The sequence below is a fragment of the Nitrospiraceae bacterium genome, assembly GCA_019637075.1.
Taxonomy (GTDB): Bacteria; Nitrospirota; Nitrospiria; order Nitrospirales; family Nitrospiraceae; genus JAHBWI01.
In genome coordinates, this window is sequence record JAHBWI010000004.1 from 1 (window position 1) to 57671 (window position 57671).

52 protein-coding genes (1 of these 52 running past the window's edge) are annotated in these 57671 nt (G+C 61.2%); 15 read left to right on the top strand and 37 right to left on the bottom strand.

From position 1 onward, the window contains the following. Window positions 1-303: 303 nt before the first annotated feature. The 3 genes from KF814_11155 to KF814_11165 all read right to left on the bottom strand — a co-directional run bounded on the left by KF814_11155 (window position 304) and on the right by KF814_11165 (window position 4067). Entirely contained in the window at window positions 304-1926 is a 1623-nt protein-coding gene (locus KF814_11155) for a hypothetical protein (protein ID MBX3236699.1), read from the bottom strand. Window positions 1927-1935: 9 nt separating this feature from the next. Next, complete coding sequence (locus tag KF814_11160) at window positions 1936-2916, bottom strand: VTT domain-containing protein (GenBank protein ID MBX3236700.1); 981 nt, start codon at window positions 2914-2916, stop codon at window positions 1936-1938. Window positions 2917-3014: 98 nt separating this feature from the next. Beyond that, window positions 3015-4067, bottom strand: coding sequence for a cytochrome-c peroxidase (locus KF814_11165; GenBank protein MBX3236701.1), 1053 nt, complete (start codon window positions 4065-4067; stop codon window positions 3015-3017). A gap of 175 nt (window positions 4068-4242) precedes the next feature. Here KF814_11165 and KF814_11170 point away from each other — a divergent pair, with 175 nt between their 5' ends. After that, on the top strand, window positions 4243-5151 hold the full coding sequence (locus KF814_11170) for a hydrogen peroxide-inducible genes activator (protein MBX3236702.1): 909 nt from the start codon (window positions 4243-4245) through the stop codon (window positions 5149-5151). Here the strand turns inward: KF814_11170 and KF814_11175 are convergent. The 19 genes from KF814_11175 to smpB all read right to left on the bottom strand — a co-directional run bounded on the left by KF814_11175 (window position 5148) and on the right by smpB (window position 25050). Beyond that, window positions 5148-6029, bottom strand: coding sequence for an MBL fold metallo-hydrolase (locus KF814_11175; GenBank protein MBX3236703.1), 882 nt, complete (start codon window positions 6027-6029; stop codon window positions 5148-5150). The two genes, KF814_11170 and KF814_11175, sit on opposite strands and share 4 nt — an antisense overlap. A gap of 10 nt (window positions 6030-6039) precedes the next feature. Next, the gene (locus KF814_11180; GenBank protein ID MBX3236704.1) at window positions 6040-6690 is read right to left on the bottom strand and encodes a DNA-3-methyladenine glycosylase 2 family protein; all 651 of its coding nucleotides are present in this window, start codon (window positions 6688-6690) and stop codon (window positions 6040-6042) included. Next, window positions 6687-7076, bottom strand: a complete 390-nt coding sequence (locus tag KF814_11185; protein MBX3236705.1) for a RidA family protein — start codon at window positions 7074-7076, stop codon at window positions 6687-6689. The genes KF814_11180 and KF814_11185 overlap by 4 nt, the downstream gene beginning before the upstream one ends. 11 nt (window positions 7077-7087) lie before the next feature. Continuing rightward, window positions 7088-7819, bottom strand: coding sequence for an SDR family oxidoreductase (locus KF814_11190; protein MBX3236706.1), 732 nt, complete (start codon window positions 7817-7819; stop codon window positions 7088-7090). An 11-nt stretch (window positions 7820-7830) separates the two neighbouring features. After that, the gene (locus tag KF814_11195; GenBank protein ID MBX3236707.1) at window positions 7831-8436 is read right to left on the bottom strand and encodes a nitroreductase family protein; all 606 of its coding nucleotides are present in this window, start codon (window positions 8434-8436) and stop codon (window positions 7831-7833) included. A gap of 99 nt (window positions 8437-8535) precedes the next feature. Next, the gene (locus KF814_11200) at window positions 8536-9969 is read right to left on the bottom strand and encodes an efflux transporter outer membrane subunit (protein ID MBX3236708.1); all 1434 of its coding nucleotides are present in this window, start codon (window positions 9967-9969) and stop codon (window positions 8536-8538) included. 46 nt (window positions 9970-10015) lie between these two features. Further along, on the bottom strand, window positions 10016-13150 hold the full coding sequence (locus tag KF814_11205; GenBank protein ID MBX3236709.1) for a multidrug efflux RND transporter permease subunit: 3135 nt from the start codon (window positions 13148-13150) through the stop codon (window positions 10016-10018). Further along, the gene (locus KF814_11210) at window positions 13147-14310 is read right to left on the bottom strand and encodes an efflux RND transporter periplasmic adaptor subunit (protein ID MBX3236710.1); all 1164 of its coding nucleotides are present in this window, start codon (window positions 14308-14310) and stop codon (window positions 13147-13149) included. Before KF814_11210 ends, KF814_11205 begins: the two co-directional genes overlap by 4 nt. 490 nt (window positions 14311-14800) lie before the next feature. Further along, window positions 14801-16405, bottom strand: coding sequence for a Na+/H+ antiporter (locus tag KF814_11215; protein MBX3236711.1), 1605 nt, complete (start codon window positions 16403-16405; stop codon window positions 14801-14803). 238 nt (window positions 16406-16643) lie between these two features. Continuing rightward, on the bottom strand, window positions 16644-17069 hold the full coding sequence (locus tag KF814_11220) for a hypothetical protein (GenBank protein MBX3236712.1): 426 nt from the start codon (window positions 17067-17069) through the stop codon (window positions 16644-16646). A gap of 186 nt (window positions 17070-17255) precedes the next feature. Continuing rightward, window positions 17256-18125: an MBL fold metallo-hydrolase gene (locus KF814_11225; protein ID MBX3236713.1), complete on the bottom strand. Its 870-nt coding sequence runs from the start codon at window positions 18123-18125 to the stop codon at window positions 17256-17258. Between the two features lie 35 nt (window positions 18126-18160). Further along, a complete protein-coding gene (locus KF814_11230) occupies window positions 18161-20305 on the bottom strand; it encodes an amylo-alpha-1,6-glucosidase (protein ID MBX3236714.1) in 2145 nt (714 codons plus the stop codon). 63 nt (window positions 20306-20368) lie between these two features. After that, entirely contained in the window at window positions 20369-20530 is a 162-nt protein-coding gene (locus KF814_11235) for a hypothetical protein (GenBank protein ID MBX3236715.1), read from the bottom strand. A gap of 92 nt (window positions 20531-20622) precedes the next feature. Next, window positions 20623-21069 (bottom strand): VOC family protein, encoded by a 447-nt coding sequence (locus KF814_11240; protein ID MBX3236716.1) that lies wholly within the window; start codon window positions 21067-21069, stop codon window positions 20623-20625. Window positions 21070-21174: 105 nt separating this feature from the next. After that, window positions 21175-21615, bottom strand: a complete 441-nt coding sequence (locus KF814_11245; protein MBX3236717.1) for a VOC family protein — start codon at window positions 21613-21615, stop codon at window positions 21175-21177. Window positions 21616-21619: 4 nt separating this feature from the next. After that, entirely contained in the window at window positions 21620-22306 is a 687-nt protein-coding gene (locus KF814_11250; protein ID MBX3236718.1) for a DsbA family oxidoreductase, read from the bottom strand. Window positions 22307-22376: 70 nt separating this feature from the next. Continuing rightward, window positions 22377-23264 carry a pirin family protein gene (locus KF814_11255; protein ID MBX3236719.1) on the bottom strand — a complete coding sequence of 296 codons (888 nt, stop codon included), beginning with the start codon at window positions 23262-23264 and terminating at the stop codon, window positions 22377-22379. Between the two features lie 24 nt (window positions 23265-23288). Next, window positions 23289-24203 (bottom strand): NmrA family NAD(P)-binding protein, encoded by a 915-nt coding sequence (locus KF814_11260; protein ID MBX3236720.1) that lies wholly within the window; start codon window positions 24201-24203, stop codon window positions 23289-23291. Between the two features lie 361 nt (window positions 24204-24564). Next, complete coding sequence (smpB, locus tag KF814_11265; GenBank protein ID MBX3236721.1) at window positions 24565-25050, bottom strand: SsrA-binding protein SmpB; 486 nt, start codon at window positions 25048-25050, stop codon at window positions 24565-24567. 76 nt (window positions 25051-25126) lie between these two features. Between smpB and KF814_11270 the strand changes: the two genes are divergently transcribed. Next, window positions 25127-25627 carry a DUF721 domain-containing protein gene (locus KF814_11270; protein ID MBX3236722.1) on the top strand — a complete coding sequence of 167 codons (501 nt, stop codon included), beginning with the start codon at window positions 25127-25129 and terminating at the stop codon, window positions 25625-25627. Here KF814_11270 and KF814_11275 read toward each other — a convergent pair. From KF814_11275 to hisS, 9 genes are all read right to left on the bottom strand, one after another. After that, on the bottom strand, window positions 25569-26186 hold the full coding sequence (locus KF814_11275) for a hypothetical protein (protein ID MBX3236723.1): 618 nt from the start codon (window positions 26184-26186) through the stop codon (window positions 25569-25571). The genes KF814_11270 and KF814_11275 overlap by 59 nt on opposite strands. 37 nt (window positions 26187-26223) lie before the next feature. Further along, the gene (gene gyrA / locus KF814_11280) at window positions 26224-28686 is read right to left on the bottom strand and encodes a DNA gyrase subunit A (GenBank protein MBX3236724.1); all 2463 of its coding nucleotides are present in this window, start codon (window positions 28684-28686) and stop codon (window positions 26224-26226) included. A 191-nt stretch (window positions 28687-28877) separates the two neighbouring features. After that, window positions 28878-31352: a DNA topoisomerase (ATP-hydrolyzing) subunit B gene (gyrB, locus tag KF814_11285; GenBank protein MBX3236725.1), complete on the bottom strand. Its 2475-nt coding sequence runs from the start codon at window positions 31350-31352 to the stop codon at window positions 28878-28880. An 85-nt stretch (window positions 31353-31437) separates the two neighbouring features. Further along, complete coding sequence (dnaN, locus tag KF814_11290; protein MBX3236726.1) at window positions 31438-32565, bottom strand: DNA polymerase III subunit beta; 1128 nt, start codon at window positions 32563-32565, stop codon at window positions 31438-31440. 23 nt (window positions 32566-32588) lie between these two features. Continuing rightward, window positions 32589-33923, bottom strand: a complete 1335-nt coding sequence (gene dnaA / locus KF814_11295) for a chromosomal replication initiator protein DnaA (protein MBX3236727.1) — start codon at window positions 33921-33923, stop codon at window positions 32589-32591. 352 nt (window positions 33924-34275) lie between these two features. Beyond that, complete coding sequence (locus tag KF814_11300) at window positions 34276-34536, bottom strand: hypothetical protein (GenBank protein ID MBX3236728.1); 261 nt, start codon at window positions 34534-34536, stop codon at window positions 34276-34278. Window positions 34537-34545: 9 nt separating this feature from the next. After that, window positions 34546-34890, bottom strand: coding sequence for a hypothetical protein (locus KF814_11305; protein MBX3236729.1), 345 nt, complete (start codon window positions 34888-34890; stop codon window positions 34546-34548). Between the two features lie 27 nt (window positions 34891-34917). Then, the gene (locus KF814_11310) at window positions 34918-35238 is read right to left on the bottom strand and encodes a DsrE family protein (GenBank protein ID MBX3236730.1); all 321 of its coding nucleotides are present in this window, start codon (window positions 35236-35238) and stop codon (window positions 34918-34920) included. A 120-nt stretch (window positions 35239-35358) separates the two neighbouring features. Then, complete coding sequence (hisS, locus tag KF814_11315; GenBank protein MBX3236731.1) at window positions 35359-36615, bottom strand: histidine--tRNA ligase; 1257 nt, start codon at window positions 36613-36615, stop codon at window positions 35359-35361. A 270-nt stretch (window positions 36616-36885) separates the two neighbouring features. Here hisS and KF814_11320 point away from each other — a divergent pair, with 270 nt between their 5' ends. Together KF814_11320 and KF814_11325 are read left to right on the top strand one after the other, a co-directional pair. Further along, window positions 36886-38373, top strand: a complete 1488-nt coding sequence (locus tag KF814_11320; GenBank protein MBX3236732.1) for an FAD-dependent thymidylate synthase — start codon at window positions 36886-36888, stop codon at window positions 38371-38373. 17 nt (window positions 38374-38390) lie between these two features. Beyond that, window positions 38391-39428, top strand: coding sequence for a tetratricopeptide repeat protein (locus KF814_11325; protein ID MBX3236733.1), 1038 nt, complete (start codon window positions 38391-38393; stop codon window positions 39426-39428). Between the two features lie 348 nt (window positions 39429-39776). On the opposite strand, the gene KF814_11330 is transcribed toward KF814_11325, so the two are convergent. The 5 genes from KF814_11330 to KF814_11350 form a co-directional block, all read right to left on the bottom strand. Continuing rightward, a complete protein-coding gene (locus KF814_11330; protein MBX3236734.1) occupies window positions 39777-40046 on the bottom strand; it encodes a hypothetical protein in 270 nt (89 codons plus the stop codon). A gap of 179 nt (window positions 40047-40225) precedes the next feature. Beyond that, window positions 40226-40567, bottom strand: coding sequence for a P-II family nitrogen regulator (locus KF814_11335; protein ID MBX3236735.1), 342 nt, complete (start codon window positions 40565-40567; stop codon window positions 40226-40228). Between the two features lie 43 nt (window positions 40568-40610). Then, entirely contained in the window at window positions 40611-43904 is a 3294-nt protein-coding gene (locus tag KF814_11340) for a DUF2309 domain-containing protein (GenBank protein ID MBX3236736.1), read from the bottom strand. Next, window positions 43844-45148, bottom strand: coding sequence for a hypothetical protein (locus tag KF814_11345; GenBank protein ID MBX3236737.1), 1305 nt, complete (start codon window positions 45146-45148; stop codon window positions 43844-43846). The genes KF814_11340 and KF814_11345 overlap by 61 nt, the downstream gene beginning before the upstream one ends. Next, window positions 45145-46848, bottom strand: coding sequence for an NADH-quinone oxidoreductase subunit L (locus KF814_11350; GenBank protein ID MBX3236738.1), 1704 nt, complete (start codon window positions 46846-46848; stop codon window positions 45145-45147). The genes KF814_11345 and KF814_11350 overlap by 4 nt, the downstream gene beginning before the upstream one ends. Before the next feature lie 457 nt (window positions 46849-47305). Here KF814_11350 and KF814_11355 point away from each other — a divergent pair, with 457 nt between their 5' ends. Genes KF814_11355 through KF814_11390 form a run of 8 tightly spaced genes read left to right on the top strand, consistent with a single transcriptional unit; the run spans window position 47306 to window position 53622 of the window. Continuing rightward, on the top strand, window positions 47306-47668 hold the full coding sequence (locus KF814_11355) for a DUF2294 domain-containing protein (GenBank protein MBX3236739.1): 363 nt from the start codon (window positions 47306-47308) through the stop codon (window positions 47666-47668). Between the two features lie 22 nt (window positions 47669-47690). After that, window positions 47691-48317 (top strand): carbonic anhydrase, encoded by a 627-nt coding sequence (locus tag KF814_11360; GenBank protein MBX3236740.1) that lies wholly within the window; start codon window positions 47691-47693, stop codon window positions 48315-48317. Between the two features lie 54 nt (window positions 48318-48371). Beyond that, window positions 48372-49850 (top strand): YdiU family protein, encoded by a 1479-nt coding sequence (locus tag KF814_11365; protein MBX3236741.1) that lies wholly within the window; start codon window positions 48372-48374, stop codon window positions 49848-49850. A gap of 57 nt (window positions 49851-49907) precedes the next feature. Beyond that, on the top strand, window positions 49908-51146 hold the full coding sequence (locus KF814_11370; protein ID MBX3236742.1) for a patatin-like phospholipase family protein: 1239 nt from the start codon (window positions 49908-49910) through the stop codon (window positions 51144-51146). A gap of 4 nt (window positions 51147-51150) precedes the next feature. Then, window positions 51151-51867 carry a hypothetical protein gene (locus KF814_11375; GenBank protein MBX3236743.1) on the top strand — a complete coding sequence of 239 codons (717 nt, stop codon included), beginning with the start codon at window positions 51151-51153 and terminating at the stop codon, window positions 51865-51867. 6 nt (window positions 51868-51873) lie between these two features. After that, window positions 51874-52620 carry an alpha/beta fold hydrolase gene (locus tag KF814_11380; protein ID MBX3236744.1) on the top strand — a complete coding sequence of 249 codons (747 nt, stop codon included), beginning with the start codon at window positions 51874-51876 and terminating at the stop codon, window positions 52618-52620. Window positions 52621-52623: 3 nt separating this feature from the next. Next, a complete protein-coding gene (locus tag KF814_11385) occupies window positions 52624-52791 on the top strand; it encodes a hypothetical protein (GenBank protein MBX3236745.1) in 168 nt (55 codons plus the stop codon). A gap of 24 nt (window positions 52792-52815) precedes the next feature. Further along, on the top strand, window positions 52816-53622 hold the full coding sequence (locus tag KF814_11390; GenBank protein MBX3236746.1) for a DUF2470 domain-containing protein: 807 nt from the start codon (window positions 52816-52818) through the stop codon (window positions 53620-53622). Window positions 53623-53650: 28 nt separating this feature from the next. Here KF814_11390 and KF814_11395 read toward each other — a convergent pair whose 3' ends face one another. Continuing rightward, entirely contained in the window at window positions 53651-54364 is a 714-nt protein-coding gene (locus KF814_11395; GenBank protein ID MBX3236747.1) for a lipid-binding SYLF domain-containing protein, read from the bottom strand. Window positions 54365-54506: 142 nt separating this feature from the next. On the opposite strand from KF814_11395, the gene ettA reads away from it, so the two are divergent. The 3 genes in view from ettA to KF814_11410 are tightly spaced (at most 50 nt apart) and all read left to right on the top strand, a layout consistent with a single transcriptional unit that may run on beyond the window. Next, window positions 54507-56189: an energy-dependent translational throttle protein EttA gene (gene ettA / locus KF814_11400; protein ID MBX3236748.1), complete on the top strand. Its 1683-nt coding sequence runs from the start codon at window positions 54507-54509 to the stop codon at window positions 56187-56189. A 50-nt stretch (window positions 56190-56239) separates the two neighbouring features. Next, complete coding sequence (locus KF814_11405) at window positions 56240-57484, top strand: patatin-like phospholipase family protein (protein ID MBX3236749.1); 1245 nt, start codon at window positions 56240-56242, stop codon at window positions 57482-57484. 5 nt (window positions 57485-57489) lie between these two features. After that, window positions 57490-57671: the 5' portion of an NAD(P)H-binding protein gene (locus KF814_11410; protein ID MBX3236750.1), read on the top strand. It continues 481 nt past the right edge of the window; 182 of the gene's 663 nt are visible here — the first part of the coding sequence; it begins with the start codon at window positions 57490-57492; its stop codon lies beyond the right edge, outside the window.

Sequence of the window (57671 nt, forward strand, 5' to 3'; positions counted from 1 at the left end):
TTGCGTTTTTCCCGGAATTTTACGAGTTCCCGAGATCTCGACATGCCCCGATGGCTTCAATATCCCCGTCGATACCGGTCGCCCCCTTTCCGTGAGAATGTTGAAAAACCCGCCCTGCGTCGTTCTCGGGTCCGCGTCTCCCTGCAGCCTCGCAGGACGGCATTTTGAACATTCTCACAATCATTGACTAACTGCGGCCTTGCCAGAAGTCTTTTTGAACATCCGCACGACTCCTGGATTGGCCATTCGCCATCTGCTCTTAGATGTGCATCATACCGCATGGGTCAAGGGGATGCCAGGACGTCACGCGCTCTTGAAGCGCGTGAGCCTGGCAAACACAATCGCACCAAACGGGAGGACCAGCCCCAGAAGCAACTGGATGATCAGCAACTCGCCGAGCTGGCTATAATCGGCCGGAGTTTGCAGGGTATTCGTTAGTGGATCGCGGACTTCCCTGGTCACGATATAGATCTGATTCAGGTACTTGCTGCCAAGCTGGCTCAGCGAGAGCGCCAAATTCGTAAATGAGGCCATAACCGCAAAGTACGTCGCCTTGAGCGAATCCGGCGCCGAATTGGCGATCCAGGCCAGCAGCGGGATCATGGCGATTTGGCCCATCGGCGATTCCAGTGCCGTATTGACCAGGGCGATGAATCGGGCGTCGATGAGACCGCCGGTCAGCGCCGAGGTCCATTGGTGCAGCCCATAGTACATGCCGACGATGGGAGCGGAGAGCAGGAACCCGGCTACGGTCAGGAAACCCACCACATAGGTGATCGAACGCTCCGCCATGAACCGCCGAAACACGAACATGCCCGCCAGGGCCAAGATGCTGCCGATGAGCGAGAGCACCGAGAGAAACTGTTGGTCGAACTTGAGCTCGTCGATCAGCCACCAGGTCACGCCTTCGCCGGGGAGGGGAATGGCTCGAAACACAAAGATGACCAGCGCCGTGCCCAGTAACACATGTCTCGCCTGCGGGGCCAGATCCTGGGTGAGCCGCTTGATCAGGAACGCCACAATCCCGAACGATCCGGCAAAGACGATTTCTTCCGCATAGGCCGAATCTCCAAGCCCGACCATCAGCGTGAATAGGACGAATGCGAGGCTGCCGCCGAGAATCCACCAATTCGCTGCGGTCGGCTCGCTGTGGCCCTCAAGTGCTGCCCGGACCTGCTCTCGCGCCATTCCCTGCGCCAATAGCCGACGCCTGTCCCTGAGCCTAAGGACTGAGGCAGCCCCCACACCCAACACCGACACGAAGGGGATGACGAGTGCCATCAGGTAGACATTTTGATAGATGGCCGCGATCGCCTCTTTCGGCAGCCCCTCCACACCCGTGAACAAATAGAGATTGATGAGCGCGACCAGGATGCCGCCGCCGACCACCGCCACGCGCCCCAGCGTCTGCATCGTCGTATGCATCAGCTTCCGCTGCTCGTCGTTGAAGGGTCGGCCCTGCTCATCCAGGCGCGGCACGGCTTCGACGGTCATGGCATCGGCCACGGTGTCTTGCAAGACATAGCCGACCGGAGACAGCAGAACGCTCAACACGTACCACGCCTCTGCCGACATGACGGCCACCATCGCCTCCCGATGGCCGATCAACCCCACCATGATCAGCAGGCTCGTCGCGATGAGCCCGGCGCCGAGGTACACCAGGGCTCCCTTCCATCGCCACAGAAGATCGACGACGTGACCGATCGGCATCTTCAAGGCCCAGGGAATCCCGGCCCAGAACCCCAGTGCGGCAAGAAACGAGGCGGACAGTCCGAGGTACTCTTTGACGAAGAAGGTGCCGACGATGCCGGTCAAGCCGGAGATGCCGGCGGCGAGGTATACCATCAACGGCGGCAGATAGGACAGGCGAAGCTCTCGTCCGAGCTCGAAGACGTTACGATCAATCCATTCAGCCAGTATCCGCATGAATTCGATCTACTCAACAGACCCGGGAGGCACCGCTCCGGCATTCAAGGCAATGTTCACTCTCCGCTCGACCGGGAACTGTCGATCCCGCCAGGCATCCAAGCCACCCTCCAAGGGCCTCACTCGATGGATGCCTTTTTTCTTGAGCATGAACGCCGTACGGGCGCTGGAGACTTCGTTGGGACAGGTACAGTACAACACAATCTCGCGGTCCCGTGGAATCTCGTGGTGCCGGTGCTCGATTTCCTCCAGCAAGAAATTCATCGCACCGGGAATCATCTCCGGATCCAATTCCAGCGACAAGGGATGCCGCACGTCGACTATCGTGATCGCTTCGCCGGCGTCCAATCGTCGCTTCAGTTCGTCCACCGAGATCTTGGCCATTCGCAAGTCGCGGATGAATTTCTGGCGATGGTAGTACTTATACCCGATGAAGCCAACCAACCCGACCAAGAGCACACTCACCAACACCGCGCCGGCCTGATCGAAAAGGGCGGCAAGCTGCTCGAGCTGGCTGCTGAACAGCGCGCCCACTCCCGCGCTCACGGCCACCCAGAGTACGGCGCCGGCCATATCGTACAGGAGGAACGTCAGGGGACTCATGCCGACGATCCCGGCCAGGGGAGGAGCGACGGTGCTGAAGCCTGGAATAAACTTCGCCAGGAGCAGCGCGCGCGGCCCCTGCTGTTGAAACAGGTTCTCGGTGCTTCGTACGCAGGAGTCGGGCTCAAGCGACATCCGGCACAGAAATCCCAGGACGCGTCCGCCTTTGGTTCGCCCGAGATAGTACCAGGCCACGTCCGGAGGAACCGCCGCGGCGACGGGGATCAGCAACGCGGTGACCAGACTCATCTTCCCGGCACCGACCAAGGCGCCCGCAGCGACCAAGAGGGGAATGGCCGGAATCGGAAGACCCACCTGCTCGAGAAACACCACGGCGAACAGCACGGAAGCTCCGTGGTCCACCAGGAATTGAAACGACGACGGCATAGGTTGTTTGGTTAAACCATCCGGAGCGGATAGGGGTCAAGCTGCGAGACGGCAGGGCACCCCGCTCGGCGGAGCGCCCCGCCCGGTTTCTCTTCGGATTACTTCGGAAACGACTGCGGGGCCTTCACCTGTTGCCAACCCTCGCCGTTCAAAGACCGTAACATCGCCACCAAGTCCTTTTTCTCCTCGTCGGTCAGTTCGAGGGGAATGAGGGTGTTGTCCAGGTACGGATTCTTAATCCCGCCCTTGTCGTAGAACTCGACGACGTCTTCCAACGTCGAGAATCGGCCGTCGTGCATGTACGGAGCAGTCCGTGAGATCTCGCGCAGCGTCGGGGTTTTGAAAGCCCCAATGTCTTCTGGGCTCTTGGTGACCATGTACCGACCGAGATCCACCGTATTGGTATCCCAACCAATGCCCAGGTTGTGAAACTTTTCGTCGGAAAAGTTGAAGCCCGAGTGGCACCGCGTGCAACGGGCCTTGCCGCGAAACAATTCCAACCCGCGCCGTGCCGATTCGCTGAGCGCCGGCTCTTCACCGCCGACATCATAGCGATCGACGGCACTGTTTCCGGAGAGAATCGTGCGCTGGAAGCTTGCGATCGCCTTGCCTACGTCGCCGATCTGGATGTCGTGTCCGAACACCTCTCGGAACAATGTGCGGTAGCCCTCGATCTGGCGCAGTTTGCTGACCAACTCATCGTGGTTTGCGAATCCATGCTCCACGGGACTGACGAACGGTCCAATCGACTGGTCTTCCAGCCTGTCCGCCCGTCCGTCCCAGAACTGCGCCTTGCTGTAGACACGGTTGAATGAAACCGGCGCACTGCGCCCTCCCTTCAATCCGTTGATGCCGGTCGATACCGGTTGGCCGTCTGCAAAGCCCTTCTCCGCCATATGACAACTCGCGCAGGCGATCGTGTCGTTCTTGGACAGCCGCCGATCGAAGAAGAGCAAGCGGCCGAGCTCGACCTTCTTCGCACTTTGTTGGTTGTCGGCAGGGATAAACCCCGCCGGATCCTCCAATCCCAATGGAACGGCTTGGCTCTCCGAAGCCACCTGCATTCCGGAACTCCCTGCGGCAGGTGGCAACAAGGCCAAGCCCCCGACGATGACGCCGATCACCCCCCACGATGTCCATCGCTTCCGCATATTCCTATCCTCCTCTTTGGACTGTGAATTATTGCTCCCCGTTCTTCCTCCCTCATCGATACCGAACGGGCGTGCACGAACATCACGATATCGCCCTGCATCACATCAGTCCAATTGATAATATGCGTCGCTTCGATTAGTATTACTTATCGTTTGATCGAAGAGGAGGGCTGCCGTGACGCTGACGGAACTGCAGTACATCGTGGTGCTCGCACAGGAAGGTCACTTCGGTCGTGCCGCGGAGCGGTCGTTCGTAACCCAGCCGGCGTTGAGCCTTGCCATCAAGAAACTCGAAGACGAGTTGGATGTGACGATCTTCGAGCGGCGCAAGAACCAGGTTGTCCCGACGCCGTTGGGCCAGCAGATCATCCAGCAGGCCCAGCGGGTGTTGGAGGAGGCGGACCGCATCAAGCTCCTGGCTTCGCAGGGTAAGAACCAGTTGGTGGGGCCGCTGCGATTCGGCGTGATCGCCACGGTGGGCCCTTACCTCCTGCCCGATCTCGTGCCGCAGCTCCACAAGCGGGCACCCCAAATGCCGTTGGAGATCGAAGAAAACCTGACGGTGAACCTGACTGCGATGCTGAAGAACGGCAAGCTCGACGTGATCATGATCGCCTTTCCGTTCGAGGAACCGGGCATTCTCACCCAGCCCCTGTACGACGAACCGTTCAAGGCCGTCGTGCCGGCCGACCACGCGCTCGCTCGCAAATCGAAACTGGATTCGACGGCGCTGAACGCCGAACGCGTGCTCCTCCCTCACGCAGGGCATTGCTTCAGGCAGCAAGTACTGGACAGTTGTCCGGAATTGAGCCGGTCGGACACGGAAGGACTACAGGGCAACTCGCTGGAGACAATCCGTCAGATGGTGGCGTCCGGATTGGGCATCACGGTCATGCCGGCCAGTGCGGTCACGAACAAACATCACAACAAGCGGCTGGCCATCGTGGAATTCGCCAAGCCGGTACCTGAGCGCCGGATCGGGCTGGCCTGGCGCAAGGGGTTCGCACGGCCGGCGGTGATCGGCGTGATTCGCGAGGCCGTAAGGACGGTGAAGATCGCCGATCTGTCGGTGCTTCCAGCCTAACGGGAGACCGTCACGGCTTGACGGCGGCTGAGCAACTCGCGAAGCCGGGACCGCATTTCTTCCACCGGCAGCCTAGTACGATCCCCGTGGCCGGCCAGAATCCATTCGAACCGGTGCGGGAGCAACGTGCCGATCGACCGCAGCAGGGCGGCGCGATCCCAGACCAACTGAAGGGGTGCTTCGAGCGTTTTCGTCTTGGGTTCCCACCAGAGGTGATCACCCGTGAACAACACCTGGTCGCGATAGAGCAGGGCCATGCTGCCTGCGGTATGGCCCGGAACAGGTATGGCGAGAAACTCAGGGGCCAGCCTGACCGGCTCTGTTCCCTCCACAATGCGCTCCGCATCCGGCATCGCCTCGACGTCGGCGCGGTGGATGATGCGCGTGGACTGGAAATGCGCCGCATAGCGGGCTGCGTCCGCGATATCATCCTCGTGCGTCAGGAAGATGAATCTGACCCCGCCACGCCGTTCGAACGCCTCGACCAGGTGTTTGAGGAAGCGGGGTGAATCCACCAGCCAGTTTCCTTCGGGATGTTCTACGAAAAAGCTGTTGGCACCGAACGACTGCTGGGCGTTAAACCCACAGTACGACACCTCGCCGCAGATCGGCAGGGGAAAACTGGCCATCGCCTCGCGCAAGAGCGCCTGTTCCGATGACTCCGTTCCGATCGAACCGACCGGGCAGGCCAGCAATGCCTGGCACGCGCGATAGCGCTCCCGGATGGTCACCGGTTGAGAGACAACCGCCGAATTCTCTCCGACTTCTGAAAAGGTTTCCGGCGCCAACTGGCGGCAGGCATCGCAGTTGATGCAGGTCGCATCGACAAAGAAGTCGCCGGCAATGTTCGAGTCCAGGCGCTTGCGGGAATCAGCCATGGAAACCAGCTCACATCTGTGGCGGTTTGGAAGGGCGTCCGGTCTTGGCCCGCTCCGCCGCCCGCCAGAGGTACCAAGAAGCGGTGCTGCGGTAGGGGCGCCATCGCTCCCCGAATTGTAACACCTGCATGGGTGTCGGCATCATTCGTCGGCGATAGGCGATCCGAAACCCGTTTCGGACACCGAAATCGTCGACGGGAAGGACATCCGGGCGGCCCAGTTGGAAGATCAGCAGCATCTCGACCGTCCAACGACCGACGCCACGAACCGCGACGAGCCGCTCGACGATCGCCTCATCGTCCAATGCCTTGATGGCACGGCCGGTGGGCACAATTCCCTCCAGCGTCTTGGCGGCCAGGTCTCTGAGCGCGAGGATCTTCGAGCCGGAAAATCCCGCCCCTCGAACGGCGTCTACATCCACGGCCAGCAAATCATCAGGGCGCGGGAACCGGCGGCCCGGAAACAGCGCGACAAACCGACGAAGGATACTTTCCGCCGCGTTGGCATGGAGCTGCTGGTAGGCCACCGCGCGGGCCAAGGCCTCAAAGGGCGACCGCCCGACGCGTGGCTTGATCTCACATGGACCGACGTCCCGGATGAGTTGCCCCATCACGGGATCGACCCGCGATAGATGCCGTGCGGCAGGGGACAGAGCCTTCATCCCTGTGGCAGGATCGCATCGGCTTCGATTTCGACCAGCATGTCGGGATCGATCAAGCGTTTCACCTCGACCATGGTGGTGGCAGGTCTGATCGACCCGAAGATCTCACCGTGCGCTCGTCCCACCTCTTGCCACTGGTCGATGTCGGCCATGAAGATCCGCGTCCGCACGACATCCGAGAGCGCGGCCCCGGCCTGCTGCAGCGCAGCCTCGATGGTCTTGAGCGTCTGGAGGGTCTGGGCATAGGGATCGCCCTTCCCCACCAATCCCGACGGTGTCATCGCCGTCGTCCCCGATACCTGCACATGCGCGCCCACTCGTACCGCCCGCGAATACCCGATCTTGCCTTCCCACGGCCCACCCGTCGACACATTCCGTCGCGACATACCCGCTCCTTTCACATGACGATCCCGCCGCCCACTTGAATTGTTTGCCCCGTGATCCATCTCGCGTCTTCACTCACCAGAAAGGCGACCACATCCGCAATCTCGGCCGGCTGGCCGACCCGCTGCATCGGCGAACGTTGCGTCCCGATCTGTCTGTAGGTCTCGGTCAGGACGCCCGTGTCGGTGATACCCGGAGCCACGGCATTCACCGTGATGCCGCGCGGCGCCAGTTCCTGTGCAATTCCTTTGGTCAACTGTTCGAGGGCCCGCTTGCTTGCCAGGTAGGCGCTGGCGCCGTGAAAATTCATTTGGGTCCCCGCGGTGGAGATGTTCACGATCCGGCCATGGTCCGCGAGCAGCCGTGCCGCTTCCTGCATGGCAAAGTAGGGCCCCTTCGCATGCAGCCCGATCAACGCGTCGAAATCCGCCTCCGTGGTTTCGGCAAACGATTTCGGCGAGAACTTGCCGGCGTTGTTGATGAGTATATCGAGGCGCCCGAGACGCTTCACCGTATCGGCGATCAAACGGCGGGCGTGCACGACCAGGCTCATGTCCGCATGGATCGTGACGGCGGTCCCGCCGGTCTCACGGATGGCGGCGGCCACCACTTCTGCCTGCCGCGCCCGACCGTGGAAATGCACGACGACTGCGGCCCCGTCACGAGCCAAACGCATCGCGATGGCGCGTCCCATGCCGCCCGACGCCCCCGTCACGATCGCTACCTTGCCGGTCAAGTTCGCCATCGACCCGGCCTTTACGATCGCGAAGGCGAAAGCGGCTGACCCCAGACTGCGCGGTAGGCGAAGTCGCCGACCGACTTGCGCTCGCGAGGAGCCACTTCACGTTGCTTGAGGTAGTCTGGGAGTACATCCGGCTCTCCCGGATATCCCACCGCGATCATAGCGACCGGCTCGTGACCCGCTGGAATCCTGAGCTCCACCCGCGCCCGCTCGATGTCGAAGCCGGCCATTTGGTGCGCGATCAGCCCAAGCGCCGTCGCTTGCAAGGCCAAGCTCAGGATAGCCATACCCGTGTCGTGAAGGGCGTGCCGGTTCGGCGTCCCTTCGTCTTCGAAATTGAGACGCGCGACCGAGAGCATCAGGATCGGCGCCCGGAATGCCCATTTCCTATTGCCTTCCTTCAGGCAATTCAACAACCGGGCATACCCCTCGGCATCCTCCTTGGTCGCCAAGACGATCGACCAGGGCTGCTCGTTGTTTGAGGATGGGGCCCAACGCGCCGCTTCCAACAGGCTTCGCACTTTGTCCGGTTCTACCATTCGTTCCGCATAGGCGCGGGGACTCCAGCGTCGCCGTAAGAGGTCATGAATCGGGGACTCTGTCTCAGCCGGTTTCTCCATCACTGACTCCTCTCTTGACCGCATCAATCGATGAACACCCAGTATACGCACAAGGTGGTGCGTTTGCATGGGTGGCGCCGCGGCGGCGTTTCGATCGACTTACGGACTCTTCTGTTCAACGGCCTCGGCAATCGGCGGAGCTGCGGACGGCTCGTTCGGAGACCAGCCGCCGCCAAGCGCCTTGTAGAGTTGCACGACGGACACGAGGTGGAGCCGCCTCGTCGAGGCCAGCGATAACTCCGCCTCGAAGAGGTTTCGCTGCGCAATCAGGACGTCCAGATAGTTGGCGAGACCGCCTTTGTATCGAAGGTTCGCCAGGTGCAAGGCAGCCTGCAAGGCACGGACTTGGCGATCCTGCGCCGCCGCCTGTTCGCGCGCAGTCTCCACCCCCGCCAACGCATCTTCCACTTCCTTGAACGCAACCAAAATCGTTTGCTTGTAATGGGCGGCCGCCTGTTTCGCTTGCGCTTCAGCCGCGGCCTGTTGAAACCCCAGCGTTTGGGCGTTCAGCAGGGGACCAGTGAGTCCTGGTCCGACCACCCCGAAATCTCCCCCCGGCGTGAAGAGTTTGGAAAGGCTCGGGTTGGCGATGCCCAGCGTCCCGGTCAGAGAGATCTTGGGAAATCGATCGGCTTTGGCCGCCCCGATACGAGCGGTGGCAGCAGCCAGTTCCTGTTCCGCCTGGACGATATCGGGACGTCGTTGCAGCAATTCGGACGGCAGCCCGGCTGGAACCACCGGCGGCATCGTCTGCTCGGTTAGGGAGAGACCCCGCGCGATGCGGCCGGGATTGCGGCCGAGCAGCACGCTCACTTCATTTTCTTTCTGAATGATCTGGCGCCGGAGGTCGGCGATCCGCGCTGCGGCATTCTCCCGCTCGGCCTGGAACTGCTCGACATCCAGCCTGTGGATGATGCCCTGCCGATGGCGCGCCCGACTGATTCGGACGGACTCATCCCACGCTTCCAGCGTACGTTGCGCGATGTCCAATTGAAGATCGAGCTGGCGCAGGTCGAAGTAGGACTGCGCCACCCCGCTCACCAGCTGGAGAATGATCGCGCGCCGGTTCTCCTCCCGAGCCAAGAGATCGCCTCGTGCGGCCTCATTGGAACGGCGGATGCGTCCCCAGATGTCCAACTCCCAGGCCAGGTTTCCTTGCAGGTAGTAGTTGAAGGGATTGGCAAAGCCGGGAAAGCGGACTCCGCCCCGCCTGGCAAGGGGCGCATTGCCCACGGCATCCATCTTGGGAGCAAAATCCGTTCGAGCCACGAACAGGCGGGCTCCGTACTCCTCGACCACAGCCACGGCGCGCTCGAGGTCCTTGTTTTCCTCCAGCGAGATGCGAATGAGCTTTTGGAGTTCGGGGTCCCGATAAAGTTCCCACCAGGGCATGTCGGCAAGGGAAGGCAGATCCCGGCCCTCAGCGGCCATGCGATAGTTGTCATTCGTGGGAATGTCGAGGCGCGAATAGTCGGGCCCCATCGCACAGGAGAGCAACATACCCGAGCAGAGCACGATGGCGACCCGGAACATCACAAGGTCCTCCTTGCACGGGAACAGCAACGGCGTCGAGCGCAGCTCAGTGGCCTGTTTCCGAGACCGGCGCTTCGTTCCGCCGACTGAATTTGCGGATCAGCACGAAAAACAATGGAACGAAACAAATCGCCAAAAACGTGGCCGCCAGCATACCGCCGAAGACCCCCATCCCGATCGAATGCCGACTGGCCGCTCCGGCCCCCGAAGCGGTCACCAACGGCACGACGCCGAGGATGAACGCCAAAGAGGTCATGAGGATGGGACGGAACCGCAGACGGGCGGCTTCGAGGGCCGCCTCGTACAGTGACAGGCCCTGAGCATATTGTTGGTTGGCGAACTCGACGATCAGAATTGCGTTCTTGGCCGCGAGCCCGATCAACGTGACCAGCCCGATTTGGAAGTAGATATCGTTCGCCATCGCCGAGAGCCATACGGCGCACAAGGCCCCGAATATGCCGAAAGGCACGGCTAGGATGACGGCGAAGGGAATGCTCCAACTCTCGTATTGCGCCGCCAGCACCAAAAACACCATCAGGAGTCCAAAGCCGAACGCCAGGATGGACTGGCTGCCCGCCTTCCGTTCCTGGTATGAAATGCCGCTCCAATCAATATCGAACCCGCGCGGGACCAAGACCTCCTGCGCGGCGCGCTCCAAGGCGTCCAGCGCCTGGCCCGAACTGTAACCCGGCGCGGCCGAGCCAAGCACGAGCGCCGTGTTGAATCCATTGAAGTGAGTGACGGGATCAGGACCGCTGCTATAGCTGGTCGTGACGACCGTATCGAGCGGAATCATGGCGGGACCTTGTCCGTTGGAAGCCCGCACATAGATCTTGCCGATATCGGCGGGACTCGATCGGTATTGCGGTTCGGCTTCGGTTTGCACCCGGTAGACACGCCCGAACTTGACGAAGTCGTTGATGTACAGGTTGCCGAAAAACGCCTGGAGCGTATCGAACACCTCGGAGATCGGCACACCCAAGGCCTTGGCCCGCTCCCGGTTGATCTTGGCATGGACACGCGGAGCGCTGACGCGAAAACTCGTACCGACCGTGCCGATCGCCGGATCCTGCCTGGCCTTGGCCACGAACTCCTGCGCCACCGCGCCGAATTTCTTGAAATCTCCGCCGCTCGGATCTTGCAGCTGCACGGAGAACCCGCCGGTGGCGCCCAAGCCACGGATCGAAGGAGCGTTGAACGCCAAGACCAATGCGCCGGGGATCTTTCCGAACTCCTGGAACGCGCCCGCGATGAGGCGCTTCGCATGTTGTTGCGGACCCTTGCGTTCCTCCCAACCCTTGAGCGGTGTAAACATGGTCGCCGTGTTGGTGCCCCGCGTATTGAACACGAAGTTCTGTCCCGAAAGGGTCTGCGTCCCATAGATCGCAGGGATCGTGTGATAGTACTGCTCGACCCGATCCAACACCGCATCCGTCCGTTTTTTCGATGCCCCGTCGGGAAGCTGCACCACGGTGATGAAGTACCCTTGGTCTTCGTCCGGGAGAAACGCGACCGGGATGGTGCGGAACAATTGAACCGTCACGGCGAGCAGGACCCCAACGATCACCAAGGACAAAACGCTGTGCTGGAGCATGATCCCCACGCCGGCGGCGTATCGATGTTGCGTCCACTCGAAGAACCGGTTGAAGAGGCCGAAGAATCCCCGCCGCGCTCCGTGGCTTGGCTTGAGAAGCAGCGCGCAGAGGGCCGGACTGAGGGTCAGTGCGACGAATCCGGAGATGGCCACCGAGACGGCGATGGTGATGGCGAACTGCTTGTAGAGCTGACCGGTGATGCCTCCCAAGAATCCCACCGGGACGAACACCGCGCAGAGCACCAAGACGATGGCAATGACGGGTCCCGCCACCTCTCCCATGGCTTTCTTGGCCGCCGCCCTGGAGGACAATCCGGCTTCCATGTGGCGCTCGACGTTCTCGACCACCACGATGGCGTCGTCGACCACGATGCCGATGGCGAGAACCAGACCGAACAGGGTCAAGGTGTTGATCGAGAACCCCAGCGCAGCCATCCCCGCAAACGTTCCGATCAGGGAAACCGGAACCGCCACTGCGGGAATCAGGGTCGCCCGCCAGCTTTGCAGAAAGAGGAAGACCACCAGCACAACCAACACCATCGCTTCAACCAAAGTCTTGACGACCTCCTTGATCGACACTTCGACGAACCGGGTCGTATCGTAAGGAATGTCGTAGGTGACCCCCTGGGGGAAGACGGCCGACAGTTTTTCCATCTCGTTGCGAATATGCCGGACGGTATCCAGCGCGTTGGCGCCGGGAGAAAGAAAGGTGAGCAGCAATGCGGTGGGCTTGCGATTGTAGCGGCCCTCAAGCACGTAGGATTGAGCTCCGAGCTCGACCCGCGCCACATCCTTGAGTCGGACCATCGACCCATTCGGCAAGGCCCGGACGATCAGTTCTTCAAACTCCTTCACATCCGACATCCGTCCTTCGGTAATGAGCGGGAGGGTGAGTTCGGTGCCGATCGGCATCGGCTCGCGGCCGATGGTGCCGGCGGGGAAATCCCGATTCTGCTCGCGGACCACATTGGCGATGTCGGTGGGCGTGAGACTCAATTGAGCCATCCGCACCGGGTCGAGGATCAGCCGCATGCTGTAATTCTGCTGGCCATAGACCAATGCGTCCCCCACCCCCGGGAGCCGCTTGATGTTGTCGAGAATGCGCAGGGTGGCGAAGTTGGCGAGAAAGAAGGCATCCTGCTGCGGATCGTTGGATTGCAGCACCATGACGGCCAAGAGATCCGGCGACATCTTTTTCACCGTGACCCCCTGGCGAACGACTTCCGGCGGAAGTTGCGGCTCAGCCAGCTTTTGGCGATTCTGTGTTTGGACCTGCGCGATGTCGACGTTCGTACCGATCTCGAACGTCAGCCTGATGGTCATATGACCATCGTTCGTACTCGTGCTGTCGAAATACAGAAGGTTATCGATGCCGGGAAGTTGCAACTCGATGGGGCGGGCTACGGACTCCGCGACGACTTCGGCGCTGGCGCCGGGGTAATCGGCCTCGATCTGCACCGTCGGCGGGGTGATCTGAGGGAATTGAGCGACCGGGAGGGCCTGCATGGCGACCAGCCCAATGACAACGATGACGATGGAGAGGACAGAGGCAAAGATGGGACGGTCGATGAAGAGGCTGAGGTTCATCGGGCCCCGTCCGTACCGGTGGTCACCGGCCGAGGAGCCGCTTCCGCTTCGGCAATCGCCACCGGCTTTACCTGCGCTCCGGGCATGACCCGTTGGAACCCGTCCACCATGACCCGCTCACCAGGCTGCAGGCCCTCCTCGATGAGCCAGCGATCCCCTTGCCAATCGGTCGCTTTCACATCGCGCACCTCAACCTTGTCGCCCTGGGCCACGACATAGACCACGGCCCCCTTTGCCCCCTGTTGCACGGCGCGCTGCGGCACGAGGATGGCGTGGGGTTTCGAGACCCCGTGGAAGCGCACCGTCACAAACTGGCCCGGCAACAGGATCCGGTCGGGGTTCGGGAAGACCACGCGCGCCTGCCGGGAACCAGTCTCGGTCCGGAGACTGACGTCGGCAAAATCCAACACGCCCTTGTGGGGATACGTCGTCTTGTCGACGAAAATAATCGTGCCGGTCAAACTATAGATACCGGGATGCTGGATCCGTTGAGAGAGAATGTCGCGCCGTCGCTTGAGCAGAAAGCTCTCCGGGGCGCTGACGATGACATACATGGGGTCGACTTGATGGATGACGGTCAACAGATCCGTCTGGGCCGTGACCAGCCGTCCTTGATAGATGCGGGTCCGTTCGATCAGCCCATCGACCGGCGCCAGGATGATCGTATTGTCGAGATCGAATCGGGCTTTGACCAGGTCTCCACGCGCGGCTTCCAAGGCGGCCTTGGCGGCGAGATCCTCCGCGATCGCGTCATCCACGTCCTTTTGGCTGACGGCATCTTCAACCAACAGCGGCTTGACTCGAGCCAGGTTCTGTTTCGCTTGGACAAGCCGCGCTTCCGCCTGCGCCACCCGCGCCTTGGCGCTGATTTCGGCCGCCTTGAACGGGACCGGATCGATTTCGTAGAGGCGATCGCCTTTCTTGACGTCGCGTCCTTCGGAAAACAATCGCTGTTTGATGATGCCGGTGACTTGCGAACGGATCTCGACGACGCTCGAGGCTTCCGCTTGGCCGATGAACTCCGGCTCGTCCGGGACGGACTGGAGGGTTGCCTCGACGATCTGTACTTCGGGCAGCGGAGGGACCGGCGGGGCGCCTGCTTCGCCCTTGCATCCGAAGAGGCCGATCATAATCAGACCTGCGAAGACGATTCTCGCCATATCATCCCCACGGTAGGTTGTGATTCCACCGCCTGCAGCACGTCCTTCGGCCGAGAGGAATCGTAGCACCACGTCAGTTGACGGGTCGAGGTTCAAAGTTCCCTAGGAAGCACCCACAATTTGCAACGCCTTCTCCAGCCAACCTGACTCTCTGAAGAGCCGATTGATGATCCTCACCCCCGATGGTGATCCATCAGGCTCACACGCCTCTCACTCGCTGCACAGGGCAAGGAGCGTTCCTCACAATCGCGGATGGGCAAAGATCGGCAACCTTCCGAATTTCTTACGGAAGATCGTCACAGCGTGAAGGAGGGATGTCGACCGCACCCGGTCGTGACGAAGCTTCGGGCCGAAAGTTCGGCAGGTGACGAAAGCCTTCGTCACGGGTGAAGAAGAAGTCACCAAGCCGGTGAATTACAGAGCGAGAGCAGAGCGCTGACTGTCGGCTGCAGGTTCTACGAGACCGTCATCGGGCCTCATGGTTCCTCTTTTAGACTGGAACCCGGCGTTCTCCAAAACCTAGTCGAATCGCCTCAATATCCAACTCCTGTTCCAGCCGGTGGAGGATTTCGTCGCTGATCGTGCCATCGTCCCGGAGTCGAATCAAGGCGGCTCGTTCGGTCGCCAGGATCGTTTCTTTGAGTTGAAGCAATGCCGCGCCTGTCTCCGCTTTGCATTCGGGATCGACGTCGGTGTCCGGCGCAAATCGCCGCAGGCGCCGTCCGTAGTGCAATCGCAACTGTTCGACATGGTCGGGCTTCGGCCAGGCCTCTTTCGTCAACTCCTCCAATCTGGACAAGGCAGCCCCGGCCGCATGTCGGCGCGCATGCATTTCTTCCCGCTCCCCATCCAATCCTTCCGACACTCCCAAGCGCCGAATCAGCGGGGCCAAGGTCAGTCCCTGCAGCACCAACGTGGACAGGATCACGGCGAAGCTCAGCAGAATGATCTCGGAGCGAAAGGGAAACGGGGCGCCCGCACCGGTGGAGACCGGCAAGGCCATGGCCGCCGCCAGCGTCACGATGCCCCTCATGCCCGTCCAGCCGACCAGAAAGAGATGCGACCAGGGGGGCAAGGGATCTCGTGCGCGGAGAGTCCGACTGAGGCAGCGAGGCAGCGTCGCGGTCAACGGGACCCAGCCCAACCGAACCAGAATGGCGGTCGCGCTGATCAGCGCCCCGCCAAGCATCAACGGCTTCAGTCGATCGGCTGGAACGGCGGCCTGCAAGGCCCTGAGTTGGAGCCCGATCAAGATGAAGATGACACCGTTCAACAGAAACACCAGGAGATCCCACACGGCGCGGCCCTGGATCCTGGTCGAGGGGGCCACCTCTCGGCTGAAGTTCTGCCGCAGATACAGTCCACCCGCCACACAAGCCAACACGGCCGAGGCATGAATCGATTCTCCGAGCACCCACGCTACGTAAGGAGCCAGCAAGGTCACCCCGATCTCGGTGAAACTATCCCTGATGAACCGCAGAGCCAATCGGGTCGCCAGACCCACCAGAAGTCCGACTAAGGTGCCGGCCACAGCGGCATAGAGGAATTGCAGGAGCGTCTCCTGGAGAATAACGATCCCGCCGACGACGGCCGCCACGGCGGCCCGATAGAGCACCAGGGCCGTGGCATCGTTCACAAGACTTTCGCCCTCCAAGATGGTCACGATGCGCCGCGGCATATTCAGCCGTTTGCCGATGGCCGTGGCGGAGACGGCATCCGGCGGAGACACAATGGCACCGAGTACGATCGCTTCGGGCCATCCAAACCCGAGAAGGGCATGCGCGACGAGAGCCACCGCCGCCGTCGTCGCCAAGACCAGACCGACCGCCAGGAGCGAGATCGGACGAATGTTGTCGCGAAAATCCCGCAGGGACGTGAAGTAGGCGGCCGCCCACAAGATCGGGGGCAGGAACACCAGGAAGATCAAATCAGGATTCAGCGAGACGGTCGGCACCCCAGGAACCAGGGCCAACACAAGCCCGCCGATGACGAGCAGGATCGGATAGGGCAGCAAAATTCGCCGCGCGAGCGTCGTCAGCGCCAACACAACGGCCAGCAGCAGGATGATGACTTCAAGCTGATGCAGGCTATCCATCTAGGTCCCGAACGGCGGCGCCGACGGCCGTTCCTTCGCGAGGTTGGCCTTGAAACCCGGTGCGTGCAACAACGGACGGCGCGAGGAGAACGGGCGTGGCTTTCATTTCGAACCTCCTCCTTTTAGGATCGGCAATATCCCGCCTCTCCGGAGCCCGATGCGGGGCGGCTCGTTCGGGAACCAAGAATGAGCCGCCCCACGCGATCGCCTGATCAGTCCCGTTTGTCGAGTGCAGCAATCAGCAAGATGATTCCCCCTTGCGCGTGCCTTGTGACCGGAGAAGCCCGGTGACCACCGAGTGCGCCAACCCCACGTCCGGCCATTGTTGGAGCGCCTCATAATACTGCCTTCCGAACCCATCACCCGCTTCCGACGGCGTCAGCATGGTCTTCGTCGATCTCAAGAGAGCGGTGATTTCCTCATCGGACACGGCCTGGACTCCCTCGGCAAGTTCGTCGATCCTGGCCATCAACCTGGATAGCGGCCTCAACCAGGCAAACCAGGCATCTCCCAACACCAGCTGAAGAAATTCCCCATTGGATGCAATCCGACCGTGCACCCGCTCATAGGACACTCGTTCCGCGTCCAGCAGGGCTTTGTGCAACCGGAGCAAGGCTCGCGAGAGGTCATCCAGGTACGCGTTCATTTGATCCTGAGCCGACACGTTCCCACCTCCTCGTCCCTACCTTGCCACAGACTTCACAGTGAAGATCGCCCACAGGATGTTCAAAAGGCCGTCCGTATCACCCGCCCAACCCCGAACCTGCTGAGACAGCCTCTTTTCCCGGGGCCGTACGTTGAGCCTCTGAGCGATGCGAGAACGCTGCTGGCGGACTTTTTCAACACCCTCCTAGGGGTGGGCCTTGCTTTGCGAGAAATACCGATAGACGCCTTCGACATTTTCCGGGAACCAGTCGGCGTAGCGCTGCCACTGTTCATACTTGGGAAGCCGAACGGTTTGCTTCGTGTCTTCCAGGCTCAAGCCCTGATTCAACGCCTCCCGCACCGCCGCGGTGAGATCCTCGAGATAGCCCCGAAACATCTTCACATGTTCCTTTCTGCCGACTTTCCCATGCCCCGGAACCAGCGTATCGAAGTCCAGTCGTTCAACTCGTTTGAGCGACTCGATCCACTCGTCGGGATAGTCGCTCCGCATCGTTCGATAGGCGACCGTTTCGACGGGGATGAAATCGACGGCGAAGAGCAGTCTGTCCTGAGGCAACAAGACGACCAGGCTGTTATCCGAATGATTCCTCCCCGTATAGATCAGCTCGAGGCGTTTCCCGCCCAGGTCGATGAACATCCGGTCGAGGAACGTGAGGTCCGGCAGCGGGATTTCCGGATCCGGTTCTTTCAACAACTGCTGCCGCGCTGCCGCATGGCTCACGAAACGGGCCGTGTCGGCAAAGACCCGTCCCCCCGAAATATGATCGTGATGATGGTGGCTATAGACGACATACCGCACCGGTCGGTCGGTGAGTTTGGCGATCTCGCTTTTGAGCCAAGCCGCAGCCTCCGGAGCAATCGGGTCAGTGACGATGACCCCCTCCGGGGTGATCACGAAGATGGACTGATGGAACTGATGACGAAACAGGTACACGCCCTCGCTCAGGCCGATCACTTCGTTGTCCGGCCGTAACGGCTCGGCTGAAAGGGCCGGTCCTTGGACGGAGAGGCACAGGAGGAACAGCAAGAAGCACATCGATTTGTTGGGCAACATTGCGACCTCCGATTCTGGGAAGCAGAGCCGTCGCTTCATGAGGTACCCGTCCGTACCTCCACCAGAAGGTCTCCCTGCTGGGCAAGGACCTCATGCCGCGTTATGTCGCGTTCCCGCCAGAATCTCAAGTCGACCGTGGCTCGACCCACACGCAACTGACGGAGCGTGAGGTCGGGGAGCCAGGGCGGGAGCGCCGGATCGAGGCGGAGCCGACGATTCGGGGCGTCGGCCTCCAGGCCCAAAATGGCACGGAGCAGGTGAAATACACTGCCCGCTGCCCAGGCTTGCGGGACGTTGGCTCCGAGATATTGCACCGGAAAGGTGCCGGGCTCCCTCTGCACTCCGGCGTAGAGTTCCGGCAGGCGATTAAGGAGGAAATAGGTTCCGGCTCCACTGATATCGCGGGCGATCATCGCGGCTTCTTCGGCAAAACCGTAACGCTTGAACCCCAAGGCAATGATTCCGTTATCGTGCGGCCACACCGACCCATTGTGATAAGAAAAGGGGTTGTACGCGGGGTGGTTCGCGGATAGGGTGCGAATGCCCCATCCACTCCACATGTCGGGTTCCCGCAGCCGCCGGATCACCCGAGCGGCGCGATCCGGCCGGACGATCCCGCTCCACAGCAAATGACCCGCGTTGGAAACGATCGTCTTTACCGGCTTCTTGTCACCGTCAAGCGCGTAGGCGTAGAAGTCGAGATCTTCGCACCAGAACCGGTCTTCGAACTGCCGCTGTAAGCCCGCCGCTTCCCGCTGCAGTTTCGCCGCAAGGTCTTTGTTGCCGACAGATTCCGCCCACTCGGCAACCCGGGACTTCGCGTCGAAGACATAGCCTTGCAATTCGCAGAGCGCTTTGGGGCCTTTCACCAGAGACCCGTCCGGATACCTGACGGCATCGCCGGCATCCTTCCATCCCATGTTCTCGTAGCCTTTTGCAGAGCGAGTCTGGTACTCCTGAAATCCGTCGCCGTCCCGGTCTCCGTAGTCGTCGATCCATTGGAGACACCGCAGGATGACCGATTCATAGTCGCCAATGAGCGCCTCGTCTCCTAACCACTTCCAGGCTTCGTGCCATGCGAGGATGTAGAGAATCGTCGCATCGGCCGTTCCGTAATAGGGGGTGTGCGGAATGAGTTTGAAATGGGCCAGCTCTCCGACTCTCAATTCATGCGGGATCTTTCCCGGCTCCGCGTCCCTGTCGTCGTCCCGCATGTCGGCCTGAAGAGCTGCCAACCGCTTGAGAGTCCCGCGAGCGAAATCGGGATAGACGATCATGTTCTGCAGGCTCACGATCAAACTGTCGCGACCGAATACGCTCACGAACCACGGCACACCGGCTGCGGCCAAGAGGTCGTCCGAGCCTTCCTCGTCGGCCCTGAGGCGAAGGGCCGCCATATCCTCCACTGATTGCCGGAAGAGCCGGTAGAACTCCTCGTTCGAGGTCGTCAGCTGTGTCGTGACCTGCTTCCATTCGGTCACGGGCCGCGCAAGGTGCCCCTCATGGCAAGTGTGCGTGCATTCGCGCGGGGCGGGCCACAGGGTCGCCCCATCGCTGATGTCATACTTCCAGCAGGCGCGCCATGCCCCCTCGGGCGGGAGGTCGACGACGAAACCGATGCGGCCGTTGCCGTATCGCGCCTCCGACGTGCCCTGTTCCACGGATATCGTGAGGGCCCTGCGGAAATCATCGTGTGCATAACGGGTGACGAGTCGCTGCTGTTCGCTCGACCACTCGGTTTCAATATTGCCCCTGCGCGTCTGTGCCTTGGACCGGACTTCGAAGATGTCGGCGAAGTCGGCGCGAATGAGCAGTTCAAGGTTGAAGCGCACCGGTTTCCCACTGTAGTTGCGAATGTCGATGTCTTCGTGGAGCGCCTCGCCGACCATGCGGCCCAGCATGAGACCAACGGTCCCGGCTTCGATGACCCCGCGTTCGGTCAGAACCCTCGGATTCACGAGGCAGGTGCGCGACGCAAAGTAGGTCACGGCGCCGGAGTTCAGCAGGACCCACGGTTCACCGTCGATATACAGTTGATAGCGGCTGATAAAGCGCGTGTCGCGCGCATACAACCCTTGCTCCGATGCATCCGCCACGGAGCCGTCGAATTCGGATACCAGAAACGCGTGTCCGTAATTAATGGTGACGACGGGGGGACCGACGGTGACCTTGAGGGACATGCCTATCGCCTCGACGTGATCCTGAATCCGGCGGAACCGGAGCATCAGTCGTGGAAATACTATCTACGTTGCCTCTTCCAACACACCGACCTCAATGTCGCATGAGGCGGTCACGCTACGCAACGGCAAGTGCGCCGGGGTCTTCGAGACCTGCGGCGAGACCAGCATCATCGCGGAAAGGCTGCCGCGGCCGCAGGCCGAGGGATGCAATGCCGCTCCGCGCACTCACGACATCTAGGGAATCGGTGCGCCACGAGATAGCCCGTTAGCGGCCGGAGGCGTCAAAGGGCCCGCCAAAGAGTCTCCCTTGCGGCGTGTTACAGCGCGAGCGGCTTGATCGGCGACACTACGGCCTCGGGGTTACTTTTCCAGATGGCCGGATCGGCATCCACGTAGAGTTCCACCTCGTTGCCGTCCGGGTCCCTCAAGTAGAGGCTTTGGCTTACCGTGTGATCGCTCATCCCGTCGATCGCAATGCCGGCCTGTTCGAGTTCCCGCTTGGCCGCCCGCAGTTCTTCGAGACTGTCACCGACCTTGATGCCGATATGGTAGAGGCCGCGCCGACGTCCCGGCGGCGGTCCCGGAAGATCCCCGACCTGGATCAGCAGTAACTCATGATGAGTCCGCCCTGAGGTCAGGGCGGCCGCCGAGCCGTTGAAGATCCTGCCGACCTCCGTGAAGCCGAGCAGGTCTCGATAAAATCCCAACGCCCGTTGGAGATCCTTCACAAAGAACACCACGTGTCCGAGATAGTGCGCTTTCATGCTCCGTATCCTGTTATTCGTGAAACGTCCATCGGATCTCATGACTGATCGTGTCCTGAGGGAGAGAGCCCAATAACCTGTCCGACCACTGTTGCACCTGCATGCTCATCGAGTCTTCTCCTTCCGCTTCGCTCGAGATGAGGTGAAGGCGAGGCCGGTCTTCTGCACCTCCTGATAAGGCAACAGCCAGACCAGCGATTCGTCGCTGAGATCCCCGACCTGGATGCGGTTGCCCCAGGGATCACGGAAATCACAGCGAAAGTCCGGGTGGAGCTTCAGCTTGTATTTCTTGGTAAGCTTTCGCCGGACCTCTTGGATCTGCTCGGGATCACGAACCATCAGGCCGAAGTGTTTCGTCCGGTCCGGTTGAAGCCGGTCGACCTCGAAGATGGCGAGAAATTGATGCTCTCCCAGCTTGCACCACGCGGCGCCTTCGCCGCCGCGCAGCATCTTCAGGCCGAACACGTCCTCATAGAACTTGACGGCCCTTTTGGCATCGGTGACTTCGATCACGACGTGATTGCACCCGTATACCTGCACCGCCATGGTTTCACCTCCGTCCGGTCGAACCGTCGGCCGCCCCCGCTTGGTGGGTCCTCACTGCCTCGATGGCCGCGGTGAAACGTTCGACCGGCTGTGCGCCGGACAACCCGTACGCTCCGTCAAGGACAAAGTAGGGGACGCCGCGAATGCCGAGCCGATGGCCGGCTGCCTCCTCCGTCTTGACCTCCGTCGTGCCCTCATCGCCCTCGAGAAAGGATGTCGTCGCCGCGCGATCCAACCCGGCACGAACGCCCAACTCCGTCAGTTCCGATGTCCTGCCGATATCGACGCCCTCCACAAAATAGCCCTGGAACAGGGCCTCCACCACCGCATCCTGGCGATCGTGTCTTTCCGCAAACCAGATCAGCCGATGCGCGTGGAAGGTATTGGGCGTCCGGGCAATGTTCTCGAATGCGAACGGAATCTGCACGGAGGCTCCCGCTGCCGACACCTGTTCCTCGAGCCGACGAAAAGCTTCCATACTGCCGAACTTTGCTTCCAAGTATGTCGTCCGGTCCATTCCTCCTACCGGCATGGTCGGGTTCAGCTCGAACGGACGCCATGTGACCTTGATACTCGGTATCGGCGGCAGGGAGGTCAGGGCCTGTTCAAGCCGCCGCTTGCCGACATAACACCAGGGGCACACGACGTCCGAGTACACAACTATCGGGAGGCTTCGAGCCGCATCGCTCATAATTCCTCTGTCCTCCGATTCGCTGGTCCGCGTTCTCCAAACAATGCTTCACCGGCTGCGCGCCCTCTCGTCACGACAGATGCCCCATTTTACCGGCCCGATAGTCATCCACCGCCTGCACCAGTTCCTGCCGAGTGTTCATGACGAATGGGCCATAGCGCGCAATCGGCTCCTTGATCGGTTCACCTGCCATGACCAAGACCAACGCATCGGTTCCCATGGCTTCGAGCTGCACTCGTTCGCCCTTGGAGCCTAACACCACGAGTTCGGCTTCACCCACGACCGTCGCTCCGTTGACCTTGACCTCGCCGCTCAACACGAACACGCCGGTATGGTGACCCGCCGGCAGCGTGAGGTCGGCATGGCCGCCGGCCCTCAGCCGCACGTCCAACAGTTCCACCGGCGTCACGGTTTGCGCCGGGCCTTTCCGGCCGCCGAACTCTCCCGCAATCACCCGGACGTCGCCGCCCCCATCTGCCAGGGGTAGCGTCGGAATATCCTGCTTCACGAGGGTCTGGTACCGCGGCGCCGACATTTTGAACTGAGCAGGGAGGTTGACCCAGAGTTGGATCGCCTGAAAAGCACCTCCCTGTTTTGCCCATTCGCGTTCGTGCATTTCTTCATGCACCACCCCGGAGGCCGCGGTCATCCATTGGACATCGTCGGGGCCGATGACCCCGCCGTTGCCGGCCGAATCCCGATGGGCGACTCGGCCTTGATACATGATCGTCACGGTCTCGAATCCCCGGTGAGGATGTTCTCCCACGCCGCGCGGATGCTCCGTCGGCGAAAAATCCCGGGGTCCCGCATAGTCCAACATGAGGAACGGGCTGAGTCGTTCATCCAGATCATTGCTGGGGAACAGGTTCCGAACCGGGAAGCCATCGCCCACCATGTGGGCCGATCCCGGCCGATAGACACCCAGCACCTCTTTTTGAGTCGCCGTCTGTGTAATCACGATGGACCTCCTCCCTTGTATTCGTTACGCCAAGTCCCGCAACGCCGCCGCCAGGGTGACCGTCCCGCGGACCAATCGCTCGGGCTGTTCATACCCCACGGTCCCCTCCGAGAATGCCCTGTACATTTCCTCGAACAAACCAGCCGCTTCATCGGAAAATCCGAATGACTTAAACGTCGGCACCACAGCGCTCAATGGGGCCGCCTGCTCGGTCACGGTCCGGCCGAGAATCTGGGTCAGCGCCGCCGCTGCCTGCTGGGGACTGTACTCCTCGGGCCCGGCCAATTCCACGACGGTGCGGCCCTTGCCGCCCGCCATCAAGCGTTCCGCCCCAATTCGCCCGATATCCTTCGTCGAGATCATCGGCACCCGAGCCGCCGGCGCGAGAAACGTCGGCAGAATGCCTTGACTCTTCGCCAGTCCGATCACGGCTGCCCAATTCTCCATGAAATAGCAGGGTCGTAAGATCGTCAACTGCTCCGCCGCTGCACCCAACACCTGCTCACCATAGTGTACGGCGCGAATCGGGCCGGTAGCCCCGGTGAGGTGACCGCCGACCGAGGACAAGAACACCACGTGAGCGATACCGCTGTCCTTCACCGCGCGGGCGGCTTGATCCAACCGCTGTCGCTGCTCGGCGAGCCATGCCGTCGCGCCGTAGTTCGGCGGCACGAGCAGATACACTCCTGTCGCACCTTTTAGCGCGTTCGTCAGCGCAGCCTGGTCGTCGAGCGAGGCAACCACGGTCCCGGCACCCCTAGCCTTCCACGCCGCTTCCTTTTCAGGCGTACGCAGAACGACCCGAACAGAATGCTTCTGCTCGAGCAGCGTCTGCGCGACCGCCGCACCAGTATGCCCCGACGCTCCCAACACGACAAACATGCTGCCCCCTTCCTGTTGCCAGCTTTGCAGGATGCAGGCCGTTGTCTCGGCCGTCACCCGCTTCAGACGCTCTCCACAAGTCGACCTCAGTATAATAGTTCTAGCTAGAACAGAGTCAAGTGCCGGGCCGTAGATTGCTGAGAAGTCCTCGTTATCGTTGGCGTCGGTCAGCAGCGATAGACAATGGAACGCGGCCCCGCTCATCGAAGCGATGCCAGGGGAAAGAGCGGATCGCCCGTTCGGAACACCCTGCATACCCTGTGGGATTGAACAAGAAGAGACCTGTCACGCCGGCGCATCGGCGGCTGGGAGAGTGGATCGGCTGGGGTCTTCGTCGAGAAGAGATGAGGGGGAGGGGGAGGGTCTATGCGACAGATTCTTGAGCCTGCCCCAGCGCGACGGCTGGATCACCTCGGCGCTAGCGTTCTTTGCGATCCTTGATGGCGCGCTCGACCTCGCGCCCCGCCTCACGGGCCTTGATCGATTCACGCCGGTCGTGCTGCTTTTTGCCCTTCGCCAACCCGATTTCCACCTTGGCATGGCCCCGCTTCGAAAAATAGATCCGCAGCGGAATCAGCGTGAGACCCTTGAGCTGGGTTTTGCCGATCAGCTTGTTGATCTCTTTCTTGTGCAACAACAACTTCCGCTTGCGCAGCGGATCGTGGTTCATGATGTTGCCGTGGGAATAGGGGCTGATGTGGCAGTGGTGAAGGAAAAGTTCGCCGTCGTCCACGGAAGCGTAGCTGTCCATGAGGTTGACTCGCCCTTCGCGTAACGACTTCACCTCGGTCCCGCGCAGGACGATGCCGGCTTCGAGCTTCTCCTCGATGAAATAGTCGTGGTACGCCTTCCGATTGGTGGCGACGACCTTGAACTGATCTTCGTGGTCCTGCTGTTTCCCCATCGATTGCCGAGACGACGACTTGCGCGCCCTTATCCCTGTGCTGCTTGTTTTCTCCCAATTCTGCTACGATACACCCATGCGCGGGTACGCTTCATTGGATGACTTCGGGACGATCCTGGCCGGGCTGGCCCACCGCCTCGGCCTGGAGAGCAAACTGTTCGAAGCCCGCCTACGTCGAAGCTGGCCGGAACTCGCGGGGGAAGCGATTGCCGCACATACCAGACCGGACCAGATTCGATTCAAGAAGCTCTATATCTATGTCCAGAACTCTGTCTGGTTACAGCAGCTCACCTTCTTGAAGCCGGTCTTGCTGCAGAAGGTCAATACCCTGGCCGGTCAGCCGTTGGTGACGGACATCGTGCTGCGGATCGGGGAAGGGTTCACGGAGCAAGCGGCCTCCGCAACTCCCGCGCTCGCGGAGGCTTCTGATCCGACCCCGTCACCGGAACTGCTGGCTGAAGCCGCTCGACATACCGCCTCGATACAAGACCCGGCGCTCCGAGCACAACTCACCAGGGTCATCGCCCATGCGTTGAGCCGTCCGGATCCCCCATCGGAGCCGGCACCGGCCCCTTGAAGAGCTGACGGGCATAGGCCGCCATCGCGGCACTGTCCTCCTTGTGCAGGATCGGGCCGATCCGCCCCTCTTCCTCCTGATCCTCCAACCGGTAGAACCCCCGAAGTGCGCGCTCGAACCCCTCGCGCATGGCCTGGTCTTCACCTGTTTTGAATTTGTGCAGGACGTCCGCTTCGGCCCAGGCCTCATGCGTAAAGATGTAGACGGAAATTCGCCGGTACCGGCTCTGGGGATCGTCCGGAGTCGTAGGACGAACCTTCATCGCCCCAAAATTGCGGCCCTCGCGACCGACCTTCCGAAATCGCTCGATCAACGCTTCGATCTCCGGATCGCTGGTGTACGAGGGGACGTGCACCGCCACCAGCGTTCCATCCTGCGAACCGACGCTATAGGGAGGGATCGAGCGGTCTGGCCGGCTCAAATACATGCCGCCCCAGATCAGGCCGAACGCGCTGAACAGCACGCCCAGCGCCAGCTTCACGACCGTGTCGAGAGGCTTTTTCTTCTTCGGACCGGCTGGGGCCTCGGCCTGGAGGGGAGTCGGGTGGTTCATGGACATGCTGGACCCGCCCTGCGCACAGGCCGGAGGTAGACGGTTATGCGCCTTCCGGTTCCTCCTGACTCACATCCTGTTCGGCCAGACGGGCCACCGCTACGACGCGGTCCTCCTCGCCTTCAAGGTCGAGAAGGCGAACGCCCTGGGTATTGCGGCCGATCTCGCGGATGTCGTCCACCTTGCAACGCAGCACCTTGCCTTGCGCGGCCATCAGCATGATTTCGTCTCCGTCGCGTACCTGGAGAAAGCCGATGGCGAGGCCGTTACGCTCGGTGGTCTTCACGCTGATGATGCCTTTACCGCCGCGGCCCTGGATCCTGTACTCGGTGACCGGTGTGCGCTTGCCGTAACCGCCTTCGGTCACGGTGAGGATCGCCGTCGTGCTGTCCGGCGTAATCGTCTCCATGCCGATGACCGCATCGCCCTCTTCCAGCGTGATGCCTCGGACGCCGTGCGCCGTGCGCCCCATCGCGCGGACTTCTTCTTCCTTGAACCGGATCGTAATGCCCTGTTTCGTGCCGAGCAGGATTTCCCGCTGTCCGTCGGTGACATCGACTGCAATCAGCCGATCGCCTTGATCGAGCGACAGCGCGATGATCCCGCCCTGGCGGGGATTCCCATAGGCCGCCAATTCCGTTTTCTTGATGACGCCCTGCCTGGTCGCCATCACGACATAGCGATCTGCCGCGTATTCCTTGACCGGGAGCGTCGCCGTCACCTTTTCGTCCTTCGACAGGGCCAGCAGATTGACCAGCGCCTTGCCCTTGGCCGCGCGGCCGGCTTCGGGAATTTCGTGCACCTTGAGCCAGTACACCTTCCCTGCATCCGTAAAGAAGAGGAGCGAATCGTGCGTGGAGGCCGTGAACAGGGTCTCCACGAAGTCTTCGTCCTTGATCCCCATCGCGATCTTGCCCTTCCCGCCGCGCCGCTGCGCCCGGTAGAGGTTCACCGCGTTGCGCTTGATGTAGCCGGAGTGGGAAATCGTGACGACCACTTCCTCTTCGGCGATCAAGTCCTCAATCGTCAGCTCCGCTTCCTCCTTGACGATCTGGGTACGGCGCTCGTCCTGGTATTTCTCTTTGATCTCGCCGAGCTCGTCGCGAATGATCTTCCGCACAAGCGCTTCGCTGCCGAGCACGGAGCGTAGATACTCGATTTGCTTGAGCACTTCGCGGTACTCCTCGACCAACTTGTCGCGCTCGAGCTGCGTCAGCCGCTGCAGGCGCATGTCCAGAATGGCGTTGGCCTGGATTTCCGACAACTGAAACTGCTGCATGAGGCCCGCGCGCGCGACGTCGGGCGACTCGGCGCGACGGATCAGCGCGATCACCGCATCGAGGTGATCGAGCGCGATCTTCAAGCCTTCCAAAATATGCGCCCGCTCCTCCGCCTTACGCAGCTCGTAGGCCGTTCGACGAACCACCACCTCGCGGCGATGCTCGACGAAGGCGGACAGGATCTGCTTGAGGTTCAGCACCTCGGGTCGATTGTTCACGAGCGCGAGCATGATCACGCCGAACGTCGTCTGCAGCTGGCTGTGCTTGTACAGATTGTTCAGAACCACGAGCGGAATCTCGTTGCGTTTGAGTTCGATGACGATGCGGACGCCTTCGCGGTCCGATTCGTCGCGGATGTCCGAGATGCCGGTCACGCGGTCTTCCTGCGCCAGTTCCGCGATCTTCTCGATCAGCTTGGCCTTGTTCACCTGGTAGGGGATTTCCGTGACGATCAGGCGATCCCGCTCCGTCCGCTCTTCCGTCTCGACGGCCACCTTGGCTCGAATGGTCAACAACCCGCGGCCCGTTTCATACGCGTCTTTGATCCCGCCGGTGCCGTAGATAAAGCCGGCCGTGGGGAAGTCCGGGCCGGGAATCTTTTTCATGAGCTGAGCGATGGTCGTATTCGGGTCATCCAACAGCAGGAGCAGGCCCTCGATCACTTCCCCGAGGTTGTGCGTCGGAATGTTCGTGGCATAGCCGACGGCGATACCCCCGGCGCCGTTGATGAGGAGATTGGGCACTTTTGACGGAAGGACGAGCGGCTCGACGCGCGACTCGTCGTAGTTGGGACCAAAGTCTACCGTTTCCTTGTCAATATCGGCGAGCAATTCTTCGGCCAGCTTGGTGAGCCGGGCCTCGGTATAGCGCATGGCCGCCGCCGCGTCGCCGTCCATCGAGCCGTAGTTGCCCTGGCCGTCGACGAGCATGTAGCGCATGTTGAAATCCTGCGCCATCCGAACCAGCGTGTCGTAAATCGCGCTGTCGCCATGGGGGTGATAGTTACCCATGATCTCGCCGACGATTTTCGCCGACTTGCGGTACGGACGGTTCGCGGCGAGGCCCATCTCGTTCATGCCGTGCAGGATGCGGCGATGCACCGGCTTCAACCCGTCGCGGACATCGGGCAAGGCACGGCCGACGATGACGCTCATCGCGTAATCGAGATACGACGACCGCATCTCGTCTTCGATTGCTATTTGTCCTAACCGTTCATCAGGCGGCATCTAGTTCTCCACGGATGCTGAAAATGGTCTCCGGCTTCGTTCTCAGCGCGAGAAAGTCCTCAACGTACCCCGGAGGGTACGCCTCCGGTCCTCCCTCGACTGCGGCCTTGCCGGAGGACCATTTTGACATCCCGCAAGATCGCATACGCAGACATTCGACTTCCGGAACGGCCGGCGCTTCTCGCGCCACGTCACACGTCGAGATTTCTGACTTCCAGTGCGTGCTGTTGAATGAAGTTGCGCCGGGGCTCGACTTCATCTCCCATGAGAATCGTAAAGATCTCATCGACGCCGGTCACATCTTCCAATTTCACGCGCAACAGCGTGCGCTTTTCGGGATCCATCGTGGTTTCCCACAATTGGTCCGGATTCATTTCACCCAGACCTTTGTAGCGCTGGATGTTCAAACCCTGCTTACCTTCCTCAAGAATGGCCTGGGCGAGCTCGGCTGTGCCATGCTTGAGCGTCTCAACACCTCCGGCGCGAATCTTATACGGCGGTTTCCCAAGCCCGATGGCCGACGGCGCCTGCTTCTGCAGTTCGCGGAAATCCGCCGACCCGACCAATTCGTGGTTGACCTCCAGCTGATGGGTCATCCCGCCGGCCGCGACTCGGCAGACCAGCTTGTTCGATTGGTGCTCTTCGTCCTCGACGATCTCGACGGTCGGCGCACCCTTGGGGTAGACCAACGCCAGCAGCGCCGTGACATTGCTCACCAGCAGCTCGAGCGCCGCCCGGTTCTTGAGCATGTCTCGGTCCAGCCCCGGCTCGTCGACGAAGAGCCGCAGCATGTTCGCTTCGTGGTATCTCTTGTTGACCTTGTGCAGCAGCGACTCGAAAGCAATCAGCTTCTTCAGAATCGGAAGCAGTCGCCGGCCCGTAACGTAGTCCCGTCCGCTTTCGACGAAGACCTCGACCTCCTCCACCGCGAGATCGGCGAGGTAATCATTCATCGCGGCTTCGTCCTTCAAGTAGCGCTCGGTCTTGCCCTTCTTCACCTTGAACAGCGGCGGTTGGGCGATATAGATGTACCCTCGCTCCAACAGCTCCGGCATTTGCCGGAAGAAAAACGTCAGCAGCAGCGTGCGGATGTGGCTGCCGTCCACGTCGGCGTCGGTCATGAGCACGATCTTGTGGTACCGAGCCTTGGCGATGTCGAACGCCTCTTTGTCTGGCTTCTCGCTGTCGTCTTTCCTGCGGCCGATACCCGTACCCAGCGCCATGATCAACGTCCGGATTTCGTCGCTCGTCAGCATTTTGTCGAAACGGGCCTTCTCCACGTTCAGAATCTTGCCCTTGAGCGGAAGGATCGCCTGGAACTTCCGATCGCGACCCTGCTTGGCCGAACCGCCGGCCGAATCACCCTCGACGATGAACAGCTCGCTGAGCGCCGGATCCTTTTCGGAGCAGTCCGCCAGTTTCCCCGGCAGCGACCCTCCGTCCAACGCGCTCTTCCGTCGGATCAGTTCCTTGGCCTTGCGGGCCGCTTCCCGCGCCCGGGCTGCGTCGATCGCCTTCCCGATGATCTTGCGGGCTACGCTCGGGTTTTCTTCGAAGTAGGTACCGAGCGCCTCGTTGACCGCCGCCTCGACGATGCCCTTCACCTCGCTGTTCCCGAGTTTCGCCTTGGTTTGCCCCTCGAACTGCGGGTTCCGGACCTTCACGCTCACCACGCCGGTGAGCCCTTCGCGCACGTCGTCGCCCGCGAGGGACTCGACCTCTTTTTTCAGGAGCTCGTTAGCGCTCGCATAACTGTTGATCGTCCTGGTCAGCGCCGCCTTGAAGCCGACCAAGTGCGTACCGCCTTCCCTCGTGTTGATGTTGTTCGCGAACGAGAACAGGTTTTCGGCGTAGCTGTCGTTGTATTGGAGCGCGACCTCGAGAATCAGGTCGGGCTTTTCGACCTTTACATAGATGGGCTTGTGCAGGGGCGTCTTGGCCTCGTTGAGGTGCTCGACGAAGGAGACGATGCCGCCCTTGTAGTGGAAGACCTGTTCCTTTTCCTTGCGATCGTCACGGAGGGTAATGGCCAAGCCCTTATTGAGGAAGGCCAATTCCCGCAGGCGCTGCGCCAGCACATCAAAGCTGAACTCCAGCGTTTCGAACACTTGCCCATCCGGCTTGAACCGCACCTTCGTGCCGCGCTTTTTCGTTTTGCCGGTCACGGCCAGGGGCGTCAGGGGCTTCCCCCGCTCATAGCGCTGTTCGAAAACCTGACCGTCCTGCCAGATTTCCAACTCCAGCCACTCCGACAGCGCGTTGACCACGGAAATGCCGACCCCGTGCAGACCCCCCGAGACCGTATAGGCGCCCTGTTCGAATTTGCCGCCAGCATGGAGGACGGTGAGGGCGACCTCGGCCGCAGACTTTTTCTGCGTGGGGTGCATCCCGGTAGGAATACCGCGCCCGTTGTCGATGACGGTCACACTGCCGTCGATGTGGATGGTGACGTCGATGGCCTCGCCGAACCCCGCCATGTGCTCGTCGACGCTGTTGTCGACGACCTCATAGACGAGGTGGTGCAACCCATCCACGCCGGTGCTCCCGATATACATGGCCGGGCGCTTCCGGACGGCGTCGAGTCCTTCGAGGACCTTGATCTGGTCCGCACTGTAGCTGTCGGATTTCGGTTTGGTGGTGGTGTCCTGTTGGTCGTCCTTGGCCATTCAGCTCCTTGATGACAGCGCGCAAACCTCAACCGTCAGCGTACTCCTCGGCGATCCGTCGATCGCTTCAGGCTGACGGCTTGTGTCAAATTTTGATCGGCATCACGACGCACTTGAACCCGGGGCTCTCCGGCTCCTGGATGAGGCAGGGGCTCAGCGAGGAATCCATCTGCAGCGTGACCGATTCGCCATCCATGACGCTGAAGGCATCCAGCAGATACCGTGCATTGAAGCCGGTTTGCAGCGCATCGCCTTCATACCGCGCGGGCAACTCTTCCGTGGCCTCACCGTAGTCGGGATTGCTGGCGAAGAGCGTCATCCCGCCGGGGGCGAACGACACCTTCACCGCATTGGCCTTGTCCTTCGACAGGACCGACACACGACGCAGCGCGCTTTCCAACTCGGCCCGGTTGACCGTGATGCGCTTGCCGCTCTCCTTGGGGACGACCTGCTGATAGTTGGGGTAGTTGCCTTCCATCAAGCGCGAGGTGAGGAGCAGACCGCTCTTCCGGAAGATCATCAGGTTCTTGGTAAACCCGATCAATGGTTCGGCATCGCCGCCTTCCTCGAGCAGCCGCCGCATTTCCTGGGCCGCCTTCTTGGGAATGATCGCTTTGATCTCCTGAGCCGCCGACTTGGCGCCAGGCTGACCGACCTCGCGTTCCGCCACGGCCAGCCTGTGGCCGTCCGTTCCGACGAGTCGAAGTGTCGTCTTCTTGTCCGTGGAAGTCAGCGTGACCAGCAGCCCGTTCAAGATGTAGCGCGCATCGTTGTCGCCCGCGGCAAAGAGCGTCTTCCGGATCAACTCCAGCAGACCCGCGCCCGCCAGAGGCGTCAAGCCTTCCCGCTCGATCGAGGGCAGAGCCGGGTAGTCCGTGCTGGGGAGGCCGACGACTTTGAACTGGCTCTTGCCGCATTGAATCGTCGTCCAGTTGTTGTCGCTCGACGTCAGCTCGATGTCTCCGCCGGGCAATTCCTTGATGATCTCGTACAGCTTGCGAGCCGAAATCGTGACCCCGCCGGCTTCCAGCACCGTGGCCTTGTAGAGGCCGCGCATGCCGATCTCCAGATCGGTCGCGACAATCTCCGCGCCGTCATGCTTGGCTTCCAGGAGGATATTCGAGAGGATGGGCATCGTGTTGCGCTTTTCGACGACCCCCTGCACACGCTGCAGACCCGTCAGCAGTTCCTCTCGAGCGATGCGTACCTTCATAGTCGATCTCCCTCAGAGGGCCGTTACGCCCTCAAAATCTGCTCCTTCAGGCCTTCCAGAGTCGTGTGCAAGGTTGAGTCGGCTTCCTTCGCCTTGGCGATCTGCCGGCAGGCGTGGATGATCGTCGTATGGTCCTTGCCGCCGAAATGGCGCCCGATTTCCGGAAACGACGCATCGGTCAGTTCCCGGCACAGATACATGGCGATCTGTCGCGGATGAACCAACGTCTTGCTGCGCCGCCGCGACTTCAGCTCGCCGATTTTCACATGGTATTTCGCGCCCACCACTTCTTGGATGTCCTCGATCGAGACGATCTTCTTCTTGTCCCCGATCAGGTCCCGGAGCACGTTCTTGGCCATGTCCAGCGTGATGACCTGTCCCGTCAGGGACGAGTAGGCACCCAATCGGACCAACGAGCCTTCCAGCTCCCGGATATTGTTCTTCATCGTGTTGGCCAGGAAATGGATGACATCTTCCGGCAGAGAAATCCGCTCATCTTCGGATTTTTTTCGCAAAATGGCGATTCGCGTCTCCACGTCGGGCGGCTGAAGGTCCGCGATCAGCCCCCACTCGAACCGCGACCGCAGCCGCTCTTCTATGTCCGGCATGTCCTTGGGGAACCGGTCGCTGGAGAGGACGATCTGCTTCCTGGCTTCATAGAGCGTATTGAACGTGTGGAAGAACTCTTCCTGGGTCCGTTCCTTCCCGGCCAGGAACTGAATGTCGTCGATCATCAGCATGTCGATATTCCGATACCGTTTCCGTAGGTCCATCATCTTGTCGTACCGGATCGAATTGATGACTTCGTTCGTGAACTGTTCCGTCGTGAGGTAGGCAATCCGGAGGTCACTGCGTTCCGCGACGTGGTTGCCGATTGCGTTCAGCAAGTGGGTCTTCCCTAAACCGACGCCGCCATACAGGAACAAAGGGTTATAGGCCTTGGCGGGTTGTTCGGCCACGGCCATACAAGCGGCATGGGCAAACTGGTTCCCGGCTCCGACCACGAAGCTCCTGAACGTATACTTGGGGTTGAGTTGCACGCCGCGCTTGGGCCGCGCCGCAATGAGCCCGCGATTGATCGCGCCGGGCGCGGCTGCCGGTTCTACAGCGGGCACATGGGGCTTGCGGCTCACGACGAACGAGACGTTCATTCGTCCTCCGCCGCCTTGGGCAACCGACACGGCTTCAGCCAGGAGGTCGCGATAGTGCTCACTCAGCCAATCGCCGAAGAACTTGTTCGGGACCCCGAGGTATGCGGTCGTTTCATCGACCCGGTCCAGGATTACAGGTGTAAACCACGTCTCGTACACCTGTTTCGGCACCTTTTCCTGAATGTACGCCAATGCCTCGTTCCACATTGATTCCGCCCTCATTATTCAATGACTTATAAATGTTCACAGCTTTATACACAGGTGTGGATAATCGTAAGGAAGAGGCCGTATTCATCAGGAAACGGAGTGCCCTGGAACGGGATCCGGTGTGGACGACGGAGCGGCATCGGTTTCGCCTGCCTCGCTTCTTCACAGACGACCCAGGCATATCCCCCATCTCCCCCTGCCTTATACACCATCTCATCCACATGAGCTAGGCTCTTTTCTCGCCAAGAGCCACGGCGCGATTCCTCTCCATCCACAGAACCCACACGACCTACTCCTACTCCGACGACGACTATTTTTCTTTCTTACCGTTCACAAATAAGAAGAAGAGCCGTCAGAGCACAATTGTTCGCCCGTGCGCGGCAATCAACTCCAAGAGGTCACGATAGGAAATCATCGTCACACCGGACCGTTCGGATTCGGAACGTCCGGAACCAGCCAGACGATATACGGCTCCGGAAAACCCTGAAGGAGGCGCATCTGCCCGTTCCAGCAAGACGAGCGATGCGGCTCCCTGCTCAGCCGTTGCCGGCAACAGACAGGTCACTTCGGCTGCGGGACGACGAAGCAAGTAGAGCACAGGCGAATCAGTCATAAGTCTCTATTAAAACACTAGGGAGCGATCAGCTCGCATCAGCAACTCGGCAACCGACCGGCATGTCCCCATCGTCACGGTAAAACCTTCCTCCACCTCGGCCACGCCCTCGTCTGTGGGGACGATCACGAATGGGATCCCCAAGTGTTGGAACGACGGGAGATACTTCTCTAAGATGTCCACATCGACGATGTCGTCCCGGTCCTCTCCAATCAGCGAGGCTGCATTCCCAATCAATGCTACCGTGATCTCGTTGTCTCCGGCGGCCAGGCCGAGTGCAATGCGCAGAGCTTCCACCGGACGAGGGGTCCGGCGCGGGTCTTCCTGAATGACAAGAGCGATGGTTGAAGCCATGAGACTGGTGTGTGAATCGACCGGAAATCAGGTGAAAGCCAAGAACCGGTCACAGCCATTGACGATATTGGAGAGCACGACAAGCCCGCAAAGGGACACACGGCTGTCGATGCCTTCGGTCGTGACCCCGTGTTGCTGACACCCATAGGCGCAGACGAAGAGTTTGACTCCCCCCGCAGCGAGATCCATGTATCGGGAATCGTGCAGGTTCTTTACCCCTTCATCGATGAAGTACAAATAGAGATCGTAGCCTTGCGACAACCCCTCACGACAGAGTTCGGCGACCGTCGCGACACTGGGGTGCGTCGGGGGTGTGGATAACAGGATGCCAAACTTCTTCGTCGCCATTAGAAATTCGTAAGAATAAAAGATAAAGTTTACTGAATAATCAATTACTTATAATTTAAAAAGTGACAGCGGAGCCTACGGGCTTTGAGGAGGAAAGTCAACCAGAAAAAGGGCCGAATTTTATGTGGGGCAGAGCCGGGTTTTCAGTGCGTTCGGGAGGTCGGAAAGAGCGACGACTTCTTGGTCTTTCGTCTGCATATTGCGCACGATCGCGGACCCCTTCGTAATCTCGTCGTCTCCTAGCAGGACGGTATACAACGCTCCGAGACGATCCGCTTGGCGGAGGTGGGCTTTGAGAGTGCCGGAGCGAAAGTCCATATCGGCTGGGATGCCTTGCCGTCGTAACTCGTCGAGCAAGCTGAATCCCAACAGAGCCGCTTTCTCACCGAAGGCCGCCACGTAGATTCTGGGTTTCGCGTGCACAACCGTATCCGTCGGCAACATGAGCGAGATCCGTTCGAGTCCGACTGCGAATCCCACGGCAGGAACCTGTGGTCCGTCGAGCTGCTCGACCAGTCCATCGTACCGACCCCCGGCGCCCACGGCATTTTGGGCGCCAAGTCCCGAGGCTGTGACCTCGAAGGTCGTCAGGCAATAATAATCCAGTCCGCGGACCAGACGAGGATTCAAGTGAATGGGGATCCCCACCGACTCGAGTCCGCCAACCACGTGGTCGAAATGGGCCCGAGCCTCCGGTGAAAGGTGATCGGTCAAGCGCGGAGCCGCTTCCGTCGCAACCCTGCAATCGGGCACTTTGCAATCAAGGACCCGTAGGGGATTGGTCTCCAAACGCCGTTGGCAGTTGGCGCAGAGGCGATCCGTGACCGTTTTCAGGTAATCGACCAGGATCGGTTTGTAGCGCGCCCGGTCATCCTGGTAGCCCAAGCTGTTGATCTCAAGAGTCAAACCCTGGAGCCGAAGGTCGCTGAGGATTCGCCACAGAAGGCAAATCACCTCGACGTCGGCACGGGGGTCCGAGACCCCGAACGACTCCACGCCAAACTGGTGAAACTGCCGGAGGCGTCCCGCCTGCGGCCGCTCATGTCGAAACATGGGGCCGACGTAGCAGAACTTTTGGGGCAACGGCTCCGCCGCTCGATTGTGCTCGATGAAGGCGCGGACCGTGCCGGCAGTCCCTTCAGGTCGAAGCGTCAGCGAGGTGCCGTCACGGTCGGCGAAGGTATACATTTCCTTCTCGACGATGTCGGTCGTGGCGCCGATACTGCGGGCAAACAGTGTGGTCACCTCGAAGATTGGGACCCGGATCTCCTGAAACCCATACCATGAGGCCCATCGCCGCGCGGTTTCTTCAATCAACCGCCAGCGCGGGGTCTCTTCGGGCAAAATGTCCTTAACGCCCTTGATGCCTTTGATCATACGTCGATGTCGTCAGGGATTCGGTGGAACGTGACGGTCACGTTTCCCGGTTCGGGGGCGAACTATAGCGGCGGATTTACAGGCAAGTCAATGAAGCCGCAGGACGTGTCTCGTGAAACGCGAAGTGTATCTCGTGAGAAGGCCGTAGGGCGCAATCCAACGCCGTGTGAGGGACGAGATATGACGAACGCGGCAGTTGCACCCATGTCCATGCGAGCGTATAGTGCCCGACACTCGCAACTGACCATTTCCTGAGCGATAGCTTCACCCATGAGCCAACAGCGCCACATTCGCCGCGTGCTCGCGATCGCGCCGATGCCGCCGGAAAAGTCCGCCTATGCGCTGGCTCGGTACAGCCGCTCCCCGGACCCAATCGAGGAGAGTATCAAGTGGGTCCATTCCCATTCCTCCGAGAAGTTCTGGGAACAGTTCTACTTCGATTACGGACATGCCTCGATCGCCGACCTGGGGCACGTGATCGTCTGCTTCGAACAGATCTCGGAGTTGGCTGCCATTCGGCTCGAGGATGAGCCCCTGTGGGATGGTCAGGCCAAGTCCAGTCGGTACCAAAACTTTGCCTCGAACAACTGGTTCCTGCCCGATGCCATTCGCGGCCAAGAGACCGAAGCCATGTATCTCGGCATCCTCCGCGGACTTGGGACGGTGTACCAAGCCTTGCATGAGCCGCTCACCCGTTTCTTGACCGAACGGGAGCCTCGGCCTGAAGAGATGACGCCGGGCGCCTATCAACGGGCCATTGCGGCGCGAGCCTTCGACGTAACTCGCTATCTGCTGCCGTTGGCTGCGCGTACCAACGTCGGCCAAGTGGTCAGCATCCGCACCTTAGAGAAACAGATCTCCCGGCTGCTCTCCTCGCAGTTGCCCGAACTCCGGATGATCGGCGAAGACCTGAAGGATGCCTGCCAAAAACCTCCGGTCAACCTGTGGGGTGAATTGTCAGGACAAGCCGCGGGCCTGGCCGAACCGTTGGCGCCGACGCTGGCGCGTTATGCCAAAGCGAGTCCTTACCAGACAGAGGTGTACAGCGACCTGGCTCGGCACGCGAAGGAAGTGTTGCGGGGGACTGGGTTAGACCAGCCGGGGTCTTGGGGTGACCAGGAGCCGGTGGATCTCCTCGAGCCGCACCATCCGCTCGACGAAATCGTGACGACCTTGCTCTATCGCGTCTCGCAGGCCTCCTATCGGAAGATTCTCGCCGTCGTGCAGGACTGGACCGAGAAGCAGAAGCAGGACACGCTGGAGGTGGCTTTCCGTCAACGAGGTCCACATGACGAGCTGATCAAAGAATTCCGCAGCGGCTACGGATTCGTCTTCGACATCCTCATGGACATCGGGGGGTGGCGCGACATGCACCGGCACCGACGCTGTCAGCAGGTACAGCAGAACTTCACGACGGTCCACGGGTTCGACACGCCGCCCGTGTTGACCGAGGCCGGGCTGGAGCAGGAATACCGCGACGCCATGGGCTTGGTCAAAACCGACATCGAGCACCTTCGCAAATCGAGCCAGGAAGCGGCCATGTATGCGATCCCGTTCGGCTTCCGGGTCCGTTGCCTGTTCAAGATGGATTTTGCCGAGGCGGAATATATTGCGAAACTGCGCTCCGGCGTAAAGGGCCACTGGTCCTACCGCACGATCGCGTGGCTCATGAAGCAAAAATTGGCCGAACGGTACCCGATCCTCGGCGACCGCATGCAGGCGACCCCGCCGGATGTGCAGGACGCGCTGACCCGCTAATTCTGGCTCGCTCTTCCATGACCGACCATCAGCAACAAATCGAATCGGCCCTGCTTGCGGGCGATTGGGACAGAGTGGCGGCCGAGGCGACTGCCTGGGTCCAGGCGGTCGATTCCGCAGGCGAACGCAACGCCCGGCCCTTCTTCGCGCTCAACGTGACGCAGCTCATGCGGGGGGATTTCGCCGGCGCCTGGAAGACACACGCCCGCTCGCTCCAGGAACCGGAAGACATCGAACACGTCCGGGCCTGGGTGCAGCAGATCCACGAGCAACAGGCGGACAATGCCCAGGTTCAACTGGTCTGGGGCCTTTTTCTCGCTCAATCGGGCCAGTCGGAACAGTCCATGGCGGTCTATAAGGACGTAGCCAAGCTGGCGCCGGACTCCGCCTATCCCCACTACTTTCTGGCGCAGATGCACGAACGCGCCGGCCAGATCGAAATGGCAATCAAGGAATATCGCGAGGCGGTTCGACTCAGCCCATCATTTGCCGCCGCCCGCACGAACCTCGGGGTGGCCTACCAGGAGCAGGGCCGGCTGGAAATGGCGATCCCGCAATACCGCGAAGTCATCACCCTCAATCCCGACGATCCGGTGGCCCATGCCAACCTAGCTTGCGCCTTGGCCGAGCAAGGGAAGCTGGAGCCGGCCTTGCGCGAGTATAAAGAAGCGTTGCGCCTGAATCCGAACGATGCAGAGATCCACTTCGCGCTCGCGGGGCTCTATGAAAATCGCGGCCGCACCGATCTCGCCGCCAAGTCCTATCGGGATGCGGTAGAGGTCGATCCAAATTTTGCCGCCGGCCACACCGCCCTTGGTTTCATGGCCTTGGACAAGGGACGGATGACGGAAGCGATGGACTATTTCAACCGGGCCATCAAGGCCAATCCCGACGAGGCCCGCGCCTATTACGGCGTCGGAAAGATCTACGCCGCAAAGGGTAAGCGCGAGGTCGCCGCCGAAAACTTTGCCAAGTCCCTCCGACTCGAGAAGAACCCCGATCGAAAAAACCAGATCATGAACGAGCTCTTCCAGAGCGGCCAGGTCGGGGATTAGCGACGCCGGACGTCAGACGGCTCGGAGAGAAAATCGGGCGTCCGAGAAACCATCCTCCTCATCCGCTCACGGCAGGTCAAGGGCGAGGCAAGAAGTGCTCGACCGCCTCGCTGTAGCGGCCCGGCAGGGCAAGCTCACCGTCGACGTCGTCGTGTTTCAGGTCCCGTGGCGGTTCGTTCAACCGTTGAACAATGTGAGAGTAGGGTTGGTCGGGATCAATTTGCAGTGCCTGCTCAAAGGTTGCGCTCGCAAGGCCGCAGGAAGTCTGCGGCGCCGAAGCGTACTGTGAGCCGTACGGTGAGGTGAACAAACGACGAGAACGCGGTGAGAGGAAGCGTTCAGCAGGTGCTACAGTTCGCGGATCGTGCCCTGGAGCACCGTAATCTGCGTGACCGGATCGCCCGCGGTCTTGAGTTCCGTGCGGATCTGGTCCTTGAGATAGGTGGAGTAACCGATCTTGTCCAGGAGCAGGTCAAGGAAGCGTTCGGCGGGCAACAGACTCTGGGCCTTCAAGTCGTCGATGGTTTCATCGCTGACCGGGACGTAGGTGCTGCCGATGTGGAAAATGACGTTGTAGTATCGGTCGCGTCCGAGCCGTTCGAATCTGAGTCCCTTCACCTCGTCCTCCCGGGGCGGAGGGTTTCAGATCCCTCCGTGGTTGTGCTCGCGGCGCTTGCGGGATGAATCGACTTCCCGCACAGGGCGCGAAGGGCCCATTCTAGACAAACGACGGCCGGAAGACAAGATCGGTCCGGGTCGGCTGGCTCCCAAGGAAGGCCACCGAGGTTCCCGGGACGTTACTTCGCGCCGCCCTTTTTTCCGAAGTATTCGCGCCGACTTACGGCAACATCGGACAAGAACATCACGCCTGAGTAGCGGTCGAACAGCGGCCGCAGTCCAGCCAGAATCGGTTCTACCTTCTCTTCCGGCACCACCGTCATGATCATCACGAGGCTTTCCTGCTCGCTGAACATGAAATGGGCTTCCCGCAAGCCGTGGTGGCCCTTGCCGGAAATGTTGCCGATGATGGTGTATCCCGTGGCCTCGACCTTGTCCAAGAGATCGGTCACAAACGGCCGGTGCTCGCCCGACACGATGACGCGAATTTCCTTCATGGGATGCAGCGTCAATCCGCCCATGGCATTACTCCTTTACTCCCGCAGGTCTTTCTTCTCAATCGGTTCACGCATTCTCTGTCTCTATGTCCACGGCGTGCCTGACGCGACGCCACACGCCGGAGGGCATGTAGCGATACCAGACTCCGTCCTCGGGGTCCAATGCCGCCAGGTGCACCCATTCATTATGATAAAAGTGCTGCAGGATCTCGTGCCGGGCGATGAGCTTCTCGATGCGGGGACGCGGCGCCTCGATCAGCGTCAGCAGCCGCATCGGCTCATGATAGGGCACGTCGCCGTTCTTCACGGTTTGCCAGGCCAGTCCCAGCCGCAGGTCGCTCCAGGGACCGGACATGATGCCGAACCGGCCGACCACGTTGTGGTAAATCTTGCTCCCGCTCCCATAGACCTCGTTGTCCACGGCAGAAAAGTAATGTTCCATGTTGATCCACTGAGCGACCACTTGAGGCGCGGTCATCAGCACTTCGAGCAGACGCTCACCGGGATCTTCGCGGTAATCGTATGAGTGCAAGAAGACTCGCCCGCCGAGGTTCAGTCCCTTCGTGAGCGCGCGGCGGCCGATGACAAACGAGGTGTTACCGGAGAGGCCCCACTCAGGCCGCACCTGGCTCCAATCGGCGCTGCGTTCCTGTACGAGAGCCTGGGCGTCTTCCATCGGGAGCGTGGCGCCGATGTCCGGGAACCTGGCACAACGCTCCTGACTCGTCAGTCGGGAGGCTTCCCGGAGATCGTCGTAGAGCCGGCCGACATCCTTGCGGTGCGTCGGCGGCACGTCTTCCAAGTCGAACAGCTGCACGTCGTCCGTCGTGGTGTCGACCTGACCGGCGAGAAAATGGGTGTCCGGGGGAATGTCGATGCCGCGCTTTGCCAACCGTTCGCGCACCTGCGGCCGGTTGGCCATCGCGGCGATCACACGAGCGTTCGGTTTGCCTTCGTTGCCGCCGCAAGCCCCGCAATCCAACGCGGATTCGAAGGGATTGTTTTCGCTCGTGGCTCCGTGGGCGCAGAACAGGACGAGGCGGGCGAAGTTCCTGACGAGACCCAGCATGCGCAAGACCGTCTCGATGGTCAGCACCTGTTCATCGAGGGTGAAGCCCGTCCGGGTGATGCGTTCTTTCTGCCGCGAGGCCGACCGCTGGTTGATCTGGTAGTGGCGGCGGAGGTCGTCGAGCAGGGCCGTCACCTGTTCGGACGACAGCTCGGCTTCTTTGCCCCCGTCGTGGAGTTCCTGATCCACTGCGGCCTCGGAATCCAGCGCCTTGCGGCGCAGCGCTTCGACGAAAGCGGGGTCGAGCTTGGAGGCATTCAGTCCGTACCGATCGCGCAGGGCCCGCCAGATCAAGGCCCGCTGTTCCGAAAGGATCATCTCTTCGGTCTCGGCCGGAGACAGTTTGTCGACCGTCAGGCTGGTGGCGATCGGTGGCACAAAGAGTCGGCGCAGCCAGCCCGTGAACCGTCGATAGAGGGCCGGGATCACCGTCTTGCCCACGATCGGCACCCCGTAAAACCAGCCGAGGGATTCGACCATCACATAGGGCGTGACGACGTTTTCCTTCAAATCGTGCAGCAACGTATGGCCGGCATGGACCAGCTTGGCTCGCGACTGGTGTTTGGAGATATATTGATCAAGGTAGCTGCGGGGGATCTCGCGGACTTCGTTCCGAGGTCGCATGATGACGGGGAACTGCTCCGTATCATGTTCCTTCCCCCAGGCGCGATAGCGAATGAAGACGGCAAAGAACCCGGCGAAACCGTAGGTCTCATGCGGTCCGGTGGACTCCAGATGGCGCCGGAAGGGCTCGGACCGCACGTCGATACAGAACACGGACTGGGACTGCGGGCGGACGGGGGGCGATGCCTCGCGGCGCCCGGCGGCGGCGGAAGTCCGCATGAGCATACCGAACAACTGTTCGTGATAGCCTGCCTCGAAAGCCTTGAGCCACACGGGTCCGTGTGCCGATTCGGGGAACGCGTCCATCCACTCGATCAGGCGTCGAAGGTCCGTCGGAAGGCCCTCCAACAACGCGGTCGGCACGATCTCCAGGGCCTGCGCCAGCCGCAGCAGCCTCCGGGCCATGGTCCGTTGTGCCGAACGGGCGAGCCGCGGGCCGTACTCCCGCTGGTAGCGCTCGGCTAACTGCTCCCAAGCCGGCGAGGGACCGTGATGATGTCGGAGCCGGTCTACAGCCTCGGCGCATGGGTCCGGGAGCCGCCCCGCGCTTCGTTCCCTGCGCAGAAAATAGGCATGCGTCTGCGATTGCATGAAAGCTGTGACCGCCTGGAACCGGCCGTCGATGCCGAGTTCCTCCCGGCAGGCTTTCTGCACCAGCTCGCGCACATACCAGAGCCGGATGGCCAAAAACTTCACCAGTCCCACCGGATAGTTTTGCTGCCAGGCGTAGTCACTTTCTTCGGCCCGCCATTTGATGTAGCCGGCCCAACCCGGCAGCGCCGCCAACTGCAGGCCCAGATAATCCTGACGCAGCTCCGCCGGAATGCCCAGCGCCTCAAGACTCTCGAGCACCGCATCCTCCGGATGCTCCGGCAGCGAGGCGATTTTGCGGCGGCTGTCCAGGATGCCGCAGCTCGACCATTCGGTGGCGGCCAACGCCTTCCAGGCTGCGTAGAGCCCCTGCTCGCGACCCGGCATCGCCCAGGCGGCATGGCCCTCGTCCAGAAAGGCTTCGCACCACTTGATCACCTCGGCGTTGATCTGCTGCACCGTCTGGGTTCCGAGGGCGTGATCGCACCAACCCGAGAGGGTTTGGTAATGGCCCAGCGAGGCCAGGTCTTCCCGAACTGCGGCAGCCATGCGATCTTTCACGGTCGGCACCGATAGCGTCGAGAGATGGTCGGCAAGGGTTTCGAGCTGCTCTTCGTCCGGGCCTTCGTCCATGAGCGAGCCGACGGCTTCCTCTCGAATGGAGGACAGGCCGTGGGTCAAACAGGCACGCAGGACCTCCCGGTGGGAGATACGGCAGGGACCGACCACGATCTCCTCATCCTTTCCCAGGGAGGCCAGAGCTTCGTCGAGGTGTCGGAGCTGGATACGACCGCACGAGACATAGCGGCGATACTCATCGCCTGAGAGGTAGCCGGTTCCTCCGAGGAATCGATGGCCCAGGCGGACCGTCTCCTCGAAGGGAAGGTATTCGAGGCTGTGTAACGGATTGTGGTGGACGAAGGTGCGCATCGGCCAGTATTGGGCGATGACTTCGCTCGCAAGGCGAATCGTCCCGCGTAACTCCATCCGGCGGGCTTCGATATCGGCGGTCTGGTTCAGCGGGTCCATGCCGCTCCCTTCATCGCAATGTTTGGCGATGCCGGCGCGACGCTCCATCCGAATACTCGGGCCGGGGCCGTTCCCAGAACCAGGAGGAGGAGCAACACGATCACCAGCGACGCCACCTCATGGTTGCGCAGGTCGGCATAGGGAATCCCGCTTCGTTGCGGACCGAACACGAGCTGTTGGAGCGGCGCGAGCAGATACCAGGAAGCGGAGAGCCAGGCCAAGATGATCAGGAAGAAGCTGGCCCCTACCGAGAATGTCGGATCGAACAGCAGTCCCATGAATCCGGTGAAGACGCCGAAGGGCGGCATGCCGAGCGCGGCCAGCGTCAGCAGTACGAACAGCGTGCTGAAGCGGGGCATCGGATAGGCCATCCCGCCGAGCGCCCGCGGGTCGATGTCGCCGTATCGCACGCGAACGGCATACCAGGCGAGCAGCAGCCCCGTCATCGCCAACCCGCAAGCAGACAGGTAGACGGCTGACTGTGGACCAACCGACCCGGTCGTTCCAATTACCCACCAGAGCAAAGACGTAAAGGCTAGGCTTCCGTAGGCCAGCAGCGGCAGCGTCCGCACCAGCGTCAAAGACCGAAGAGACCCGTACAAGGCACCCGCAAGGCCCAGAACCTGGACGGTTCCCAGCAGACTGGGATCGAGATCAGGCAGCAGCGGCAGGAGCTGATGGAATCCCACCACCGGGAGCGCCAGCGCTAGGAACGCGGGGAGATTGCCCGGCAGTGCGGTGAGCGTCGCGATCTGTCCTGCATGCAACGGGAGCAACGGCAGCAGCGTTCCGCTGGCAACCAGGCCTGCGACCATTCCGGCACCGCCCGGAATCAGGAGGGCGGCCGCGCCGGCCGCCATGCCGACTCCATAGCTGACCAGGCCGCGTAGCATCGTCGGCGCGGCACTGCCGAAACGTCGAATGCCCAAGGCCACGACGGCCAAGAGACCGATCCGCACAAGTTGCCGTGCCGACTCGGAGGCGACCAGGGAGCCAAGCGTCAATCCAAGGAGCAAGAGGGTCAGTACCCAAGCGGTGCGGTTGTCGCGGTGGATCGGTTGGCCGAGCAACGAGATGAACGCCGTCAGGGGCAGCAGGCACAGGAAGAGCGCGCTGCCGGGTAGATCACTCTGCCACCAGGCGGCTCCGGCATTGACCAGGAGGCTGGTTCCCGTCACGACTAATGCGGCTGCACGCAGGCGCTCGGCGTCGGACCAAAAGAGAAGGCTGACGGCCGCGCCCACGCAGGGCAGCGCCGCCACGATCCACGGCAGCAACGACAGGCCCGTCATGCGCCGCCTCCCATCCCCTGTTTCTCGAACAGATGCGCCAGGCGGGTCACGGCCCGACCGAACTTCAGATGCAGCACGTCGATGTACAGCCGGTTCATGAACAGGACATAGAGGCGGGCCAGGAGCCCGTCGATCCAGTGGGGCATCGGGATCGTGCGGCCATGCGCGGCAGTGTACAGGTAAAACCAGCTGGCGATCACCGAGAGCGTCGTTCCCACAACGAGGCCGTCGAACAGGCGGCCCGGCAGCGCCGCGGCTTTGAAGTAGGCGGCGACGGCGGTCGGGTCGGGATAGAGGAAATGGGTGAACGTCTCGGCTGCGAAGAGGTACGTGAAGACGACGAACACCAACGTGAACAGCATCGCACCGGACACCTTCCACGAGGCGACGGCCCTGATCCGCGTCAGCGAGAGAATCGCCTGCGATGAGGTGACCCAAATGAAGAAAAGGAAGATGACCGTGCCCTGCGACTCCAGCAAGGGGATACGCAGGATGCCGTGGGTGGCCAACAGGATGACCAGCGGCAACAGCAGCGTCGTAAAGAAGCCCGTCGACCAGGTGAGGTTGGAGAATTCATGCTCCTCCGTTTCCTTGTCGGTATGGGGGACGGAGGGTTCCTGTCGCGCCTTATGGATGACGTTGCCGCAGTTGAGGAACACCGTGGCCTTGAACAGCCCGTGTGCGATCAAGTGGAACACCGCCAGCGAAAAGGCCCCGAGGCCGCATTCCATGATCATGTAGCCCATCTGGCCGATGGTCGAGAATCCCAGGGTCTTCTTGATGTCGTTTTGGGTCAGCATCATCGTGGCGCCCAGGACCGCGGTGAGCATGCCCACGACGAAGACGACGTGCAGGGTCGTGGGGCTGAGCCCATAGAGCGGTGCCAACCGATTCAACAGGAACCCGCCTGCGTTGATGATGCCGGCGTGGAGCAGCGCGTGGATCGGCGTCGGCGCATAGAGGGAGCGGGGCAGCCAAATATGGATCGGGAATTGGGCCGACTTGCTCATCGCGCCGACGAAGATCAAGAGCGAGACGGCGGTCGGCCCGCTCATTTCCCAGCCGGCGGCAGGCCAGATCGACAACGTCACCGGAGTGTCCGCGGCGCGGGTGAAAAGGGTCTGAAATTCGACGGTGCCGTAGAGGGAATGGGCCAGCACGATGCCCGCGAGAAAGGCCGCGTCCCCGAGTCGCTGGAGCGTGAAGGTGCGGGAGGCGCCATCCAAGGTTGCGGCGTGTCCGTGGTTGTGGGCCAGCATGAACAGCAGCCACGAGATCAACTGCCAGAACACGAACAGCATCACGAGGTTGCCGCTGGACACCATGCACAGCAGCACGAACGTGGTGATGCCCAGCAGACCGAGGTACCGCCCATACCCGCGGTCCTGGTACATGTAGCCGAGCGAATAGCGATAGATCAGCGTCGCGACGAGGGAGATCAGGACCATCATCACCGCTCCCAAGCGGTCGATGTGGAAACCGATGGGAAAGGCAAGCGTCGGCGAGGCCGGATCATAGAGCTGCGCCGTGATCGGACCCTGCGTGGAGACGACGAGCAGGGTGACCAACGAGCCGAGGAACGTGGCCGCGATCGGCCACAGTCCGGTCTTGGCATTGTGCTCCTGTTCCTCGCGATCGCCCGTGAGCACGATGAAGGCGGTCAGCAGCGGCAGCAGCGAGACCAGGCAGAGAAACGCCATCCTTAGCGGGCCTCCCTCGGTCTGCCGACCCTTTGCGGCTGGTGCTGGTTCTTGCGAATACGCATACGCAACGGCCCCATACAAAACGAAAGGCCAGCCGGCGGTCCTTGGGCGAAGGAACCAACGACTGGCCTGCACTGTTCCCGGCCGCTCTTGAAGAGTTGCCGGAAAACCCTACCGCCTGTCTGATCCAAATGGGGGTGTGGCTCCGCGCCTACCGTCCGGCCTCCTCGCGGCTCCACCGAAAACTCCGCTAGATGTAGCCGTCCGGGCCGTTGAATTGCAAGGGAAAAGTCCCGGACCTCGGAGCTGCCGATGGTCTGAACGTCTCCACCCGAAGGCCCGTCGCTCACCGGCCTCAAGGACGATACAAGACACTGGAGGAATGCACGGCGTGTGACTATAATCGGCCCCGCCGCACCCATTTGATCGCTACCCGACAGGAGTATCCGCGCCTATGCGCAGCAAAGGCGAAACCGAAGCCGCAGTCCGCACCGCCATCATCAAATTCGAGCAGGAGTTTCTGGGGCGGGGGCCGGACGACGTCAGAGCCTTCATTGTCCGCGATCTGTTGGTCGTCCGCCTCAAGGGTGTCTTGACGCCGGCGGAGCGGCAGCTGGCCAAGACTCCCGAAGGCATCGATATGGTCAAACGCCTGCGCCAGAACCTGATTGCGCAGGGACGGGAACGCCTGTGCGAGCAGATCTCGGAGTTGGTCGGCGCCAAAGTCACGGCGCTCTTTACCGATATCGATACCCACGTCGGCGAGCGCATCTTCGTGTTCACGCTGGATTCGGACGCGGAGGGCAGCTTCCGCTGACCTGCCGAGGAGGACTGGTTCGATGGAAAAACTGATCGCAGGGGTCAAAAGGTTCCAGGACCAGATTTTTCATTCGAAAAAGAAACTGTTCGGGAAACTGGCGAGTTCGCAACAACCGCGCGCGCTGTTCATCACCTGTTCCGATTCCCGCGTCGATCCCTGCCTGCTGACCCAAACCGAGCCGGGGGAGCTGTTTATCCTCCGCAATGCCGGCAACATCATTCCGTCCTACGGCACCAGCGTCGGGAGCGCGACCGCGGCGATCGAATATGCCGTGGGGGTGCTCGGGGTGAAACACATCATCGTCTGCGGCCATACGGACTGCGGCGTGGTGAAAGCCCTCTTGGACCCGAAGCAAGTCGGTGACCTGCCGGCGGTCAAGAAATGGCTCTACCAGGCGGAGAGTACCCGCCGGGTCGTGGAGGAAGTGTACGGCCACCTCAAAGGGCAGGCCCTTCAGATCGCCACGACGAAGGAGAACGTGCGCATTCAGCTCGAGCATCTCCAAACTCACCCCACCGTGGCGGCGAAACTGCGCAAAGGCTCGCTCAAACTCCATGGATGGGTCTACTCGATCGCCACCGGCGACATTTGGATGTACGACGCCAAGCAGGAAACCTTCATTTCCCTGACGGATTCGGCCGCCTGACGCTCTCCTGCTTGCGCGCTGGCCGGATCGTCGGTGGTCGTGTTAGAAGGACGCATGGCTGACCGCCGCACCCTCGAAGGGCTGACCTTCGACAACAGCTATGCACGCCTGCCCGGGATTTTCTACGCGAAGGTTCACCCCACACCGTTCACCCTTCCGCCGCACCTGATTCATTTCAACCGCGCGGCTGCTGACTTGATCGATCTCGATCCACAGGAGGCCGGGCGGCCTGAATTCGCAGGCGTGTTCGGAGGAAGCCTGTTAGCGCCCGGCATGGATCCCCTGGCCATGCTCTATGCGGGTCATCAGTTCGGGATCTACGTGCCGCAGTTGGGCGACGGGCGCGCGATCCTTCTAGGCGAAGTCCTCGACAGTCGGGGCGAACGCTGGGATCTGCATTTGAAAGGCGCGGGAATGACACCGTTCTCGCGCGACGGCGACGGACGCTCGGTGTTGCGCTCGGCGGTCCGCGAATACCTCTGCTGCGAAGCCATGCATGGGTTGGGCATTCCGACGACCCGCGCGCTCAGTTTGGTCGGCAGCGACGACAAGGTCTACCGCGAGCAGGTCGAAACGGCCGCGGCGATCGTCCGCATGGCGCCGTCGCATGTTCGGTTCGGCACCTTCGAGATCTTCTACTATCGCAAACAACACGATTATCTCCGGCAGTTGGCCGACTACGTCGTCGATCTGCATTATCCCGACCTGGCCGGATTGCCGGACCGGTATGTCCGCTTCCTGGGCGCAGTGGTGGCGCGCACGGCCAAGCTGATTGCGGCCTGGCAGGCGGTCGGCTGGTCTCACGGCGTGTTAAACACCGACAACATGTCGATCCTCGGACTGACCCTCGACTATGGGCCCTATGGCTTCATGGACGACTATGATCCCGGCTTCATCTGCAACCACTCGGACCACAACGGTCGCTATGCCTTCAATCAGCAGCCCTACATCGGCTTGTGGAATTTGAGTTGCCTGGCCCAGACGCTGTTGCCGCTAGCCGAGAAAGACGACCTGAAGGCGGCGCTCGACACCTACCAAGGGACATTCGATCATGAATATCGGCGGCTGATGCGAGGCAAGATGGGGTTGCGGGAGGAACGGGACGACGACACGGATCTGCTCCAGGATCTGTTGGGGCTGTTGGCCGGCAGCCGCGTCGATTACACAATCTTCTTTCGTGAACTGGGCATGTTCTCGACGGCGGACGACGCTTCGAACGAGCGCCTGCGCGAACAGTTTCTCAATCGGGAACGGTTCGATGCCTGGGCTCGGCGCTATCGGGATCGCCTGCGCGCCGAAGGCAGCCGTGATGCGGAGCGGCGCGAACGTATGGATCGCGTGAATCCTCTGTATGTACTGCGCAACTACCTCGCCCAGGCGGCGATCGAGAAAGCGCAACAGAAGGACTATTCGGAGATCGATCGCCTGCTACAGTTGCTGCAGGACCCGTTCACCGAGCGGCCCGGCATGATGTCGTACGCCGCGGCGCCGCCCAACTGGGGCAAACACATCGCGGTGAGTTGTTCGTCGTGATGGAGGACTGCCGTCCGTCATCGTTGGGCATTCTCTTTCCCTGCTGCTGACGCGCGCATGGACGTTCGCACCTTCATCGATGATCCACGGGTTCGCGCGACGATCGACGCGCTGCGGCGCGATGCCGGTGATCGCGTGCTTTCCGACATCGTCGACGATTCAGGCCGGCAATACGTCGACCTGGTCATGGAAGGCGGCGGTGTGCTGGGCATCGCGCTGGTCGGCTACACCTACGCGTTGGAATGTCTCGGCATCCGGTTTCTCGGCATCGGCGGCACCTCGGCCGGTTCGATCAATGCGCTGCTGATGGCGGCGCTGGATCGTCTGGATCAACCGAAGAGTCACAGGATTCTCGATTGGCTGGCCGAGATCGATCTCTTCGCCTTCGTCGATGGGGACGGGGATGCGCGCCGCATGGTCGAGGCGATCGTGGAGAAAGCCGGCACCCCCACGCTGGTCTTCCGCGGCGCCCAGGTCCTCGATAACCTGTTCGGGCAGTTGGGGCTCAACCCGGGCGACGTGTTCAGTCAGTGGATCAAGGAACGATTGGCCGAGGTCGGCATCGCTACCTACCGTGATCTGCGCGAGCGTATGGGCCCGTCGGATGGTGTACGGCTTCGAAGCCGGGACGGGCGCATACTCTCCGAAGGAGAACTCGATGCGCGTCTCTCGATGGTGGCCGCGGAACTCACGACCGAGAGCAAGGTGGATTTCCCCCGCATGGCGCCGCTCTATTGGTCCGATCCCGATCGGGTGAATCCCGCGGAGTTCGTTCGGGCATCGATGTCGATCCCGGTGTTGTTCCATCCGTTCCGTGTCCGCTCGTTGCCGAAAGGGCCGAGCGCCGAACGACAGTGGTCGACGCTGGCGCACTACTCCGGACCCATTCCGGATGAAGTGATCTTCGTGGACGGAGGCACGATCTCAAATTTTCCCATCGATTTGTTTCACCAGCCAGGCGTGCCGCTGGCGCCGACCTTCGGCGTCAAGCTGGGTTTGGAACGAAACGCGCCGCGCAATATTCGCGGTCCGGTGGAATTTCTCCGAGCCTTGTTCGAAGCGGCGCGCAATGGAGCGGACACGGATTTTCTGGTCAAGCACCGGGACTATCGAAACCTGATTGCGTACATTCAAACCGGCGAACATTATTGGCTGGATTTCCGATTGACCCCCGAGGCTAAGGTGGATCTGTTTGCCCGCGGGGTCGAGACGGCGGCGGACTTCGTACGTCGGTTCGACTGGGAGCGGTACAAACGCATCAGGGCCAATCTGGAACAAGCTGAACGGGAGAGCTGACACGATGCGTATAGAGAAACTAGGCGGACTGACGGTGCGCATCACCGGCGGGACCGATGGGAAAGGCGGGGGGCATGGTCCGGTAGTGGTACTCTTGCATGGCTTCGGCGCGCCGGGAGACGACCTTGTCGCATTGGGCGAATATATGGACGTGCCGGCCGGTACACGGTTTCTCTTTCCGGAGGCGCCCATCTCCATCCCGATGGGGTTCGGGGATTCGCGCGCCTGGTGGATGATCGACATGGCGCGCATCCAGGCCGATCGGGCTGCAGGTAAGATCCGAGACATGTCCGGGGAAGTGCCGCGCGGTATGCCCGAGGCACGGGAACGGATGCGCCTCTTCCTCGAGGATCTGCACAAGAAATTCGGCGTTGAACCCTCGCGGACGATTCTAGGGGGATTCTCGCAGGGGGCTATGCTGTCTTGCGACGCGTTACTCCACAGTCAGCAGTCCTATGCCGGGTTGGTTCAGTTGTCAGGGACGCTGGTCGCACAGGGGGAGTGGAGCCCGCTCCTCGCCAAGCGCAAGGGGCTGCCGGTGTTTCAGAGCCATGGCACCCAGGACCCGATTCTCGCCTATGCCATGGCGGAGCGGCTGCGCGACGAATTTCAGCAGGCGAGTCTCAAGGTCGAATGGATGCCCTTCCGCGGCGGCCACGAAATTCCCGAACCGGTGCTGAGACAGCTCGGCCGATTCGTGACCGCTGCATTCACGCGGTGACGACCCATGCACGCGTTCACACTGACCGGATCGGACGGCAAGATGATTCGCGGCGATCGGACCTTAGGGAAGGACCGCCAGCTTCTGTTCATAACCGGCTTCTTGTCCAAACGGTGGGGCAACAAAAGCCAAGCACTGGCTCAATGGTGTAAGGAGCGAGGGTGGGGTGTTGCCTGTTTTGATTTTCGCGGCTGGGGCGACTCCGGTGGAACGTGGGGCGACTATCGACTGACGGATTGGTTGGCGGATGCGCAGGCCGTCGCGAAAATGCTGCAGGAAGGACCGCCGATCACCATCGTGGGCAATTCGCTCGGCGGCTGGTTGGCCTGGTTGGTGGCACAGGCGCAGCCGTCGGTCGAGGAGTTGATCCTGATCGCGCCGGCATTCAACATGATGGGCCTGCGCGCGACGGAGATTCCCGCTGAGCGGCGGGAACGGTGGCAGGACACGGGAGCGATGCCGTGGGACGACGATCCACTGCATGCTCAGGCACCGATTCCCTGGCATTGGGTGGAGGACAGCCGCGGGCTGTGGGAGCAACGGCTATCGACGCCGCGGCGGGTCAAGACGACGATTCTCCATGGGCTTCAGGATACGGTGATTCGGCCTGAAGGCAGCTGGAACTTCGTGCAGCATCTCCTGGCCCAGGATCCGGAATTTCCGATCGAACTGTTGCTCAAGACCGGCGACCATCGGCTGAGTAGTCCGGAGCATTTGAGCGTGTTTCGCAAACTGGTTTCTCGTGAGGCGTAACCAATGTTGATTCTCGTGCACAAAGAATGTGGTGGGCCCGCGCTGGAAGAATCACCGGTGGGGGAAGTCTGTGCGATTCCAGTGGACCGCTTCCCGTTTCCCTGTTTCACCTGTCTGGAAGAAATCGTGGAGGAGTCGGAATTGCGGCTCACCCAAGATTTGGGCATGTGACCGTACCAAGAAGAAGGAGGCGATGTGTCATCATCGCGTCAGCACAGCAGCGGGCCTGATTCGGATGAACCGGAAGTTCCCGAGCCCTCCCACGCCGAGAAGGCGCGGACGTTGGTGCATTTGCAGCAGACGGGCGGTCTCTCGACGCTCTCTCGCAAGCATTCGGGATGGCCGTTCGGGTCGGTCATGCCCTACGGCTTGGATGATCACGGGCAGCCGAGCTTTCTGATCAGCAACATGGCGATGCATACGCACAACCTGCTCGGTGATCCCCGCGCGAGCCTGCTGATCACGCCGCCGGAGAGTCAGCGGGATCCGTTGGGTGCGGCCAGGGTGACGCTCATGGGTTCGGTGACGAGGGTGCCGAAGGAGCACGCCGCTCCGGTGCGCGAGCGCTACTTGGCGCGGCATGCGAGCGCCTCCTACTGGGTGGACTTCGACGACTTCGGCTTTTTCCAGATGGCGCTGACCGACATTTACTTCGTGGGCGGCTTCGGGTCGATGGGTTGGGTCGCACCGGCTGACTATATAGCGGCCACGGTGGACCCGCTGGCGGGTACGGCAACGGATCTCATTCGGGAGATCAATACGCAGCAACAGGACACGCTCTTGCTGCTTGCCCGCGTCCTGGGCGGGCTCGACGCGCAACAGGCGAGCATCACAACCATGGATCGGTTGGGATTTCACCTCCGGGTGAAAACGCCGGACCGGATGCAGGGAGGACGATTGGCCTTCGCCAGTCCCGTGCGCGATGCGCAGGAGGCCCGGGCGGGACTCGCCGAATTGGCGGAGAAGGCGAGGGCGGGAGCGCCGGTGCTCCATTCGCTGTGACGAGCGACTCGAGTCGCCGGAGCCGGGGTTATTTCCCTTCGAGGGCCTTGAGAATTTCCGTTCGCAGCACGTCCGAGTGCGGGTTTTTCACTTCACGGCGGATGACGATATCCGTCGGCGTGACCGGCTTTCCGTAGTAGGCCTTGCTCCACTCGTCTCGACTGATGAGGGCCGCGCCTTCCAATGAGATTCCCGCAAACAGGCCTTTAGCTCGTACGAACGACAGGAGATCGGCGCTGAGATTGGGGGTGGTGGCGCCGGAGACTCCCGCTCCTACCGGTCCGACGGCGACCGATCCGTCGGCGCCTAATTTGAAGTTGCCGAGCAGGAGCGAGTCCACTCCGCGCTCGGTCAGCACGAGCAGGATGACTTCCGAAGCCTGCGCGCCGAATTGAAAGCCGAAACTTGCCGCCCCCATGGTAAAGAACGCCGGCTCGCTCCATTCGCCGGTTTTCTCGTCCTTCGCGACGAACACGCCGCTCCCCCCGGCCCCGCCATAGAACAAGGCGGCCTTCACGAACTGCGGCACGATGAAGAGTCCCTTCGCCTCCTTGAGGTGGTCACGAAACCAGCCCATGTTCGAATCGCCGACGAAATTCCTCAGCGTCACTTGCGCCTCGTCGACCAGAATCTGCTGTTCGCGGTCGTCGGCCGCATGGCTCACCGGGGCGGATGTGAGGCCCAACAGCAGTATCATGGTTGCAAGGCACCGGCTGAATCGAGGAATCCGCGTCATGAACATGACCTCCAATAGTCCGAGCGTGTCACGCTTATCCAATCACGCCGGCGGTTCATCCGCAACCGTTCTCCGTTCCCGCCGGTTGTGCGGACCTGCAGGTCTTTGTTATGGTGGTCGGCTGGTTCCTTTTACAACGAGGATGGCTATGGCGACGAATGATAAACAAGTGATTTTCTCGCTGGTCGGGGTCGGCAAGGTCTATCCCCCGAAGAAGCAAGTGCTGCGCGACATTTACCTGGGCTTCTACTACGGGGCCAAGATTGGCGTGCTGGGCCTCAATGGATCGGGAAAAAGCTCGCTGCTGAAGATCATCGCGGGCGTCGATCCGAATTATGTCGGCGAGATCACGCGTTCAAAGGGCTACAGCGTCGGTCTGTTGGAACAGGAACCGCAGCTCGATTCGAACAAGACCGTCAAGGAAGTCGTCGAGGAAGGCAAGAAGGAACTGGTCGCGTTGCTCAAGGAGTATGAAGACGTGAGCAACCAGATCGGGTCCGCCGATCCCGATACGATGGAGAAGCTGCTCGACAAGCAGGCGCAGCTGCAGGAGAAGATCGAAGCGGCCAACGGCTGGGAGCTGGAAAATGAACTCGACATCGCGATGGACGCCCTGCGATGCCCTCCGTCCGACCAAAAGGTCGGGACGCTTTCCGGCGGTGAAAAGCGCCGGGTCGCCCTCTGCCGCCTTATGATCCAGGAGCCCGACATTCTTCTGCTCGACGAGCCGACGAATCACCTCGACGCAGAATCGGTGCAGTGGCTGGAGCAGCATCTCCAGCAGTACAAGGGCACGGTCATCGCCGTGACGCACGATCGGTACTTCCTGGACAACGTGGCCGGCTGGATTCTCGAACTCGATCGCGGACACGGCATCCCGTTCCAAGGCAACTACACATCCTGGTTGGAACAGAAGAAGGATCGCCTGGAGAAGGAAGAAAAGGCGGAGACCAAGCGGCAGAAGACCCTCGAGCATGAGTTGGAATGGATCCGGATGTCGCCCAAGGCCCGCCAGTCGAAGGGTAAGGCACGCTTGAACCGCTACGAAGAATTAGTCAATCAAAAGCAGGAGCAGCTGGCGGAGGATTTGGAGATCTATATTCCGCCAGGACCCCGCTTGGGCGATGTGGTCGTGGAAGCGACCGGCGTGACCAAGGCCTTCAGCGACAAGGTCCTCTACGAGAATGTGAATTTCAGTTTGCCGAAGGGCGGGATCGTCGGCGTGATCGGTCCCAACGGCGCCGGTAAGACCACGATGTTCAAGATGATCATCGGGAAGGAAAAGCCCGATGCCGGCACCATCAAGATCGGCGAGACGGTCAAGCTCGGCTATGTGGATCAGGACCGCAGCCTCGACGGCAACAAGACCGTCTACGAAGTCATCTCCGACGGGCAGGACATGATCAAGCTCGGCAAGGCCGAGGTCAACGCCCGCGGCTACTGCGCCCGGTTCAACTTCGCCGGCACCGATCAGCAAAAGAAGGTGAAGGATCTCTCGGGTGGAGAACGGAATCGCGTGCACCTGGCCCGCATGCTGAAGGAAGGGGCCAATCTCATCATCCTCGACGAGCCGACGAACGACTTGGACGTGAATACGCTCCGCGCGTTGGAAGAGGGCTTGGAGGGCTTTGCCGGCTGCGCCGTGATCAGCAGCCACGACCGGTGGTTTCTCGACCGCATTGCCACGCACATCCTCGCCTTCGAGGGGGACAGCAAGGTCGTGTGGTACGAGGGGAACTACAGCGAGTATGAAGCGGACCGCAAGCGGCGGCTCGGCAAGGAAGCCGATCAGCCCCATCGCATCCGCTACCGGAAACTGACGAGAAACTAAATCCAGACATCCAACCTCCTGTCCGTTCCGTAGAGACAGGCATGAGGACCATGCGGGGGTTCGGAATGGGCCGGTGGGTCCTGGTACTGTTGTTGGCCTTGGGGGCCTGTGTCCCGGCGGGACGGTTGCCCGCCGAGTTGCTTGCCGTTCCATCCCCGTCCATCCCCGCCACCTTCCAGCTCCGTGACCGTGAACTTCAGGACGGTCGCTTCGTCGGGCTCGCCTTTTCCGGCGGGGGCAGCCGTTCCGCGGTCTTCGCCGCAGCCGTGATGAAGGAACTGGATCGGCTGACGCTGTTGCCCCAAGTCGATGTGCTGTCGGCGGTCTCCGGCGGGGCGATCCCGGCAGCCGCCTATGCGCTCGATGGCTATCGGGGCCTCAACTTCCAGAACGGCTTTCTGGAACAGATCGGCCAAGACTTCCAGCAAGACCTCGCGGGTCCCTGGTATAGCGCACCGGCGAACCTACTCCGCTTCAAGGTCACGAGGATGATTCCCGCCGACCTTGTGATCCGTGTCTTGGACGACAAAATCTTCCACGGCGCGACCTTCGCCGACCTTAACCCCTCGAGACCGCTGCTGTTGCTCAACTCGACGGATGCCCTCACCGGCGAACCGTTCGTCATTTCCAACGAAGCCTTTGCGTCGCTGCATCAACCCTTGGCATCGCTCAGTGTGGCGCGTGCCGTGTATATGTCTGCGGCATATCCCGGGTTGATGGAGCCGATTCCGCTCTATGACGGGAATGCAAATAGTGGAGGGGCCGACCGGCCGACCCTGCTCATTTATGATGGGGGCCCGGCGGACAACCTCGGGATTCGCACCGTGATGCGGGTACTGGATCGGGCTGCGGCCCAACGTCCGATGCCGGAGCTGTTTCCGCGTGGTTGCCTGGTCATCGCCGTCGATGCCACCGGCCGCGCGACCGACAACCGGGAGCCCATGTCTGCCGCTTCGGTGCTGCTGAAGAGTCACCGTCGCGAAGTGCTTGAGCTGGCCGGCATCCCGGAGACGGAACAGGATCGAGCGAAATTTGGAACATTTTCCGTGGGACGCAACGGCAGCAGCGGCCAGTGTCGCTTCTGGCATGTGGCGTTGCGGCATCTGCCGGACAGTGATCCGCTTGGTTCGCGTGCAACCCGTGTGAAGACCAGTCTCGCACTGTCTCCGGAAGACCAATCGGCGTTGACCGATGCCGCTGTGAGGTTGGTGCGGGAAGGCAAAGAAGAGGCCGAGCGGACCGGTGACCTGGCGGAATTTCTCAGACTGGGACCCTCAGCACGAACCGCTCCCTGACTCCCATGGAGACGCGACGTATCTTCCTGACCGGCGCCACTGGGTATCTAGGCTCGCGTGTGGTCCCCCTGTTGCGTGCCCGCGGTCATATGGTCCGCGCGCTCATCCGTCCCGGGTCGGCCTCGAAGCTTCCGTCCGGGATCGAAACCGTCGTCGGCAATCCGCTCGATGCCGGAACATTCGCCGA

What these genes read in the sequence shown, in the direction of transcription:
- KF814_11155 (MBX3236699.1), bottom strand. Translation starts at nt 1,926, where the DNA reads ATGCGGATACTGGCTGAATGGATTGATCGTAACGTCTTCGAGCTCGGA.
- KF814_11160 (MBX3236700.1), bottom strand. Translation starts at nt 2,916, where the DNA reads ATGCCGTCGTCGTTTCAATTCCTGGTGGACCACGGAGCTTCCGTGCTG.
- KF814_11165 (MBX3236701.1), bottom strand. Translation starts at nt 4,067, where the DNA reads ATGCGGAAGCGATGGACATCGTGGGGGGTGATCGGCGTCATCGTCGGG.
- KF814_11175 (MBX3236703.1), bottom strand. Translation starts at nt 6,029, where the DNA reads ATGGCTGATTCCCGCAAGCGCCTGGACTCGAACATTGCCGGCGACTTC.
- KF814_11180 (MBX3236704.1), bottom strand. Translation starts at nt 6,690, where the DNA reads ATGAAGGCTCTGTCCCCTGCCGCACGGCATCTATCGCGGGTCGATCCC.
- KF814_11185 (MBX3236705.1), bottom strand. Translation starts at nt 7,076, where the DNA reads ATGTCGCGACGGAATGTGTCGACGGGTGGGCCGTGGGAAGGCAAGATC.
- KF814_11190 (MBX3236706.1), bottom strand. Translation starts at nt 7,819, where the DNA reads ATGGCGAACTTGACCGGCAAGGTAGCGATCGTGACGGGGGCGTCGGGC.
- KF814_11195 (MBX3236707.1), bottom strand. Translation starts at nt 8,436, where the DNA reads ATGGAGAAACCGGCTGAGACAGAGTCCCCGATTCATGACCTCTTACGG.
- KF814_11200 (MBX3236708.1), bottom strand. Translation starts at nt 9,969, where the DNA reads ATGTTCCGGGTCGCCATCGTGCTCTGCTCGGGTATGTTGCTCTCCTGT.
- KF814_11205 (MBX3236709.1), bottom strand. Translation starts at nt 13,150, where the DNA reads ATGAACCTCAGCCTCTTCATCGACCGTCCCATCTTTGCCTCTGTCCTC.
- KF814_11210 (MBX3236710.1), bottom strand. Translation starts at nt 14,310, where the DNA reads ATGGCGAGAATCGTCTTCGCAGGTCTGATTATGATCGGCCTCTTCGGA.
- KF814_11215 (MBX3236711.1), bottom strand. Translation starts at nt 16,405, where the DNA reads ATGGATAGCCTGCATCAGCTTGAAGTCATCATCCTGCTGCTGGCCGTT.
- KF814_11225 (MBX3236713.1), bottom strand. Translation starts at nt 18,125, where the DNA reads ATGTTGCCCAACAAATCGATGTGCTTCTTGCTGTTCCTCCTGTGCCTC.
- KF814_11230 (MBX3236714.1), bottom strand. Translation starts at nt 20,305, where the DNA reads ATGTCCCTCAAGGTCACCGTCGGTCCCCCCGTCGTCACCATTAATTAC.
- KF814_11240 (MBX3236716.1), bottom strand. Translation starts at nt 21,069, where the DNA reads ATGAAAGCGCACTATCTCGGACACGTGGTGTTCTTTGTGAAGGATCTC.
- KF814_11245 (MBX3236717.1), bottom strand. Translation starts at nt 21,615, where the DNA reads ATGGCGGTGCAGGTATACGGGTGCAATCACGTCGTGATCGAAGTCACC.
- KF814_11250 (MBX3236718.1), bottom strand. Translation starts at nt 22,306, where the DNA reads ATGAGCGATGCGGCTCGAAGCCTCCCGATAGTTGTGTACTCGGACGTC.
- smpB (MBX3236721.1), bottom strand. Translation starts at nt 25,050, where the DNA reads ATGGGGAAACAGCAGGACCACGAAGATCAGTTCAAGGTCGTCGCCACC.
- KF814_11270 (MBX3236722.1), top strand. Translation starts at nt 25,127, where the DNA reads ATGCGCGGGTACGCTTCATTGGATGACTTCGGGACGATCCTGGCCGGG.
- KF814_11275 (MBX3236723.1), bottom strand. Translation starts at nt 26,186, where the DNA reads ATGTCCATGAACCACCCGACTCCCCTCCAGGCCGAGGCCCCAGCCGGT.
- gyrA (MBX3236724.1), bottom strand. Translation starts at nt 28,686, where the DNA reads ATGCCGCCTGATGAACGGTTAGGACAAATAGCAATCGAAGACGAGATG.
- gyrB (MBX3236725.1), bottom strand. Translation starts at nt 31,352, where the DNA reads ATGGCCAAGGACGACCAACAGGACACCACCACCAAACCGAAATCCGAC.
- dnaN (MBX3236726.1), bottom strand. Translation starts at nt 32,565, where the DNA reads ATGAAGGTACGCATCGCTCGAGAGGAACTGCTGACGGGTCTGCAGCGT.
- dnaA (MBX3236727.1), bottom strand. Translation starts at nt 33,923, where the DNA reads ATGTGGAACGAGGCATTGGCGTACATTCAGGAAAAGGTGCCGAAACAG.
- KF814_11300 (MBX3236728.1), bottom strand. Translation starts at nt 34,536, where the DNA reads ATGACTGATTCGCCTGTGCTCTACTTGCTTCGTCGTCCCGCAGCCGAA.
- KF814_11305 (MBX3236729.1), bottom strand. Translation starts at nt 34,890, where the DNA reads ATGGCTTCAACCATCGCTCTTGTCATTCAGGAAGACCCGCGCCGGACC.
- KF814_11310 (MBX3236730.1), bottom strand. Translation starts at nt 35,238, where the DNA reads ATGGCGACGAAGAAGTTTGGCATCCTGTTATCCACACCCCCGACGCAC.
- hisS (MBX3236731.1), bottom strand. Translation starts at nt 36,615, where the DNA reads ATGATCAAAGGCATCAAGGGCGTTAAGGACATTTTGCCCGAAGAGACC.
- KF814_11320 (MBX3236732.1), top strand. Translation starts at nt 36,886, where the DNA reads ATGAGCCAACAGCGCCACATTCGCCGCGTGCTCGCGATCGCGCCGATG.
- KF814_11325 (MBX3236733.1), top strand. Translation starts at nt 38,391, where the DNA reads ATGACCGACCATCAGCAACAAATCGAATCGGCCCTGCTTGCGGGCGAT.
- KF814_11335 (MBX3236735.1), bottom strand. Translation starts at nt 40,567, where the DNA reads ATGGGCGGATTGACGCTGCATCCCATGAAGGAAATTCGCGTCATCGTG.
- KF814_11340 (MBX3236736.1), bottom strand. Translation starts at nt 43,904, where the DNA reads ATGGAGCGTCGCGCCGGCATCGCCAAACATTGCGATGAAGGGAGCGGC.
- KF814_11345 (MBX3236737.1), bottom strand. Translation starts at nt 45,148, where the DNA reads ATGACGGGCCTGTCGTTGCTGCCGTGGATCGTGGCGGCGCTGCCCTGC.
- KF814_11350 (MBX3236738.1), bottom strand. Translation starts at nt 46,848, where the DNA reads ATGGCGTTTCTCTGCCTGGTCTCGCTGCTGCCGCTGCTGACCGCCTTC.
- KF814_11355 (MBX3236739.1), top strand. Translation starts at nt 47,306, where the DNA reads ATGCGCAGCAAAGGCGAAACCGAAGCCGCAGTCCGCACCGCCATCATC.
- KF814_11360 (MBX3236740.1), top strand. Translation starts at nt 47,691, where the DNA reads ATGGAAAAACTGATCGCAGGGGTCAAAAGGTTCCAGGACCAGATTTTT.
- KF814_11365 (MBX3236741.1), top strand. Translation starts at nt 48,372, where the DNA reads ATGGCTGACCGCCGCACCCTCGAAGGGCTGACCTTCGACAACAGCTAT.
- KF814_11370 (MBX3236742.1), top strand. Translation starts at nt 49,908, where the DNA reads ATGGACGTTCGCACCTTCATCGATGATCCACGGGTTCGCGCGACGATC.
- KF814_11375 (MBX3236743.1), top strand. Translation starts at nt 51,151, where the DNA reads ATGCGTATAGAGAAACTAGGCGGACTGACGGTGCGCATCACCGGCGGG.
- KF814_11380 (MBX3236744.1), top strand. Translation starts at nt 51,874, where the DNA reads ATGCACGCGTTCACACTGACCGGATCGGACGGCAAGATGATTCGCGGC.
- KF814_11385 (MBX3236745.1), top strand. Translation starts at nt 52,624, where the DNA reads ATGTTGATTCTCGTGCACAAAGAATGTGGTGGGCCCGCGCTGGAAGAA.
- KF814_11395 (MBX3236747.1), bottom strand. Translation starts at nt 54,364, where the DNA reads ATGTTCATGACGCGGATTCCTCGATTCAGCCGGTGCCTTGCAACCATG.
- ettA (MBX3236748.1), top strand. Translation starts at nt 54,507, where the DNA reads ATGGCGACGAATGATAAACAAGTGATTTTCTCGCTGGTCGGGGTCGGC.
- KF814_11405 (MBX3236749.1), top strand. Translation starts at nt 56,240, where the DNA reads ATGCGGGGGTTCGGAATGGGCCGGTGGGTCCTGGTACTGTTGTTGGCC.